The organism is Anaerotignum sp., from assembly GCF_030625865.1.
Lineage (GTDB): Bacteria > Bacillota > Clostridia > Lachnospirales > Anaerotignaceae > Chakrabartyella.
In genome coordinates this window covers 1-57,671 of sequence record NZ_DAOUQB010000009.1, presented here as the reverse complement: position 1 = coordinate 57,671, position 57,671 = coordinate 1, and the positions used below count along the sequence as shown (strand labels likewise).

Annotated in this window: 55 protein-coding genes, 1 pseudogene and 1 riboswitch (1 of these 57 running past the window's edge); of the genes and pseudogenes, 11 read left to right on the top strand and 45 right to left on the bottom strand. The window is 37.9% G+C overall.

Features of this window, described 5'->3' with window-relative positions; translation table 11 throughout:
• The 13 genes from P9Q65_RS04255 to P9Q65_RS04195 form a co-directional block, all read right to left on the bottom strand.
• Positions 1 to 933: the 5' portion of a sensor histidine kinase gene (locus P9Q65_RS04255; protein ID WP_304508093.1), read on the bottom strand. 438 nt of this gene lie to the left of the window's left edge; only the first 933 of its 1,371 coding nucleotides appear in the window; the start codon lies at positions 931 to 933; its stop codon lies beyond the left edge, outside the window.
• On the bottom strand, positions 924 to 1,583 hold the full coding sequence (locus P9Q65_RS04250) for a response regulator transcription factor (RefSeq protein WP_304508091.1): 660 nt from the start codon (positions 1,581 to 1,583) through the stop codon (positions 924 to 926). The genes P9Q65_RS04255 and P9Q65_RS04250 overlap by 10 nt, the downstream gene beginning before the upstream one ends.
• Positions 1,584 to 1,602: 19 nt before the next feature.
• Positions 1,603 to 2,418, bottom strand: a complete 816-nt coding sequence (locus tag P9Q65_RS04245; protein ID WP_304508089.1) for a NisI/SpaI family lantibiotic immunity lipoprotein — start codon at positions 2,416 to 2,418, stop codon at positions 1,603 to 1,605.
• Positions 2,405 to 3,163: a lantibiotic immunity ABC transporter MutG family permease subunit gene (locus tag P9Q65_RS04240; protein WP_304508087.1), complete on the bottom strand. Its 759-nt coding sequence runs from the start codon at positions 3,161 to 3,163 to the stop codon at positions 2,405 to 2,407. Before P9Q65_RS04240 ends, P9Q65_RS04245 begins: the two co-directional genes overlap by 14 nt.
• Positions 3,163 to 3,888 (bottom strand): lantibiotic immunity ABC transporter MutE/EpiE family permease subunit, encoded by a 726-nt coding sequence (locus tag P9Q65_RS04235; protein WP_304508085.1) that lies wholly within the window; start codon positions 3,886 to 3,888, stop codon positions 3,163 to 3,165. The genes P9Q65_RS04240 and P9Q65_RS04235 overlap by 1 nt, the downstream gene beginning before the upstream one ends.
• Positions 3,881 to 4,585: a lantibiotic protection ABC transporter ATP-binding protein gene (locus P9Q65_RS04230; protein ID WP_304508083.1), complete on the bottom strand. Its 705-nt coding sequence runs from the start codon at positions 4,583 to 4,585 to the stop codon at positions 3,881 to 3,883. The genes P9Q65_RS04235 and P9Q65_RS04230 overlap by 8 nt, the downstream gene beginning before the upstream one ends.
• A 215-nt stretch (positions 4,586 to 4,800) precedes the next feature.
• Positions 4,801 to 5,847 (bottom strand): FAD-binding protein, encoded by a 1,047-nt coding sequence (locus P9Q65_RS04225; protein ID WP_304508081.1) that lies wholly within the window; start codon positions 5,845 to 5,847, stop codon positions 4,801 to 4,803.
• 135 nt (positions 5,848 to 5,982) lie between these two features.
• Positions 5,983 to 6,849, bottom strand: a complete 867-nt coding sequence (locus P9Q65_RS04220; RefSeq protein WP_304508079.1) for an ABC transporter permease — start codon at positions 6,847 to 6,849, stop codon at positions 5,983 to 5,985.
• A complete protein-coding gene (locus tag P9Q65_RS04215) occupies positions 6,849 to 7,760 on the bottom strand; it encodes an ABC transporter ATP-binding protein (protein WP_304508077.1) in 912 nt (303 codons plus the stop codon). The genes P9Q65_RS04220 and P9Q65_RS04215 overlap by 1 nt, the downstream gene beginning before the upstream one ends.
• Positions 7,761 to 7,911: 151 nt before the next feature.
• Positions 7,912 to 8,343: a DUF3021 domain-containing protein gene (locus tag P9Q65_RS04210; RefSeq protein ID WP_304508075.1), complete on the bottom strand. Its 432-nt coding sequence runs from the start codon at positions 8,341 to 8,343 to the stop codon at positions 7,912 to 7,914.
• An 11-nt stretch (positions 8,344 to 8,354) separates the two neighbouring features.
• A complete protein-coding gene (locus P9Q65_RS04205) occupies positions 8,355 to 8,789 on the bottom strand; it encodes a LytTR family DNA-binding domain-containing protein (RefSeq protein ID WP_304508074.1) in 435 nt (144 codons plus the stop codon).
• Positions 8,790 to 9,007: 218 nt separating this feature from the next.
• Positions 9,008 to 10,126, bottom strand: coding sequence for a hypothetical protein (locus P9Q65_RS04200; RefSeq protein WP_304508072.1), 1,119 nt, complete (start codon positions 10,124 to 10,126; stop codon positions 9,008 to 9,010).
• Positions 10,127 to 10,142: 16 nt separating this feature from the next.
• Positions 10,143 to 10,790: a TetR/AcrR family transcriptional regulator gene (locus P9Q65_RS04195; RefSeq protein WP_304508070.1), complete on the bottom strand. Its 648-nt coding sequence runs from the start codon at positions 10,788 to 10,790 to the stop codon at positions 10,143 to 10,145.
• Between the two features lie 80 nt (positions 10,791 to 10,870).
• On the opposite strand from P9Q65_RS04195, the gene P9Q65_RS04190 reads away from it, so the two are divergent.
• On the top strand, positions 10,871 to 11,179 hold the full coding sequence (locus P9Q65_RS04190; protein ID WP_304508068.1) for a hypothetical protein: 309 nt from the start codon (positions 10,871 to 10,873) through the stop codon (positions 11,177 to 11,179).
• 353 nt (positions 11,180 to 11,532) lie between these two features.
• On the opposite strand, the gene P9Q65_RS04185 is transcribed toward P9Q65_RS04190, so the two are convergent.
• Together P9Q65_RS04185 and P9Q65_RS04180 are read right to left on the bottom strand one after the other, a co-directional pair.
• A complete protein-coding gene (locus P9Q65_RS04185) occupies positions 11,533 to 11,685 on the bottom strand; it encodes an LDCC motif putative metal-binding protein (RefSeq protein WP_304508067.1) in 153 nt (50 codons plus the stop codon).
• A gap of 269 nt (positions 11,686 to 11,954) precedes the next feature.
• The gene (locus tag P9Q65_RS04180) at positions 11,955 to 12,527 is read right to left on the bottom strand and encodes a DNRLRE domain-containing protein (RefSeq protein WP_304508066.1); all 573 of its coding nucleotides are present in this window, start codon (positions 12,525 to 12,527) and stop codon (positions 11,955 to 11,957) included.
• A 160-nt stretch (positions 12,528 to 12,687) separates the two neighbouring features.
• On the opposite strand from P9Q65_RS04180, the gene P9Q65_RS04175 reads away from it, so the two are divergent.
• On the top strand, positions 12,688 to 12,996 hold the full coding sequence (locus tag P9Q65_RS04175) for a hypothetical protein (RefSeq protein ID WP_304508065.1): 309 nt from the start codon (positions 12,688 to 12,690) through the stop codon (positions 12,994 to 12,996).
• 167 nt (positions 12,997 to 13,163) lie between these two features.
• Here the strand turns inward: P9Q65_RS04175 and P9Q65_RS04170 are convergent, their stop codons facing one another.
• On the bottom strand, positions 13,164 to 14,189 hold the full coding sequence (locus P9Q65_RS04170) for a patatin-like phospholipase family protein (RefSeq protein ID WP_304508063.1): 1,026 nt from the start codon (positions 14,187 to 14,189) through the stop codon (positions 13,164 to 13,166).
• A gap of 222 nt (positions 14,190 to 14,411) precedes the next feature.
• Positions 14,412 to 14,867: an SLOG family protein gene (locus P9Q65_RS04165; protein WP_304508062.1), complete on the bottom strand. Its 456-nt coding sequence runs from the start codon at positions 14,865 to 14,867 to the stop codon at positions 14,412 to 14,414.
• A 127-nt stretch (positions 14,868 to 14,994) separates the two neighbouring features.
• On the opposite strand from P9Q65_RS04165, the gene P9Q65_RS04160 reads away from it, so the two are divergent.
• Together P9Q65_RS04160 and P9Q65_RS04155 are read left to right on the top strand one after the other, a co-directional pair.
• Positions 14,995 to 15,315, top strand: a complete 321-nt coding sequence (locus P9Q65_RS04160; protein WP_304508060.1) for a helix-turn-helix domain-containing protein — start codon at positions 14,995 to 14,997, stop codon at positions 15,313 to 15,315.
• A gap of 58 nt (positions 15,316 to 15,373) precedes the next feature.
• Positions 15,374 to 15,616 carry a helix-turn-helix domain-containing protein gene (locus P9Q65_RS04155; RefSeq protein ID WP_304508058.1) on the top strand — a complete coding sequence of 81 codons (243 nt, stop codon included), beginning with the start codon at positions 15,374 to 15,376 and terminating at the stop codon, positions 15,614 to 15,616.
• Between the two features lie 86 nt (positions 15,617 to 15,702).
• On the opposite strand, the gene hydF is transcribed toward P9Q65_RS04155, so the two are convergent.
• The 12 genes from hydF to P9Q65_RS04095 form a co-directional block, all read right to left on the bottom strand.
• Complete coding sequence (gene hydF / locus P9Q65_RS04150) at positions 15,703 to 16,905, bottom strand: [FeFe] hydrogenase H-cluster maturation GTPase HydF (protein ID WP_304508056.1); 1,203 nt, start codon at positions 16,903 to 16,905, stop codon at positions 15,703 to 15,705.
• Between the two features lie 10 nt (positions 16,906 to 16,915).
• Positions 16,916 to 18,334: a [FeFe] hydrogenase H-cluster radical SAM maturase HydG gene (hydG, locus tag P9Q65_RS04145; RefSeq protein ID WP_304508055.1), complete on the bottom strand. Its 1,419-nt coding sequence runs from the start codon at positions 18,332 to 18,334 to the stop codon at positions 16,916 to 16,918.
• A gap of 51 nt (positions 18,335 to 18,385) precedes the next feature.
• Positions 18,386 to 19,429: a [FeFe] hydrogenase H-cluster radical SAM maturase HydE gene (hydE, locus tag P9Q65_RS04140; RefSeq protein WP_304508054.1), complete on the bottom strand. Its 1,044-nt coding sequence runs from the start codon at positions 19,427 to 19,429 to the stop codon at positions 18,386 to 18,388.
• 1 nt (position 19,430) lies between these two features.
• On the bottom strand, positions 19,431 to 19,697 hold the full coding sequence (locus P9Q65_RS04135; RefSeq protein WP_304508053.1) for a TM1266 family iron-only hydrogenase system putative regulator: 267 nt from the start codon (positions 19,695 to 19,697) through the stop codon (positions 19,431 to 19,433).
• A gap of 416 nt (positions 19,698 to 20,113) precedes the next feature.
• Entirely contained in the window at positions 20,114 to 21,586 is a 1,473-nt protein-coding gene (locus tag P9Q65_RS04130) for a histidine kinase N-terminal 7TM domain-containing diguanylate cyclase (RefSeq protein ID WP_304508051.1), read from the bottom strand.
• Between the two features lie 539 nt (positions 21,587 to 22,125).
• Entirely contained in the window at positions 22,126 to 23,412 is a 1,287-nt protein-coding gene (locus P9Q65_RS04125) for a cytidylate kinase family protein (protein ID WP_304508049.1), read from the bottom strand.
• Entirely contained in the window at positions 23,409 to 23,840 is a 432-nt protein-coding gene (locus tag P9Q65_RS04120; RefSeq protein ID WP_304508047.1) for a MarR family winged helix-turn-helix transcriptional regulator, read from the bottom strand. Before P9Q65_RS04120 ends, P9Q65_RS04125 begins: the two co-directional genes overlap by 4 nt.
• A gap of 331 nt (positions 23,841 to 24,171) precedes the next feature.
• Complete coding sequence (locus P9Q65_RS04115; RefSeq protein WP_304508046.1) at positions 24,172 to 24,297, bottom strand: DUF3658 domain-containing protein; 126 nt, start codon at positions 24,295 to 24,297, stop codon at positions 24,172 to 24,174.
• An 11-nt stretch (positions 24,298 to 24,308) separates the two neighbouring features.
• Positions 24,309 to 24,551, bottom strand: coding sequence for a hypothetical protein (locus P9Q65_RS04110; protein WP_304508045.1), 243 nt, complete (start codon positions 24,549 to 24,551; stop codon positions 24,309 to 24,311).
• Positions 24,552 to 24,845: 294 nt separating this feature from the next.
• Complete coding sequence (locus tag P9Q65_RS04105; protein ID WP_304508043.1) at positions 24,846 to 25,331, bottom strand: flavodoxin family protein; 486 nt, start codon at positions 25,329 to 25,331, stop codon at positions 24,846 to 24,848.
• A 13-nt stretch (positions 25,332 to 25,344) separates the two neighbouring features.
• Positions 25,345 to 26,079 (bottom strand): 4Fe-4S binding protein, encoded by a 735-nt coding sequence (locus P9Q65_RS04100; protein WP_304508041.1) that lies wholly within the window; start codon positions 26,077 to 26,079, stop codon positions 25,345 to 25,347.
• Entirely contained in the window at positions 26,079 to 26,642 is a 564-nt protein-coding gene (locus tag P9Q65_RS04095; protein WP_304508039.1) for a helix-turn-helix transcriptional regulator, read from the bottom strand. Before P9Q65_RS04095 ends, P9Q65_RS04100 begins: the two co-directional genes overlap by 1 nt.
• Positions 26,643 to 26,964: 322 nt before the next feature.
• On the opposite strand from P9Q65_RS04095, the gene P9Q65_RS04090 reads away from it, so the two are divergent.
• Positions 26,965 to 27,798 (top strand): AraC family transcriptional regulator, encoded by an 834-nt coding sequence (locus P9Q65_RS04090; RefSeq protein ID WP_304508037.1) that lies wholly within the window; start codon positions 26,965 to 26,967, stop codon positions 27,796 to 27,798.
• Between the two features lie 80 nt (positions 27,799 to 27,878).
• Positions 27,879 to 29,225 (top strand): MATE family efflux transporter, encoded by a 1,347-nt coding sequence (locus P9Q65_RS04085; RefSeq protein WP_304508036.1) that lies wholly within the window; start codon positions 27,879 to 27,881, stop codon positions 29,223 to 29,225.
• Positions 29,226 to 29,466: 241 nt separating this feature from the next.
• Here P9Q65_RS04085 and P9Q65_RS04080 read toward each other — a convergent pair whose 3' ends face one another.
• Positions 29,467 to 30,492, bottom strand: a complete 1,026-nt coding sequence (locus P9Q65_RS04080; RefSeq protein WP_304508034.1) for a threonine aldolase family protein — start codon at positions 30,490 to 30,492, stop codon at positions 29,467 to 29,469.
• A 271-nt stretch (positions 30,493 to 30,763) separates the two neighbouring features.
• Here P9Q65_RS04080 and P9Q65_RS04075 point away from each other — a divergent pair, with 271 nt between their 5' ends.
• Positions 30,764 to 31,552 (top strand): glycosyl hydrolase family 8, encoded by a 789-nt coding sequence (locus P9Q65_RS04075; RefSeq protein WP_304508032.1) that lies wholly within the window; start codon positions 30,764 to 30,766, stop codon positions 31,550 to 31,552.
• Positions 31,553 to 31,610: 58 nt separating this feature from the next.
• Positions 31,611 to 31,943 carry a hypothetical protein gene (locus tag P9Q65_RS04070; protein WP_304508031.1) on the top strand — a complete coding sequence of 111 codons (333 nt, stop codon included), beginning with the start codon at positions 31,611 to 31,613 and terminating at the stop codon, positions 31,941 to 31,943.
• Between the two features lie 40 nt (positions 31,944 to 31,983).
• On the opposite strand, the gene thiC is transcribed toward P9Q65_RS04070, so the two are convergent.
• The 10 genes from thiC to P9Q65_RS04020 form a co-directional block, all read right to left on the bottom strand.
• Positions 31,984 to 33,288 carry a phosphomethylpyrimidine synthase ThiC gene (gene thiC / locus P9Q65_RS04065; RefSeq protein ID WP_304508113.1) on the bottom strand — a complete coding sequence of 435 codons (1,305 nt, stop codon included), beginning with the start codon at positions 33,286 to 33,288 and terminating at the stop codon, positions 31,984 to 31,986.
• Between the two features lie 101 nt (positions 33,289 to 33,389).
• A riboswitch (TPP riboswitch) is annotated at positions 33,390 to 33,493 on the bottom strand.
• Between the two features lie 106 nt (positions 33,494 to 33,599).
• Positions 33,600 to 35,246, bottom strand: coding sequence for an amidohydrolase (locus P9Q65_RS04060; protein WP_304508029.1), 1,647 nt, complete (start codon positions 35,244 to 35,246; stop codon positions 33,600 to 33,602).
• A 207-nt stretch (positions 35,247 to 35,453) separates the two neighbouring features.
• Complete coding sequence (gene panF, locus P9Q65_RS04055; RefSeq protein WP_304508027.1) at positions 35,454 to 36,959, bottom strand: sodium/pantothenate symporter; 1,506 nt, start codon at positions 36,957 to 36,959, stop codon at positions 35,454 to 35,456.
• Positions 36,956 to 37,252 (bottom strand): YhdT family protein, encoded by a 297-nt coding sequence (locus P9Q65_RS04050; RefSeq protein WP_304508025.1) that lies wholly within the window; start codon positions 37,250 to 37,252, stop codon positions 36,956 to 36,958. Before P9Q65_RS04050 ends, panF begins: the two co-directional genes overlap by 4 nt.
• Before the next feature lie 12 nt (positions 37,253 to 37,264).
• Positions 37,265 to 38,245, bottom strand: a complete 981-nt coding sequence (locus tag P9Q65_RS04045) for a ketopantoate reductase family protein (RefSeq protein WP_304508024.1) — start codon at positions 38,243 to 38,245, stop codon at positions 37,265 to 37,267.
• Positions 38,246 to 38,300: 55 nt separating this feature from the next.
• Positions 38,301 to 39,131 carry a 3-methyl-2-oxobutanoate hydroxymethyltransferase gene (gene panB, locus P9Q65_RS04040; protein WP_304508022.1) on the bottom strand — a complete coding sequence of 277 codons (831 nt, stop codon included), beginning with the start codon at positions 39,129 to 39,131 and terminating at the stop codon, positions 38,301 to 38,303.
• A 42-nt stretch (positions 39,132 to 39,173) separates the two neighbouring features.
• Positions 39,174 to 39,953 carry an IclR family transcriptional regulator gene (locus P9Q65_RS04035; protein ID WP_304508020.1) on the bottom strand — a complete coding sequence of 260 codons (780 nt, stop codon included), beginning with the start codon at positions 39,951 to 39,953 and terminating at the stop codon, positions 39,174 to 39,176.
• A 470-nt stretch (positions 39,954 to 40,423) separates the two neighbouring features.
• Complete coding sequence (locus P9Q65_RS04030; protein WP_304508018.1) at positions 40,424 to 41,479, bottom strand: NAD(P)H-dependent flavin oxidoreductase; 1,056 nt, start codon at positions 41,477 to 41,479, stop codon at positions 40,424 to 40,426.
• A 433-nt stretch (positions 41,480 to 41,912) separates the two neighbouring features.
• A complete protein-coding gene (locus P9Q65_RS04025; protein ID WP_304508017.1) occupies positions 41,913 to 46,247 on the bottom strand; it encodes an S-layer homology domain-containing protein in 4,335 nt (1,444 codons plus the stop codon).
• Between the two features lie 16 nt (positions 46,248 to 46,263).
• A complete protein-coding gene (locus tag P9Q65_RS04020) occupies positions 46,264 to 46,515 on the bottom strand; it encodes a hypothetical protein (RefSeq protein WP_304508015.1) in 252 nt (83 codons plus the stop codon).
• Between the two features lie 374 nt (positions 46,516 to 46,889).
• Here P9Q65_RS04020 and P9Q65_RS04015 point away from each other — a divergent pair, with 374 nt between their 5' ends.
• Positions 46,890 to 47,576 carry a response regulator transcription factor gene (locus P9Q65_RS04015; RefSeq protein ID WP_304508014.1) on the top strand — a complete coding sequence of 229 codons (687 nt, stop codon included), beginning with the start codon at positions 46,890 to 46,892 and terminating at the stop codon, positions 47,574 to 47,576.
• A 2-nt stretch (positions 47,577 to 47,578) separates the two neighbouring features.
• Here the strand turns inward: P9Q65_RS04015 and P9Q65_RS04010 are convergent, their stop codons facing one another.
• A complete protein-coding gene (locus P9Q65_RS04010; protein WP_304508012.1) occupies positions 47,579 to 49,564 on the bottom strand; it encodes a sensor histidine kinase in 1,986 nt (661 codons plus the stop codon).
• A 745-nt stretch (positions 49,565 to 50,309) separates the two neighbouring features.
• On the opposite strand from P9Q65_RS04010, the gene P9Q65_RS04005 reads away from it, so the two are divergent.
• Entirely contained in the window at positions 50,310 to 51,275 is a 966-nt protein-coding gene (locus P9Q65_RS04005) for a helix-turn-helix transcriptional regulator (protein WP_304508010.1), read from the top strand.
• A 456-nt stretch (positions 51,276 to 51,731) separates the two neighbouring features.
• Positions 51,732 to 52,146 (top strand): annotated as a pseudogene (locus P9Q65_RS04000) (transposase); the annotation flags it as partial.
• Between the two features lie 520 nt (positions 52,147 to 52,666).
• On the opposite strand, the gene P9Q65_RS03995 reads toward P9Q65_RS04000, so the two are convergent.
• From P9Q65_RS03995 to P9Q65_RS03980, 4 genes are all read right to left on the bottom strand, one after another.
• Entirely contained in the window at positions 52,667 to 52,816 is a 150-nt protein-coding gene (locus P9Q65_RS03995) for a hypothetical protein (protein WP_304508009.1), read from the bottom strand.
• 35 nt (positions 52,817 to 52,851) lie between these two features.
• Positions 52,852 to 53,223: a metal-dependent transcriptional regulator gene (locus tag P9Q65_RS03990; RefSeq protein ID WP_304508008.1), complete on the bottom strand. Its 372-nt coding sequence runs from the start codon at positions 53,221 to 53,223 to the stop codon at positions 52,852 to 52,854.
• A gap of 17 nt (positions 53,224 to 53,240) precedes the next feature.
• Positions 53,241 to 53,855 carry a class I SAM-dependent methyltransferase gene (locus P9Q65_RS03985; RefSeq protein WP_304508007.1) on the bottom strand — a complete coding sequence of 205 codons (615 nt, stop codon included), beginning with the start codon at positions 53,853 to 53,855 and terminating at the stop codon, positions 53,241 to 53,243.
• A gap of 16 nt (positions 53,856 to 53,871) precedes the next feature.
• Positions 53,872 to 57,671 (bottom strand): acyl-CoA dehydratase activase (locus tag P9Q65_RS03980; protein ID WP_304508005.1); only part of this gene is annotated, 3,800 nt, incomplete at its 5' end.

Sequence of the window (57,671 nt, the reverse complement as noted above, 5' to 3'; positions counted from 1 at the left end):
TTGGATCGAAAAAGTATGCTTTTGAAAATCCACGGAATCCGTTACCATAGTAGTGCTCATAAGTAGCTCAATATAGTTTTCAATCCTTCCAGAACTTGTTTGAATATATTGTAATAATTCTTGATCTGCCTGTGGTAATTCTGATTCCAACAACAGCTCGGTATTGCCTTTAATAATGGTCAAGGGTGTTTTTATATCATGAGCAATAGCAGAAATTTGTGTTTTTTTGCTTTGTTCCATATTCCATTGTTGGTTTAAGGAGTCTGATAATGCTGTTTTTAGTTCGTTTATGGATTGCAAAACAGTATTTAGTTCACGAATTTTTGTAGGAACAATTTGAAAATCCAGATCCTTTTCTCTTATAGAGTCAGCAGCTTTAATAATTGGAGCAAGTTCTATTTTTAATTTTCTGCTAAATTTAAAGGCAATTACGAAAGCTATCAAAATGAAACAAACAAAGGAAAATATAATGGCCAGTAATTCAGGTTTTGGAAACAGTCGATGTAACTTTGGGGATGAAAAGTGTGCTAATATATCATATTTGATAATAAGATCGCTCTCATCATTACGTCGAATCAGTTTAAATTGACCGCTTAAAGTGTTGAAACTGCCGGAAAGAAACTCTTTCACCCGGGAAATTTCCTCTTCCGTCATATTACTACTTTGTACATCACCTGTTTTGCTGAGTAATACATAGGTGCAAGAAAAAGGAATCAACGATTGATCAAATGGTTCACTTTGGATCAGCTGATTTTCAACTTTCAGTAAAGCTTGTTCGGCATAATTTGCTGGTAAAATACTACCATTTTCAAGGGCATAGTAAAAGCCAGAAAGAATAACTGTAACAATTAAAATCATTATAGCGCAAAACACAGCTAAATATCGCAAAAACAACATATAAAATGAAACGGCCTTTGATTCTTTTATTTCCATTTATATCCTACCCCCCATACCGTTTCAATTGGGCATTCAGCACATTTAGAAAATTTTTCTCTAATGTTCTTCACATGTACACGAATCGCAGTAATATCACTTTCGGAATCGAACCCAAAGGTTAATTCAAGAATACGTTCCAGTGAAAAAACTTGACCTCTGTTACATGCTAATAGCTCGCAAATTTCATATTCGCTTTTTGTCAGGGAAATGGGTTGATTCTTTGCTTTAATTTCCTTTTCGGATAAATCAAAACGAACATCATCAAGCACAAGGGTTTGATGACGTTGGCGATGCTCTCGGCGAAGATGGGCTAAAACTCTTGCCCGTAATTCAGAAAGACTAAATGGCTTTTTCATATAATCATCTGCGCCAAGACTAAGGCCTTCTACAACATCTTGATCCATTGTCTTTGCCGTCAAAAAAATAATGGGACAGTCTACATCTTGTCGGATACTACGGCAAAAAGAAAATCCATCAACCTCGGGCATCATAACATCAAGTAAAATCAAATCATATTCCTTAAAATCCTTTGCCGTTAATCCTAACGTATTATTTTTGTATGTAACCATATGCCCATCCCTTGTAAGGGCATTTTCAATTAATTTGCATATATCCTTTTCATCATCAACCACAAAAATATTTGCCATTTAACCCCTCCTTTTCCCATCAATTAACTGCTTCTGCCCGCAACAACTTTTCGTTAATCTCTACCATTACGGCTTCGCTTTCCGCAACGCCCGCAATTTCATATACACTTCCATAGAAATATGATTTACGATTTTGATTGGAAAGCTTGCCCGGTATCAGTTCTACTTTTGTATATTCACTTTTGGGAATTATCTGACCTGATGCCTCATCAAATACAACCTGTGTTCCGATTGCCTGAAGAAATCTTCCTTCATCCTCTCTGGATAGGCTCTCTTCAGTAACTTTATAAACTATTTCTCCGTGGAGTAGTTCCCCGGCATTTTTAGGATTTATGCAAAATTCTGTCTCTTCCTCTCTATCACCATGCAATGCTCTAAACTGTATCATCTCATCCCCGGTAGATAAAGAACTAGACGGCTTTGCCACATGAAACTCTCCATCTACAACAATTGCTAATCTGTTATCCTTAAGACTATAAATATTTTCAAATTGAGCGGTATCATTTGCCTCTGAAGGAATTTCTTTTGTCAACTCAGTCCAATAATTTTTATAAGAAAGATTACCTATGGTTTTCAATATTTCATTTTCTTTATTTAAAAAGCATAGGCTCCCCGTAATACCAATCCAAGCATTGATTTCCTCTCTGCCAACGGTTTCATTTAAAATGGTGTACGTATTGTCTCCAAATACAAATTGTCTTGCATCGCTCTCCAAAATTTCTCCCCTGGGCTTATCGGCAGACCTATCCCCTTGTAACTTTTCTAAAACAGAACAACCGATAGATGGAAAGGAGAAAATCAACACAATGATGATTAAAAGTTTAATCCATTTCATTTTTTTCACCCTCCCAGTTTTCACTCCATAACTTTAAGACGAAAAAGAGAATGAAACTTGAGATTAATATAAAAAAGAATCCCTCACACACTCCAAAATTTTCTGTAAAAGGCTCATTTATTACCTCACTCTCCACAAGTATACTGGAAAAACGGGTTGCAATGCTCCAAGGAAGAATCGGCCAAATACAGTCACCAAGTCCCGTTAAAAGAAGTGCAGCTAGTAAACTACCGACAATACCAAAGCTTAGCGTGATTCCTTTTCCAAAAGCAAAGCTTAATATATATTGTAACATATATAATGGTAAATTCCCTAAAAACAAAAGTATTGCTGCTTTTAGATATAATGACTTCGGTAGAAATACATTCCCCATCGCCTGAAATATAATGCCAAAACCTAAAACTGCTATGAATGTAGATAAAAGACCAAACATCAGCAAGACTGTCAACTTTCCAAGGTGAGGGACGTATTTTTTAGCGGGAGTACAAAGAAGCACTTGAAATGACCCCGCTTGCTCCTCCAGTTCCCATTCCATTGCCATAATCACTCCGATTAGAAGGGGAAATGCCATGGATAGCACTTGTAAGTAAGCAGATATTTTTTCTGCTTCATCCCATGGCGAAACTGTATAGTAAGTAAGAAATGCTGCAACACCCAAAATTGGGATAAGCAAATGAATCAGTATCAAAGATGAGTGCATCACTTTATAGACATCAGACTTTATGCTTCTTATAAATTGCGTCATCATTGCACCTCACGTTTCTGAAACCATAGTGAAGTAACAAGGGTTAGTAAAATATAAAGGACAATTGAAATTAGCATCCCCGGGAAAATCACATGAGCATCAGCTATTTTACTGCCTGCCTCCACCTGTAAGCCATTGGGTAACACGCCAATCAACGGGCACATAAGCCTTGCGGGAATAGAGAACGGCACCCACCAAAAACTTTTCACCGCACAAATTACAGCAATACCAAAATTACAGAATAAGCTAAGAAGAATGCTTATAAAAGCTCCCATTTTCTCTGTAACAAACATCCAGAGAGGAATTTCCCATGCGAAGCTGATAAATAGCACTAAGCTTGCGCAAAAGCTTGATGCCATAGGTATTGCTTCTCCAAACAGGATACCCCCAACGGTAATCCCAATAAAAAATATCATACAAGTCATGAATAAAAACAATGTGCATAGTATCACTTGTGCATTCCAAAGCATGTTCTTCCGTACAGCTAACCCAAACAACCCGTGTCTATTCTTTTTTTGCTCCCTCGTCACTGTAAAAGCAGAAAACATGGTAAAGCTACCTGGCAGAAGCATGGTATACCACCAATTGTATGCCCCGTTTTGCAGATTACTTCCGCCCATTAGCACCAGCGTCAGTAAAATTGTAAAAAGTGGTGCCAACCATAGTAACATCTTGTTAAAACTATGCTTTTGCTTCAGCCATTCCGACTGAATAAAATTAAGCATTTGCCTCACTCGCCTTTCTCACAACATGCAAAAATAGGGATTCCAGATCTATGGTGGGATTAATTTTATCTTCATACCATAGCTTTCCCTTTGCAATAATACCGATATGATCGGCAATTTGTTCTACCTCCGATAAAATATGACTGGAAAGAATAACTGTAATCCCTTGCTGGGGAAAAGAACGAATCAATTCTCGCAGTTCACCAATTCCAATAGGATCTAAACCATTTGTAGGTTCGTCTAAAATAAGTAATTTGGGCTTATTTAATAATGCTATGGCAATACCAAGGCGTTGTTTCATACCCATAGAAAATTGGCCTGCACGCTTTTTTCCTGTCTTTGTAAGGTCCACAATTTCTAAAACCTCATCAATACGACTATCAGGTAACCCATAAAGCAAAGTCCTGACCTTTAAGTTTTCGCGAGCAGTCAAATTTTCGTAGATTGGAGGCGATTCAATAAGAGCCCCTATAGATAATAAATCCTTGCGATTCCATGGTTTTCCGTCAAAATAAATCACTCCGGAAGATGGCTTCACCATTCCGGATAACATTTTCAATAAAGTTGATTTTCCGGCGCCATTCGGACCAAGGAGTCCATAAACCGAGTTCTCCGTTACGGAAATTGAAATATTATGATTCGCTTTTTGTTTTTTAAAGTTTTTACATAAGTGTTTTGTAATCAATATGTTTTTCATAAAAATATCCTTTCTTATTGAGATAAAAATAAGGATATCGATTATTTATAAAGATTCTATAAGCTTTTTTAAGACTTTTGCATGATATAAAAAAAATTTTCCACCTCTTTTCATCACCTTTTTTAGGTTTTCAACACAAAAAAACAACCTTTCCTGTAAAAGGCTGTTTCATTTGTCTAATAAATTAGGATTCGTAATTAATCTTTGAGTATTATTTATTTTATATCTATTGCTGTAAAACCACTCAACATAACAAGTTTTCTTAATATTGGATGATACATAAAGGGACACTTGATAATTTTTTTTAATATTTTAAAACGGAGCCTAAAAGTTTTTTGAAAATATTTTTTTTCCTTATTTGCATTTTTGTGGGCAAAAACCTCGCTCAATAGTGTTGCACTGTCAATTGCAAAACTTATCCCTTCAAGAGAACTGGGACTAATGAAACCTGCAGCTTCTCCAATCAAAAAAACGCCATCTTTGCCTGTACAAATGTCAAAATAAGATTTAGGGCGTAAAACCATACAAGCCTCAGTTTTAAACGGATCTCCGAATATAAATCCGTATTTTTTCAGTCTTTGCTTTTGTTTTTCAAACGCTTCTCGACAACCTTGTGCTGCAAAAGCTCCGCCAAATATAAGAACATCATCTTTAGATATAGACCAAGAACAACAATCACTGGTTTTTTTATCAAAAATACAAGAATAAAAAGGCGTTTGATGCTGTTCATGAAACCATTGCTGTATGGCAATATAACTTGGTATCGTTTTATTAGGGTACAAGGTCTTGCGTACTAAGGAATTCGCGCCATCTGCGCCGACAATATATCGGGTTTTAAAAACTTGTCCATCAAAAAGTTCAACGGTATATCCCTTTTCACTTTTATAAAGACTTCGAACACTGCCATTCACTTTTTCCACATTATCCGGAATCAAACTTAATAGCCACATATCAAATTTGTGACGATTTAAATTGATATATGTTCTTTGATAATGACGTATCAAACCGGTATGAACATCTATCGTTTTTACAGAAAATATTTGTGGGTCTACCAATATATCCTTTGGCATTGTAACATTTAGTCGAGCCAGTGAACGCTGGGCATCCTCGGAGAAAAGTCCGCCACAAGGCTTTTGAAATCCATTTTCATTCTGTTTTTTATCTATTAAAACAGCACGATATCTTTTAGGCAAAAGCCTAGCAAATGTTGCTCCAGCCGGTCCACCTCCAATGATCAGTACATCATAATAATCATTCTTCATATTTTGCTCCTTTGCAGTTACTCTGACAGCGATATTAAATTTAGACACACCCAATTTATAAGTATTCCCTTACTGCATATGTGTTGATTGGATTATACAACCTTGGTCTCATAAATTCAAGTTCTAGAGCACAACTTAAGATGTTCTTACGCTTTTTCGTGACAGATTTAAAACGGATAAGCCATAGAAAATGACTGATGTGCCTACAAGTATCAAAATGCTGGTAAAAGGTGAAACCACATGATCACCGAAGCTATACGTTATCCCCATATACTCTTTGAATTCACTCAGATATTTGGTCTCGATTCCATGGAAGGAAATATCCAAAGGGTCTTCCATCAGCACTTGCCGAAAGAGAGCCGCTCCATGGGATACAGGAAATACTTTAATAACTGTTTGTACAGATTCCGGTAGATTGCCGATGGGAAGATAAATTCCTGTCAAAAATCCAATTAGCGTTCCAATCACTGTTCCCGCCGTGCTAAACGCATGATGGCTTTTAAAAAATGAAACAATAAAACACATAAGTGATGTATTTGCCGTACTCGTTAGGAAAATCAGCAGTATCGTTTTTAAAGCAGAGCTGAAATCAATGCAATGGCCACCGTTTAAAACGATATAAGCCTCACTAACCCCAAAAGTTACAAGAGACATGATAATGCCTATCAGCAGTGCACTTCCCAAATATCCTTTGGTGAGGTTACTCTTCTTTATCGGTGAGGAATAAAAATCCTTATCTATTTTTTTTACTTTATCATCGATTAAAACTCCAAAGGCACCCATTGTCGTTGTTACCGAAGTGACGGTAAGGAGTCCCGATATCAGCCAGCTATTCATGAGAAAATCCACATTTTCTAGTCCCTGCATGGAATCCGGAAGCCATACATCACCCAAAAAAACTGCATAAAGGGCAACAATAATAAAAACTGCCAACAGCGAAAAAAATACGGCACTCCTGTCTCGAAAAAACAGCTTGAGATTCCGCTTTAAAAAAATGTTCATTATCTTAACTCCCTTCCCGTAATGCCCATGAAAGCATCGTCCATTGTTCCCTGTAGTACTTGAAAACCACTGATACAATCCTTGCAACGTTCTAAAATTGGTATGGCCGCCATTGTATCAGATAACTCGATACGTAACTCACCACATATTTCCTTGAAATTCAGTTGTAATTCATTTAAAATTCCACACAGAATTCCGTGGTCTGAAGGAAATAACCTTAAAGTATCGGATGAGTAACGGGTTTTCAGTTCCGAGGGTGTGCCTTTTGCAACAATTGTGCCGTGATCTATGACAATGACATAATCGGATTCAGCGGCCTCTTCCATATAATGGGTAGTTAGAAACACAGTCATCCGGTTTTCCGACTGTAATCGTTTTATCGTATCCCAAATACTTTTCCGCGTTTGAGGGTCCAGGCCTGTCGTGGGCTCATCCAGAAATAAAATCTGCGGTTTTTGCAACAATGCACGGGCAATATCCACTCTGCGACGTTGACCGCCCGAAAGCTTACCATAAGGGTAGTCCATTATTTCACTTAGTTCTGTAGCTTGAACAGCCTCATATACAAAATTTTTGATTTTTTTCTTATCCAATGTATAAAGTCCCGCTCTTGCAATAAGATTTTCTCGCACAGTAAGCAAATCATCCAGCACATGATCCTGAAAAACGATCCCTATCGTCTGCCTTATTTTCTGACTATCGTGCCGTAAATCCCAACCTCCTATCACACACTCACCACCGTCAAAATCCAACAGGGTACATAAAATATCAATAGTCGTTGACTTTCCAGCTCCGTTTGGTCCAAGGAAGGAAAACATCTTTCCTTTTTCAATATAAAAGCTGAGGTCATTTACAGCTTTTTTATTACCGTAACTTTTTGTTAAACCGGATACTTCAATTATTTTGTTCATAGTAATCGCTCCTTTCTGCAATCACTATAACAAGGCGGCTGTATCCTTTCAATAGATGGGACTGTATCCTGCAACTCAAGCATCGCAAGATGTAAAAAAAGGATGGTAAGTCGCAAACGACTTACCATCCTTTTGATAGTATTTACAATACTTAAGAACCGTAACGCTGTTTTAGTCTATCATTCAACTTATCACTCAGTTTTCTGTCTCTATATCTGTTAGTCAAGAATACTGCGGCATATACTAACAGAACAGATACAAGAAATACAGTAATTTCTTTCCCATCTCTGGGGTTTACCCAATCCCAAAGAAAGGCAAAATACAAGAGGATTGCGGAAAGAACAATAAAATGAATGATGTTACGTATGAGCATTTGCTTTTTATCAAGTTCTCTACGGCAAAGGAAAATGAGAAAAGGCAAATCACTGACAACTGCCATCACTATGATTCTTCCTATATCTACAAGAGTGAACTTTACATCCGGATTAAAAATCAGACAGAATACATACATGGAGATAACAACTCCTGTGGTTATCATGAAAAAACTGTCAATCATTTTTTTTAATAATTCTTCTTTACGCATTTCAGCACCTCCTAAAGTCCCAAACGTTTTTTAAGATCGGGAACATACTGACGTGAAATGATAACTCGCTCACCATTGTCCATCAAAGCTTCGAAACGTCCGCTCAGTGCAGGACTAAGTGCTTTCATTTTGCTCAAATTGGCTATCACTGACTTAGATACCCTCAAAAAATCACAGTTAGAAAGAGATTCCTCCAATTCATAAAGCTTTTGTCTGGATTCATACACCTTTTCCGTTAAATAAAAAAAGACTTTATTGTCTACTGCTTCTATGTAGTAAATATCGGTGGGTTTGATGCGATAAATATTGTTTTCCTTATATGCAACCAAACTATTCTGCGCTTTCAACCTTGCAATCATACGGAGAAGCTCTGGCGTCATGCTACGGCATTTGAAAATGATTTGATCCTCTTCATTGTCCTGGGGTTCCATAATGACGATTTTCAAGCTTCTCCACCACCTTTCCATTTCTTATTGCACTTAAGTATCAAATCTTCCCACCCTACAGATTAATTTATCTATAAAGCATAATGATATCGTTATTCATTAACAAATCATTTTCCATTATAGAATTGTATGTCAATAAAATCAAGAAATATCCTCTATGAAATCACCTAAAATTGGTTTCAAACCCACTTTTATTAATCTATTTCCTGGGAAATATGCTAATTAATAATAATGTCTTCTACGAAATGTCTTGGGTTACCTGACGTAGATTTGTCTGACTTTGCTTGTAAACCAATGATTAAAACAACTTCTCCATCTCCACCATACCCTTGCTGAAATTGTTTATTCAAACTTTTCATAGCCTCAAAGGTCTCCAAGATTTGCATGGATGGCCTAACATTATAGTTGCTTACTTCAAAAACTAATTTCTGGTAAATTTCCCCGCTGTATATATATCTTAAATCACTGGAGCTGTCACATTTTATTAGAACATACTGATTCTGGGTATCCAATCTATCCTTGAATTGTTTTATGGAACTTTCACCAAACCCCTGCCAATCATTTGATGAGAACTTCACAATTGGTTGTATAAAGGGCTTTAATATTCCTGGCACTGTATTGAGGGATAGACCATACCGAAACTTATTTTTCTCCCATTCTGTAAAGCGAAACACGTCTAATAACTCTTTTGTTGCAGCTTCATCTTTGGATTCGATCATAGTACCTTCCAGTAGTAAACCTTCCAACTTTTCCACTTCTGCACTGGATTCTACAATTGTGTAAGAAAAATCGGGATAATCTACGGTGCATTGATCCAACACTTTTTTTAGCTCAATATCTTCATCTAACTTTGCAGAATCATAAGTACTGCTCGTTTTCACATCAAATGTTCTCACGTCCTCATCTTTAAACATCTTTATTGTTGCAATTAGCGGCCTTTCTTCGTTAAAATCGGGGGTACGATATGTTATCTCTAAACCGTAACCATACTGCAACGCGCCCCGCTTATAACTTTCAATAAAAGTGCCTTGACTCATCATCAGCTGTTTGTAATCACCATCTACCACATCCAAAGCCTTGTCCATATCTGCATAGAGTTCAATTGTGTCCCAACTAATAGGTTTCACTAACCACGGTTGTGTATTATGGCTGCTCGCTGCTCGGATTCCATATGCAATCATTTTTGATTGATCATTTTCCAACTGATCAATATACTGATCAGACCATACCGAACCATATTTATGAGTAAGAAACGTTCCATCTAAACAAACAAATACTAACATTACCACCAATAACAAACTTCCGATCATCATCATAACTTTATTCCTCTTTTTCATTTTCGCTACCCCATTTTTAAATTTGAATCATCATCATTAACATCTCAAGTCCTTCTAATAATACTGCCTCAGAATTTCTATTGTGATAGTATTGAATGTAATTTGATTTCTTTGTTAATATCTTAAATAATCCAATGATACAAGACCAGAGAACAAATGCTGTATTAACGATATCTATTTCCCTTCTAACTACCCCCTCCTCTATACCATCTGCCAATGCAGATGTTAAATAGGCAAACAATCGCTCTCCAAGGGCATAACATTCTTCCCTGGACTTATCGGGTATTCCATTGGTAAAATCCTTTTCCCCATTTTCATAACTCATAATGGCATTAAAATAATCCGGATACTCATTATTGAAATCGTAGAGGGTTCTACCCATTTGCTTTATTCTATCTAATGCATTCTTATCCTTCAAATTACTAAGATAGGATTCTATCTTTTCGATTAAAATTTTATATCCTCTTACCATAATTTCAAAATAAAGCTGTTCTTTACTGTTGAAATATATATATACTGTTCTTTTGCTGAATTCCGCTTCCTTTGCAATATCATCCATGGTAGCTATATCATAACCTTTTGAAAATATAACTTTTTCCGCAGCATCTATAATATCATTCCTACGAATTTCCTTTTCTTTTTCTTTACGATCACTTGCTCCCATCTGCCTCCTCCTTTTTACATCACACCGTATTTTGTAAACTATCAGTTTACTTTAATACATATTAGTGTATTTTTTATTTTTTGTCAACTTCTTTTGGTTCTGAACATTTCATCTTTTTTGATTCTGCTCAGTGGGTGGCAGATCAATTAGGTATGAATCTTTCCTTATATAAGCTTCTTAAAGAATATATGCCTGATACGGTTCAATGGACTTTTCCAAGCGGTGGACCAAATATTGGGATTACCCTTCCCCCATGGCTCAGTGCAGAAAGCCTTGTTTTTGAAGCTCAAAAAAATAATATTGCCTTTCTTGCTGGAACAACCTGTTATGCAAGTGAACCTGAGTTTAATCATATTCGCCTAAGCTTTTCATCTTTAGATGACGAATAATTAGAAAAAGGTAATCTTACTTTATGTAAAATTGTATCCTCATCTATTGATAAAAAACAAAAAATAGAATGCTTCCCTATCCTTTGATTTTCATTACTTTATTTATGGCGAACATCCATTTTTTACCTATAAATAAAAATAAGGCATTGGGAGTGCTGACCCAAAGCCTTTTGTTTTTCCTATTTGATATAACGGTTTTTATTTTTGCAGTATTGCGGAGCTTTCTTTCTATTTTATTCTGGAGGACTATGCATGTGATCCCCATACGCAAAGCCTCATTTTTTTGCAGAGAACTCCATTCAATGCCCCGCAAAATGGTCTAATTCATAACTTATTACTTTTTTTAGAATTTTTTATTGTTTCTTTTGATTCCCCTGACGACCCGACTGGCGGCGATTCAAGCTACAACAATCCGCAGTGCTGTTTCCAAACAGCTCCTTGTTTGATTTTTCCATTTGTTTAAAATAATTTTCAAATGCTTGTTTCATACGATTCCAAATTTTCATTGTACACGCCTCCTGACGTAAATTATTTTATATTGTAATTATATCAAACAAATATGAAGAAACTATGTCTTTATATTATGTTTTTTATCTTTTTTTGTATCCCTGCTATTTTTTTCTGCATAAGTCCATCAAAAATTTTTCTAAACAAATATTAATAAAAACAACAAATAAAAAGGCTAAGCCGAGGCTCTTTCGTTAACCTACCACTTAGCCATAATGCTATGGAATTTTTGATTTTCAATTCCCATGAAAATTTCTTCCTATCGGTTCTAAACCTCAACAATACTTTGGATGCATTTAAAAATGTGGTGTTCACATTCACCATCATAAATTAACCGAAGCAGAGGCTGCATTCCTTTTACCGGAAAATTAGAAGATGCGTAGGAAATCAGGGGGGAATCTTCAATCCCCATCAAAAGCAGTCCCTTATTTTCAATATCACCAGTAATCCATGCCTTAACAATATCTGTTATATCAATCTCCGTATAACCCACATGACTATCATTTTCAAAAAGCACTTCCATCTTTTGGTCCACCGTGGGAGCACAAAAATTACACATATAGACGTTGAAAAAATCTAACAGTGGATACAATCCATACGCATTATTATCACTCGGTGAACAATTTGACCCATTGTTCAGTGGTTTTTTAAACAACACAAGCTTCGCCTGTTCCAATTCCATGGAACAATAAACCTGCCCCATACGCAAGTCAAAAAATAAGTGCAAAATATAATCCTGGCAAAATCCTCTTCCAAGAAGCAAATTATCCCCATTGTATGAAGAACTACAGTCGTCTGATGCACTTACGGCATCTTTTGCTTTTAAATCTACCAACCTCATTTTTTCACCTCCTACAATATACTATATACATCTTTTTTGTTTCGGAAACTGTTTTAGCAACTTGTTTTAGCATCTGTAACAACTTATCCCACTACGAATATAATATAATTGAAAGAAGATATCGAACTTTCACAAACAAAATATCAAGGAGGTGAATATTATGGCCATAGCTGTAACTGTAACAACCAACGAAACCTTATCAGAAGTTCAAGATAATGCGGTGCTGGACGTTACCTTCACAAATTCAGAGGCCTTCACCTATGCCGCTGAATCAACGGTTTACTATTTGGCACTCCTTACAGATTCAACACCCGTAACACCACTTACCCGGGAAGTTACCTTCTCTGTTTATCATGCAACCAGTGGTACAATAGCTGCCGATCAGACACAGACTTTTACTTTCGAAAACTCAACGAGCCTTGTTCCAACAATCACAGGTTCCGACGGAAGAATTTGCTATATGGCATAACAAGATTGAATGCAAATAGGCAAAAACAAACATATTGAGCTAACTTACCTTGTGAAAAAAGTCAGTATTTTTCGGTTCAATAACCCCAAAATACTGACTTTGCTTTATATGAAAGCTTTTTCTCCACTTCCCTGTCATGCACCAAACAAATATACTCCTAAAAATATTTAAATTGGATTCAACCCATACCTTTTGTCGCTGAAGAATTCTTGTGCGGCATCGTATCCCTGACGATATAAGAATCGATATGCAACGTCATTTACATCAATATCAAAGTCCAGGGAATGGATGTCTTTTGTATCAATTACAATAGAGCGTTCCTTGTTCAAGGGATTGCTTTCATAATTTTGCTGCTGTATGTAGGAAGATACCCGCAAAAGGCTTTCAATATATTGCCAAAGGTTACCTATTTCATTACGTTCAAGCTTGTTTTTAAAGCGAAAGCCAAGGGTAGACATATTTACCCCCTGATAAAGATCTGAATTAAATGCAGGATAATCAAAAATATGCAAGGGATAATTGTTCATTAATCCTCCATCACAGAAAACACTTGAAAAGGAATTCCCCAGAAAATCGGTCTGCTCTTTAACCACCGCTTCGAAAAACAGCGGCACCGACATAGAGATTCGAACCGCCTCGGCAACCTCCATCTTTGGTGTTGTTTCATAAGAAAAAATTTGCGTCGTCTTCATAGAAATATCCGTTCCAACCACATATAAATCAAAAAATGTTCGGTTGTCCTTATGTATTAGAGGGTTTTTAAAATCTTCGAAGGTATAAGGCGGCAACTTTTTTGTGAAATCAAACTGTTCGTTTATCACATCCTGTATCCATTCATAAAAATATTCCGTGGAGAACCATCCATAGTTGTTCATAAGCCGATATACACAGCTTATATCCTCCAAAAACCCTCCCAGCACCTCCATTACATCCTCAGGCAAAAACCCAATATTATCAAGCTGTCCTTTTGAGGCAATTTTTTTGTAATCCAAAGTATTGGATATTTTTCTTAAATCCCAAAAAGGTAGATTAAAGCTTAAAATACAGGCAGTGATTGCCCCCGCTGAGGTTCCTGCAACCCTCAAAACGTCTTTCATTAATCCGTTTTGAAATAGATAGTTCAATGCCCCAAGGTATGCAATTCCTAAAACGCCCCCACCTTCAAAAACCAAATTTTCAATTTTTCCAATCAAAGAAATCACCCTTTGTGGTTACATATTAAATTATATTGCTTAGGTGTTGATTATATTTTTGTAATAAGTTTTAAATTGTCAATCCTATTATTTTGAAAACAGTCTATGTTTTTAAATCATTGCCCTCTTTCACTACATTAAAAAAGCCACCTTTGAAAGTGACTTAAACTTATCCATTTCCATATAGGTTGATAATTTCCAATTTATTTTGCTCCGCATATTTTACAGTATATGCAGTTCCCCTTTGCCACCATCAAAGTAACAAATCATTTTACTGCTATGTTCAACCATATATCGGTTTCTCTCATGATAACAACCTCGATGGTATTTAGCACTTAAGGTGATGACCTCATCACACTGGGCAAGGATGCTGAAATAGACTTCTCTGCTTTCCTCCTTCCAGTATTTCGCCTGTTCTTCATAGGGAAGTACGGCAATGAGGCTTATGATCTTCGGTTTTCTTATTTGAATTACTTTTTTTCGTCCCAACACAATATCTGCACACAGTAAATCGAAGCCATAGCAGGCTCCAAAATAAAAAATTTCAATTCCCCCTTCCATTGCTTTGGCAATTTCTTCCCCCACTCTTAACTTCAACCTTTCAAGCATTTCTTTGCTTTGCGGTAACTTTTCACTTCTGTGACCGCTAAAACATAAAGAATTTTCATTTTTTCGCATAATTTCTCGCCTCTTAGTCATAATATTCATCGTCTATATGGATATTATCCATAAATAATATAAACCATATTACTAATAATGTCAAACAATATTGATATTATTTATATTGAAAGTAGAGGTGTCTAATATGCAACGATTAAAACAACTGCGTGAAGCTAAAAATATGACACAAGTTCGCCTTGGTATAGAAGTTGGAGTATCACAAGAAACCATCAGTGGCTATGAGATTGATAAGGCTATGCCTCCTGCAGATATGCTTATAAAACTTGCTGATTCTCTCGACACTTCCATTGATTATATTCTCGGTAGAACCGACATTAAAGATTTTAAGCCTTTCAACAAATCCGATTTAAGCGAAATGGAACGAGACCTTATTTCTACATTTCGAAAACTGTCAGAAAACAAAAAGGAACGAGCAATTGGCTTTATTAACGGATTAACAGAATAAGAAATGTGATTCTGATTTGCAATCTCTAAAGTTTTGCATTTTTTAAGAGGTGATTGTTTTGGAAGATTCTAAAATAATAATAGATCGAATGAATGAGCTATGCCGTGAACGTGGAATTACTATCGGTAAACTCTGCACTATATCCGGTGCAACAGGCTCTACTGTAAATGACATAATGAATGGAGTAACCAAGAACCCCGGGGTATTTACGATTAAAAAATTATGCGATGGACTTGGGATAACCCTTAGTGAATTTTTTAATACTGATGATTTTAAAAACTCTGATCCCGTCATTAAGTAAGACTGTGCTATACAAATATGGAAAAAAGAGACTAAATTTTTAGCTTACCTAAAGATTTAGTCTCTGTTAAAATATTACTTCTTAAATTAAACGATCTCTGCGAGAATTTCGGGGAACATGGAAACACTTCGCTGTAAAATCCCTTGCATATAAGCAATTAGGATGCCATAGTTGGTAAAGGGAATCCTGCTATCTGCCGAAAATTTTTGCCGATATTTCATCTCTCTATCGTTTAACATACATCCTCCACAGTGTACAACTAATTGGTAGCTGCTTAGATCATCCGGAAACTCAGTACCCGAAGTAAACTCAAAATCAATATTTTTCTTGGTATAGTTTCTTATCCATTGAGGTAGCTTTACCGTGCCGATATCCTCGCATTGACGATGGTGGGTACATCCTTCAGAAATAAGAATTTTATCACCATCATTTAGCAAATCTATGGTTCTTGCCCCTTTTACAGCAGTTTTAAGAACCCCCTTGTATCGAGCCATTAGAATAGAAAAGGATGTAAGATAAATATCTTCTGGTGTTTCAGCATTTACCTTGCTAAAAACTTGGCTATCCGTAATCACAATTTGGGGCTTGCTCCCCATTTTTTTTAAAGTTTCCGAAAATTCCGATTCTTTCACTACAATAGAAACTGCTTGCGCCTCTAATATATCCCGAATTGTCTGTTGCTGTGGTAAAATCAGCCTGCCTTTTGGTGCAGCTTTATCTATGGGTACTATCAACACAGCAAAATCGCAAGGTTTAAGAATATCCCCAACAATTTGAGATTTCGAAGTATCTGAAGTAATCAGTTTTCCGATTTTTTCTTTTAGCTGTTCTATTTGGTCTCCTGTTTTTGCACTTACAAAAATGCTTTGGTCATCGGTACTTTTTTGTGATTTAATGAAATCAACCTTGTTATAAACAAGAATATACGGAATATCTTTCTCTTGAAATAACTGAACGAGTTCTTCATCTTCTGCTGATTTTTCTTCCCTAGAATCCATCACAAGTAGCGCAATATCTGTTTTATTCAGTACTTGTTGTGCCTTTTTTATACGTAAAGCACCAAGCTTCCCTTCATCATCAATTCCGGGTGTATCAATGATCATTATCGGTCCAAGGGGGAGGAGTTCCATAGATTTATAAACAGGATCTGTTGTGGTTCCTTTCTTTTCAGATACTACCGCTAAATCTTGGTTTGTGATGGCATTGAAAAGACTGGATTTTCCCACATTTCTTTTTCCAAAAATAGCGATATGGATTCTATTTGCTGCCGGTGTTTCATTCAATCCCATTTAAATCCTCCTAAAACCTAAAATCACGGTTTCCACTACTGATTTTTTCAAGATTCTCCACAACAATTTTTCTTACTTTTTCATTTGGAACGTTGTGGATTTCGTCTAAAATCAATTGACTCCCTAGGTTTTTTGTACCGGTAGAAGCATAATCTTCAAGATATTCCTTTAAAGTCATTAAAGCATTGGGGTGACAGCAGTTATGGATTTGTCCGCTTTTCAAAAGTTGCATAAATCGGTCACCGGTTCTGCCCTCTCTATAGCAAGCTGTGCAAAAGCTTGGAATATATCCAAGTTCCATTAGCCATTTTACAATTTCATCGAGAGTTCTATTATCATTGAGCTCAAATTGAGAAGAATCCTCTTCCTCAGGTTCATCTTCTGCATAGCCACCTACACTTGTTTTGGAACCACCACTGATCTGGGATACCCCAAGATGCAAAACCCTTTCCCTGCATTCTTTACTCTCCCTTGTAGATACAATCATGCCGGTGTAAGGAACGCTGATTCTAATACAAGCTACTAATTTTGCAAATATATCATCATCAATTCCATTATCAAAAGAAGAAGGGTCTATATCGTCTGCCGGGCGGATTCTGGGAACACTAATTGTATGAGGGCCCACACCAAAAACGGCTTCTAAATGTTCTGCATGCATGAGTAACGCCGCAAACTCATATCGATATAATTCCAAGCCAAACAATACACCAATCCCAACATCATCAATTCCACCTTCCATCGCTCTATCCATGGCTTCCGTATGGTATGTATAGTTATGCTTTGGACCTGTTGGGTGAAGTCTTTCATAGCTTTCTTTATGATATGTTTCCTGAAATAAAATATAGGTTCCAATTCCCGCATCCCTTAATTTTCTGTAATTTTCCACGGAAGTTGCTGCAATGTTTACATTAACACGCCTGATTGCACCATTTTTATGTTTCACACTATAAATTGTTTTTATGGACTCCAATATATATTCAATCGGATTATTTACAGGGTCTTCTCCGGCTTCTAAAGCAAGCCTTTTATGTCCCATATCCTGTAAAGCAATTGTTTCCCGTCTGATTTCTTCTTGCGTCATTTTCTTTCTCGTAATATGTTTGTTTTTCAAGTGATAGGGACAATATACACATCCGTTTACACAATAATTGGACAAATATAACGGAGCAAACATGACAATACGGTTTCCGTAAAAATCTTTTTTAATCTGCTCCGCCAGTGCATAAATTTCTTGGTTTTTTTCTTCTATTTGGCAGTCTAAAAGCACTGCCGCTTCCCTGTGAGTAAGCCCCTTTTTCAGATGGGCTTTTTCAATAATTTTTTCAATAAGCTTTATATTGTTTTTGTTCTCCTGGGCATAATTCAGTGTTGCCAACACTTCTTCGTGGCAGATAAATTCCTCTGCTTTCCTTGATTTTGGATGATACATTTTATTTCTCCTCTCTTAATCGGGTCAGATATTCTTTCCCTTCAGCTTTATTTATTGCAAAGAAAAATGATCCCCACGGGATACCACAACCTGATACCCTATGTTTTCCATTCTCTTTTGCATACAAAATCTGCATTCTGCGGCTTCATCGCCTGTGCAAATTTTATTGTCGTATAACATATATTTATTTCTTACCGAAATCGGTGAAAGATTAGGCATAACAACATTGGCACCAGCTAAAATCCCTTGTTCTCTTCCCAATGGATCAATCGTTCCAAGAGCCGTTGTGGAAGGAAGCAGAACCTCCGGAACCATGAGCCTTATGAGACCTAACATAAATAGCGTTAATTCTAAAGAACCCCCTGCCTCATTTGCAAATGGCGTTTCGTGGTGGGGAATAAATGGCCCAATTCCAACCATATGGGGCTGTAGTTCTTTTATAAAGACTAAATCTTCTACAAGATTGTCCACTGTTTGAAATGGGGAACCCACCATAAAACCACATCCAATTTGAAAGCCAATTTGTTTTAAATCAAAAAGGCAAGCCTTTCTATTGGATAAAGTAAGGTTTTGGGGATGTAGCTTTTTATAATGCTCCTCATCCGCAGTTTCATGGCGCAGAAGATATCGTTCAGCCCCGGCATTGTAAAATGCCAGATAGCTTTCATAGCTTCGTTCTCCAATAGAAAGAGTAATGGCACAATCCGAGTACTGCTTTTTTATGGAAGCAATGATGTGTACTAATTTATCATCCGAAAAATAGAGATCTTCCCCACCTTGAAGCACAAAGGTCCGAAAGCCAAGCGCATATCCTGTTTCACAGCAATTTAGAATCTCTTCCTCTGTTAGCCTATACCGTTGTGCATTGGTATTGCTTTTCCTAATTCCGCAATAATAGCAATCGTTCTTGCAATAATTCGTAAATTCAATAAGTCCTCTAATGTATATGTCATTACTGTAATGCTTTGTTTTTATCTGATTGGCTTTATCAAAAAGATATTCTGCAAGCTCTGGAGTTCTTCCTTCTATTAGCGCCTTGAATTCTGTGGGTTCAAGCTGCTGTGTTGCATATAAATTATCTATAAGCTCTTTCATTTTATTCCTCGTTTGTTTTTGTAGGATATTTTGAATATACAGTTTTGGTGCTTACACCTGGCAGTCTCCCAAGCTTACCTGATAAAGTACTTATAATATCATTGGGCGCATCTACAACAACGCTGATAATATTAATTTTTTTTTCTCTATAGGGAATCCCCATTCTTCCTATGATGTACGTTCCGTAGTCATGGAGAATACTGTTTAATTTTGAAACAGAATCAATTTCTTCTACAATGATTCCTATAATAGCAACTCTTGTTTCCATACTGATTCCTCCACATATTTTATAGTAAAAAAAATACGCCTAAAGGCGTAGCATTCCATAACGAATTACGTTGTCGCGAAGCCTTTCACCTTATATCCCGTATTCGGTGTCAGTAATAACAATCTTATTATATTCTATTGTAACCTTTTTTACAATCTCCAGTACATTTCTATTTATTGGAAATGCACTCAGAAAGTTACAAGGGACTTTATGAATTTGCAGCATAGGGTGCCTTGCGTGTTATCCTGTATAAAATTTCATACACAAGCAGGCGTTTTTCATCTTCATATCCACTTATTTTTGTTCTGATCCAAATTCCAATTCTCCATACGCCCTCACAAACCATACTGATATTTTACATTAAAAACCTTCTCGCATTTTTCTACACCATAAAAAAATGATTCAAATTATCACTTTTATTGTATAACGCAACAATTCCCACCTTTTTGTTTCGCCGTATAAAGCATGTCATCTGCCTTCTTATAGGCATCCTCAAAGGGTATAGTTTCTACTTCCAAATTAGTAGCTGCCCCGATACTTACTTGAATATTAGGCAATTTACAAGCCACCTCATATCGTTGGAATTTAATTTTCTCAAAGATCTGGTTGGAAATATCTTGACATCGTTCTGTAGAACCCTCCTTAAGAATAATGCAAAACTCATCTCCACCTAAACGACCAATTAAATCAGTATTACCTATACATTTTTTCATTGCCTCTACAACACCAAGGATAACTGCATCCCCCGTAGGATGTCCAAAGGTATCATTAATCTGTTTAAATTTATCAATATCTATAATCATAATACTAGTGGAACCATTTTTAAGGGCTCCATATTCTCTTTCAAGGGTTTTACGATTATAAATTTGTGTTAGCCCATCAAGTTCTGCTTTTTCTTGCAGCTCATGTTGTCTAACCATCTGCTCCGTTATATTCCTAATAACAGCCACACCACCTCCTCTTTTGCCATTTTTCATTAGGAAATGATGAATTTTCACTTCGTAATAATAGATACCCGATGCTGTTTCTAATTTCAACTGATGAACAGAATCTTCTACCCTGTTATAAATGTTATATAAAGCATTTTTATCAAGCATATACCCAAAATCGTCTAAGAATATGGACGCCGCAGTATTGGCTTCCAGAATCTTTCCTTCCTTGGATAGTACAACAATCCCCTCCTCTAGGGAATTGATGACCCAATCTTTTGCCAATGGTGATACAGACAAAAAATCATATTTGAAAACACCTATGCTTATAAATATGTATGGGATACACATAATAACTGACATCGGCACTGAAAATCCATGATCTTGCAACCAATATTGCTGGGCAACTAATAATACTAACGCAAGTAGGCACCCCATAGAAATCATAATCACTTGTTTTCGCATATTTCTAAAAATTTTAGCTAAATGAATAAATAAAAGCACCGTTGCAAACCCAAACAAAATAAAGCGGATTTGGACAAAGAAAGCGCCAAGGTAGGTAGATGTAACAATTAAATCAAAGTCACCATTTGATTCTAACATATAAATTTTTGATCTCATTAAGTTATGTATGGGATCAGTGAACAATAATATCATGGAAAGAATATTTAGAATAATAAAAATACACAGGATTGCTCTATGGACACTATTTTCAGATTTCGTATAAGATACTACAAACCAATAATCCGATATAGAAACAAAGGCCATACCAAATTGAACTACATTTCGAAAAAACACCTTCAAATAAAAATTATGGGTAGATAATTCAAAAACTGTTCCAAGCGTCCATATTATCATAAAAATCATTGAATATGTAAAATATTTTGAACACTGCTCATCTCTATTCTTGAAGCTCAGCATACCCAATAAACTTATAATAATTAAAGAAACAACATTCAAATATATATAAACAATCTGCATATCTTTCCTCGATTCTAACATTGTTCAAATTAAGCATTTTATCCCAACACAGTTTGATCATTTTAAGAGTGTTGGTTGTTCAAAGGATGGGCTGTCGTATTTTAGATTTTATATGATATTTAACTTTTCATCCACAAAATTGAATATTATTATTAGATTTTCCATACATAAAAAATACCTCCTGCATGTAATAAATTATTTTATCATACAGGAGGTTATCTTTCCACAGTTACTGACATCTCAAGTTAAAAATATTCTCAAGTTATTTACTTCTTTAAAATAATCGGCAGTAATCATCTACTTCAAAATACTTCCCCAACAAAAAACAGCACTGAGTACTCAGCACCGCCTACATTTTTATGCAATAAATAAAAAGGATTGTAAAAATAATAAATAACCCCAATTTTTAGTGAGAAATCGGCTTTAGTATAACCGCCAAAAATGCTTAGACCAATGAAAGTAAATTTCCTAGTAATACCTGGATATTAATATTTTTTATCAACTCTTTTTACGCCCTTTTAATCATTTTTAGAACGTGAAATATACTCCTTTATCATATTTACCGCATCTTTAATACTAATTGTACTAACATCAAGACATAAATTGTAATTTTTACTCATTCCCCAAATTCCTCCTGTGTAATAATTATAATGCATGGATCGCTTTTTATTAATATCTCTCATATGCTTCAACGCTGCCACTTTTTCCATATGCTCCCGTTGCATAATAAGCTGCACTTTAAAGTCTTCTTTTGCATATAAAAAGACATTATAACATTGATATACATCCCTTAAAATATAATCTGCGCATCTTCCCACAATTACACAATTGCCTTTAGTCGCAGCCTCCCGAATAATTTTAGCCTCGATCTCGTATAACTCATCTAGTTTTGTTTTATCTTCCGAAAAAGCTTGGTACTGTGAAAACAAATCATACAAAAATCTGTTTGTCATAGTCTGTTCTTTTGATTCTACGTATTCTTCTAAAAAATTGCTTTCTTTTGCTGTCATTTCTATTATATTTTTATCATAGTAATCAAAACCTAAAAGTTTCGCCAATTCCTGTGCTATTTTCCTTCCATCACTTCCAAATTCTCTACTAATTGTAATAACAATCGTATCTGAATTCTCCTTAACCGGCCTTTCTGCTTTTGCTCTGGCATCCTTTAATATGAAGTTTTCAATAAAAATTAATTTTCTCTTTAATAACCTGGCTATCATCCCTACCAGTAATGCTGCAAGAACAGTCCCCTCACGAACACCTGCAAGTTTATGGAATAAGATAAACCCGATTACAGCTGCAATAAGTGTCATAGCTGTATCAAATACAACCTTTGTCTTTCCGAAGTCTTTATGGAATGTCACTGATATCGCTTTCACAAATGATTCTCCCGGCAGCATAACAACATCTGCTATCATCTCCATATAAACTCCTACCCCTAAAATGATACATCCAACAATCAAAGAAATAAATTTCATTAAGTATGTACTTGGAATCATAAAGGAAAGCAAGTTCATGGTTAAATCAATAAACCAAGAAAAAGCAAAAGAAACAGGTATCTGCAATAAATATTGTTTCGGAAAATTCTTTCGAAGCAATATTATTTGAATAACAATGAGCAAAATACTCATATATAGCGTAAACATCCCCAATGTCGGCTTAAAACCAAGGCTTAATGTGTATGGAATACTTGAAATTGGTGATGTACCAAGACTTGCCTTTGTGATAAAACTTACACCAAATGAATTGATAAATAGCCCGATAATAAATACAATGTATCTTTTAAATAGTTCTTGCTTATTCATTCCTGCCCCTCCGTATTGCTCAGATTGCAAAATATTTGATAAAATATATTCATAAACCGCTCTATTTCCTCTTTATGAATCCCTTTAAAAACTTCTGTCTCTATTTCTCTAAAAACATCTGCAACTTTTTTACTGTTTTCTCTGCCGTCATTTGTTAAATACACATAACTAGAACGACGGTTGCCTTTTATTACGCGTCGTTCCACCAGCCCCTTTTCTTCCATACGTTCCAAAATGCCCGTAAGTGTAGCCGGGTCTATATGACATCCACCTGCAATATCCTTCTGAATACTACCGTCGTGTATACTAAGATAATCTAATACTTTTGGCTGTCCAGGTGTTAAACCTATTTCCATTAGCTTATTTAAAACTTTTTTTTGAAATAAAGCATAATTTACCATACTTAAATAATGAAAACTTTGATCCATATGCCCTCCTTAAAATTTGCTTCCTAATTGTTTGCTTCCTAATTGTTATCAGTTAAATTGTAGTCCAATTAATATGATCTGTCAAGTTTCACCAATAAATGAAAATTTATCTTTTCAAAAGAAATACTCGTGTAATATAAAAAACAGTTAACCTGCAAAATCACTGCACATTAACTGTTTTTTGAATTGTTAAAAAGTATGGAATATTTTTTCCCTTGAAAATTCTATAATCTAATATAAGCAAGAGTCCAAAGACATTTAATCTTTTTATTTATACTGAAAACCCCATTGAAACCTTGTGGGATATAATTTTAAAATTGATATTAGTTTTTCAACTTGCTACAGTATAGAGCATGGCTTCTATCCTACCCTCTACTTCAAAAACTCCTTTATTAATTAACTTCTTTAAACGGTATTGCAAAAACTCATCACCTATTTGCTGCTCTAAATTCTCCATAACCTCACCAATTAATCTTCCTGCTTTAATATATTCACCATTGTTTTCTGACTATGAAGTTTTTTGGCTATGTCAATGATATATTGATCATAATATTCTTCCGAAACATTCTGATTTTCATCATTCATCCATATTTTCAATATATCAGTGCTTTCTGCAAACTCAGTTTTACCTTGGAGAACATCTCCTTGGATTATATTCATAAACTTGTCCGATTCTTCAAACATAGGAGTGTGAGCCGAATTCCGAAACAAATAAAAACCTTTTTAATTATTGCATGAAATTCATCCCTAAGCATACTCTTTCCACCAAACACATTAAAAACTGTTTTTTAAGAAGCTCATAGAGAGAATAATTTTTGTTTCGTCTGAATCAAAGCAAGATTAACTATTATACATGGCTGAGCAAAAAAAATTAAGTATACTGAGGATTCTCAACAAAAAACATACATAGATTTTTCTAAGGATAATGAATACCTATAGATTATCTTGTTCAGGAAAAAGATCCATACGCATATGATATACCCACTAATCAAAAAAACTTTAGGTTCATTCCTTCATTAAAAGTTCCGCTGCCCACTTAACAACTTCATTGGAACTATCTTCGGGATTTTTCTTGGGTTCGACTAAGGCTATTTCACCTATAAACTCATTTCCTGGCAATGCATCTTTTAATTTGGCAAAGCACTTTTTAGCTCCACCCCCTCCGTGGCTGGCAAACAGAGCAATCCGCTTGCCCTGAATGCGGTATTCTTCTAAAAAAGTTTTTATAGGCGGGGAATATGATCCTGCCCAAACTGGCGTCCCGATTAAAATTGTCTCGTATCGACTCAAATCAATTCTATCGTTTATAAGCTCTGGTTTCTCACCAAAAATAACGCTTTTTCCTCCCCAGAAATATTTACCAAATCCCTTTTTAGGGTATTCCTTGCTTATTTTCAATTCCATCGTATCTGCATTCATTGTTTTAGCAATGGTTTCTGAAATGAATTTTGTGTTGCCCTCAAATGAAAAAAATACAATCAAAGTACTCATAATAAATCTCCTTTCATGTTTTAAAATTTTTGTATTGTTGTTGTTTCTGCCATATGCCAAAGCTGATTGCTTTCTTATGGCAGCCATCCACACATTCTAGGCAATTTATGCATTCAACCGAATCCAAGTTTCCCGATTTAACCATCTCTACTACGTCTAGGCCCATAGGACAGTTCCTACTGCATTTTCCGCAGGAAACACAATCTTCAGGTTTCGCTTTAAGCCTGAATCTGGGGATATAAAGAACGTCTGCAAGCTTTTCTCCAATTATCATAAATGGTGCCATCCAGCAAAGACTGTGACACATTCCCCGTCTGCCGGTCAAAAGCGTGAATAGATAGATTATCGTCATAACAATTGCATAGATGATAAAATATTGCAAGTTTATATCCGTAAAACACCAAAAGTCCACTTTAAGGGGGCGGTTCTTTATCCATAGAAAAATAACGAATGAAAACCAAACCATCCATATGATGTATTTAGAAAGGTTTTTACCGTTACTGTTCCAGTGGCGATTATTGGCAGCAGAAATATGGTCCTGTACCGCACCACCGGGACAAAGCCAACCGCAAAAAAGACGACTGCCAACCATTGAAAATAGTAAAAGCAACCCAAAAACAATTGCGCTTCCATTTAACAAGCCATTTACCGCAGATATAACAATTACAAAAGGGGATAAAAAGAAAAACGTTAAAGGAAACATCAACGAGGAAAAAACCAGCATACCTTTGCGAATCCTTTGTCTCATTATAAATCATCTTCCTTCCCCGAAATAACATTCTTTGCCTTCACAGCCCAATCTCTCATTGCCGAATACATATAGACACCGCTAAGTGCAGTGAGTTGGCTATAAGTACAGTCTGTTCCCTGGGCTTTAAGCAGATCAAAATGCTCGATATAACCGTTCATATCTTTAATCAGATTTTCATTTCTTTTTATAAAGTCATCCAAATGCCCGAGTAACACCTCCGGCTCAGTGTTTTCCCCGAAGGATACCTTGAGAAGTATTTCATATCTAAGCTTTTCAATCTCAGGCTCTTTACACAGCCAATCTAAAAGCACTTTCCTGCCTGCATCAGTTATGCTGTATACGATCCGCCCTCTCCCCTTCCCGGTTTCGCTATCTTCGAAACTTACGGCAAGCCCCTCAGCCACCAGTTTTTTCAGTGTTGGATAAATCTGCCCAAAGCTCTCCTGCCAGAAATGGCTATATTCATTCTCAATCCATTTTTTTATTGTATAGCCGGTTTGCGGCATACGTGCCAGCATTCCCAACACTACATATTTCGATTTTCCTGTGTTCTCTTTCATACATATTCACCCTGCCCCTTTAATATATCATAACAATATATCACAAAGATATATTAGTCAAGATGAAATGTACATAATATTCCCCAACATTTGGAATACTGTCCACTTTTTTTATATCATAACTATGTCACATCAATGCTTGCATTGAAACAATGAGCAAACAATTCTTTCCCAACTGCTTAAATTACTATTGTTCTTATTTTTATATTGAAGTAAAATCTTAACTATGGTAAATTACGAATACTCTTCTAGGATTGTCGTAGCTTTATACGTTTATCCATATACCCAAAGCAATAATTGTACTCAAAAAGGGGGAGGAAAAATGATAAACAATGAATATATAAATCGTGCAATAGATTATATCTTAAATCACATCAATGAAAATGTATCTGTTGATGAAATTGCCTCTCATTGTAATTTTTCTAGATATTACTTTTCCAGGATGTTTAAAATGGAAACGGGAGAAAGCATTTATGAATTTATCAAACGAGTGAAAATGGAACAAAGTGCATTTCGCTTAAAGGTGGAAAGAAACAGAAGTATTACCGATATCAGCTGTGATTATGGTTATAGCTCATCGAACTATTGCTCTGCTTTTAAACAACACCATAATCTATCCCCAATGGAATTTCGCCGAAATATCACTCAAAAATCTTTAGCGAACCCAATATTCAATTGTGCTACGATAGGATTAGAATCATTTGAGGTATGCAACCAAAAAATCTCAATAGAAATTCTTGAAGATTGTCCTATTATATATCAGCGGCATAAAGGAAATTATGGGGATCTATCGGTTCATTGGGAAGAGTTTCAAGAAAAATACAAGAACTATATCACTGAGTTAACATTGTTTATCGAGCGAACTTATGATGACCCGTCCATCACTCACATAGATAAATGTCTATATGAAATCTGTATGACCGCCCCAGAGAACTGTAATCTTGAAAACACCTATATACTAAAAGGTGGAAAGTTTGTAATTTACCATTTTAGAGGGTTGGCGAAGGAAATATACACATCTTATCAAAGTATTTTTAATGTGTGGCTGCCCCAAAGTAATTGTGAAATTGACGATCGCTATGGCTTTGAAATTTACAGAAAAGTAGACTGTGATTCCATGTATATGGAAATTGATCTTTGTATCCCCATCAAATAAGGCACAAAAACAGAAGTATTTTTCTTTTCATTCTTTTATCCTATTCCGTGTGAACGTTAGATATAAGGAGGAAATGAAAAATGAACTTAGAGTGTATTCAAAACAACAAAATCAAAACAATTTTGCAATTTTCCATTCCATCTATTATTGCAATGGTGCTGACCTCACTGATTACGGTTGCCGATGGTTTTTTTATTGGAAACTATGTGGGAAAAGAAGGGCTCGCTGCGGTTAACTTAGGGTTACCCATTGTCTATTTATTCCTTGCAGTTGGACTCATGGTGTCAGTAGGCGGCATAGCAATGGCTGGAATAACTCTTGGCAGCGGAGATATCAAAAAGTGCAACAGTGTTTTTAATCAAACTATGTGTACGGCAATGGTTGCTACCATTCTGCTCAGCATCATCATGTGGCTTTGTCTTGATCCTATGCTTCATGTGTTAAATGCTGATGGAAAAGTGGTAGGATTTTTCAAGGACTATTATGGCATTATGCTGGTAGAGCTTCCCATTATGGTAATAAACGCATCCTATGGTATGTTTATTAGAGGGGAAGGTAAACCACAGTATTTTATGCAGGTTAATATTTTAAATGTGTTCCTGAATATCTTCCTTGATTATATGTTTGTACGCTGGTTTCACTTTGGCGTCAAGGGTGTCGCTACTGCTTCTCTACTCTCTGCCCTTGTTACACTTTGCTGCATTCTTTACTTTTTCATCAAAAAGTCAAGCATATATAAATTCCACGGTTTTTCTTTTTCAGGTAAAGTATTGCGTAGCACACTACTCAATGGTAGTTCAGAATTTGTTGGTGAAATGTCCCTGAGCATTTCTATGTTTGCCTATAACTTTGTAATTCTAAAGAATATTGGTGTGGACGGCGTGACTGCATTTACCATAGTGGGTTATATTGCCTATATCTTCAGCATGATAATTGTCGGTTTTGGACAGGGCGCAAGCCCTCTCATTAGCTTTTCTTATGGAGCAAAAGACCATTTCCTTGCAGCAAACTTGCGTAGAATAACCAACTTCATGGTGCTCATTGTAGGAACAGTGGTGCTTTTGCTTGTTTCCATTGGTTCTGGATGGTACAGCAGTCTGTTTGTAAAAAATGAAGTCGTGGAGCAAATGGTGCGCTCTGGTATAATAATCTTTGCTGTTTCATTTCTTTTTTCGGGAATTAATACAATTACTTCTTTTTATTTCACATCAATTGGGAAGGCAAAAGAGTCAGCTGTCATATCTTCTGCGAGAGGCTTGGTCATTCTGTTGATTTGTATTTTCACTTTGCCTCCACTGCTGGGTATCACAGGCGTTTGGCTTGTGGCACCTGTTACAGAATTGTTTACCTTACTTCTGAGTCTATTTTTTATAGGAAGAGAACGTAAGAATCAAATGTACAAATTAGAGCAAAGGGCATGTTTATAGTAAAATGATGAAAAAAATCTGTTTGCTATGCTAAACCGATATAAAAAGTGGCAAAACAATACGTTTTGCCACTTCCATTGATGGAATATATGGAATTTATCATGATTCTTTCTTACTGTAATCAACGAACCAAATCTCCTGCCAAAATGCAGATACCAGTCAATATATTCGCTTAAAAACGCAACCTTTGTTTTACCACTATATTTAATGCTTCTACTTTTTCTATGTCAGAAATAAAGCCCTATAGTAATTGAATCAAGGCTTCAACATCCTCTTCTTTTGTAGCCCAGCTTGTTGCAAATCGCACTATAGTATACTCATCATCTAGCTTTTCCCAAAAACTAAATGCAACTTTTTTCGATAATGCTTCCATTTTTTCATTTTGTAAAACAATAAACTGTTGATTTGTTGAGGAATCAATATAAAACTGGTAACCTTTTTGCTCAAATCCTTCTTTTAATTTCATTGCCATGTCGATAGCATGTTTTGAAATTTCAAAATAAAGATTATCTGTAAATAAGGTATCAAATTGAATGCCCAACAGCCTTCCTTTTGCAAGTAAAGCTCCATGTTGTTTTATAATTGTAAAAAAATTCTTGATTCTAACTGTAGGCGTTATGACAACAGCTTCCCCCAATAATGCGCCAACCTTTGTCCCACCTATATAGAACACGTCACAATACGTAGCTATCTCTTCAAGTGTAACGTCTGAGTCTCTTGCCATTAATCCATAGCCAAGTCGGGCACCGTCAAGGTAAAGAAAGACTTTATGGTTTCTGCATACAGCAGATATTTCCTTCAATTCTTCTTTTGTGTAAAGTGTTCCATACTCAGTTGGCTGAGAAATATAGACCATTCCCGGTGCTACCATATGCTCATGGTTTCCATCTTCTTCGAAGTTTTTCAAATAAACTTCCACTGTATCTGCCGATAATTTTCCATTCTGACCTTCAACCTCTAAAACCTTATGGCCACTTGTCTCTATTGCACCCGCCTCATGAGTGTTTATATGCCCGGATTTTACAGCAATCACACCCTCAAATGAATAAAGAAGACTATCAATTACCGTTGCATTGGTCTGCGTTCCACCGGATAAAAAATAAATTTCAGCTTCCGGACATTTACAAGCCCCTCGAATTTTTTCTCTTGCACTTTCACAATATTTGTCCATTCCATAGCCTTCTGTTTTTTCCATATTGCTTTCTAAAAGCCTTTGTAATATTTTAGGATGTGCGCCTTCCAAGTAATCACTATTAAAATATTGCATTCCATATTCCTCCTTAAAGTTAGTTCCTTCATCACCTAATTCTTTCAATATTATACCAGATTTTGAATTATATTAACATGGAACCATAAAAAAAGCTAAGTCTTAAGTCTTATATTGACCTATCTCTTAGCCTTTTTACATGACCCATCCAAAATTTTTTATCCATATCCCCCTGTAATATTGTGCAGTTCAATAGCCTTTAAACATAGTCTCTATGACAAAAGAATATATACTTATAAAATTCACTTTGCTTAATTCCGGAGGTATCCCATTGCTTTACAATAATACTTTAAAATCCACCTATTCACAGAAAACTTTAAATAAAATACTTGTTTCATTTTATGAAGAATGGAAAACTCGGTATCTCAGAAAAGTCCAAGAAACCTCACCACTTCAAGAATATCTCTTTTATACATATGACCAGCCAACAGAAAACAATGCCGTAACCTGTTCTGAAGCCATGGGATATGGTATGTGCATTTTCCCCATGATGTCTCCCTTTGATAAAGATGCCAAAAAACACTTTGAAGCACTATGTAACTACATAAAACACTATCCAAGCTACTATAATCCCAATCTCATGGCATGGCAACAAATAGAGACACCTGACCATATTATCATTAACAGCAGTGATAAGACCTCCTCTGCTACAGACGGAGATATGGACATTACCTATGGCCTGCTTCTGGCACATCGACTGTGGGGTAAAACAAATCCAGCAAGCAATTATTTTAACGATGCACGATTGCGAATGAATGCATTAATGATGCGTTGTGTTTTCCCTCAAACTTCCATTCTTTTGCTTGGAGACTGGGTGCTTGAGGAAAATCAGGGCTTTTATACTGGCGTTACCCGAAGCTCAGATTTTATCACTTATACTATTAAAAACTTTCTAAAAGTGGACATACAGAATAGATGTAAATGGAAAAATGTTCTCTTCCGTATACACTCTATCATTAACTATCAAATGACACTTCAAAGTATGCTAAATGGACTTATGCCTGATTTTTTTATCCAAGTTAATCATCACTACATTGCCCCCCACATACAAAGTACTTGAGTCTACCCATGATGGTGACTACTATTATAATAGCTGTCGTATCCCTTGGCGTTATGCTATGGACAGTATCTTGTATCATACTCCTGTATCCAATCAACTCCGTAGGTTAAATTCATGGGTACAACTGAAAACCAAAGATAATCCCGCTCAAATTATGTCTGGATACTATCTAGCCAATGGTATACCCGGCACTTCCTTTGGTACGCCGAGTCAACTATCATTTATTGCACCTTTCTTGGTTTCTGCCCTTTGTGAGCCTAATAATGATGCATGGAAATTAGCACTCTGGAATTACATCATAAACACACCTATTACATCTGGTACTTTTTATGATAATACGCTAAAACTGATTTCCCTTATTGTAGCAACAGGTAATTGGCTAGTTCCTTGACATGGACATTCTACAAGTACAATCTTTATTTTTAAAGCCATTACAAAATATCAATATATTCATTACTTAAGGCTTTATTCATACTTCTCACAGCACAAAACTTACCGCACATAGAACAAGTATCATCAAATTCAGGCGTTCTTTCATCACGGATAGATTTTGCATATTCAGGATCAAGGGCACATTCCCACTGCCCTTCCCAGTCCAATTTTCTTCTTGCATCTGCCATTTTATCATCTAAATCTCTTGCATTTGGTATTTTCTTTGCAATATCCGCTGCATGAGCTGCGATTTTACTAGCAATAATCCCTTGTTTTACATCATCAACATTTGGCAATGCAAGATGTTCCGCCGGAGTAACATAGCATAGGAACGCTGCCCCTGCCATTGCCGCAACAGCACCACCGATTGCCGCAGTGATATGATCATATCCGGGAGCAATATCTGTTACGATAGGGCCAAGCACATAGAAAGGTGCGCCCATACAAATGGTTTGTTGTATTTTCATGTTTGCTTCCACTTGATCAAGAGGAACATGCCCAGGACCTTCAACCATAACTTGAACATCTTTTGCCCAAGCTCTTTTTGTTAATTCACCTAAACGAACCAGCTCATCTATTTGACAAACATCCCCTGCATCAGCAAGACAACCTGGACGGCAGGCATCGCCTAAGGAAATGGTAACATCATATTCTCTACAAATTTCAAGAATTTCATCATAATACTCGTAGAATGGATTTTCATTTCCTGTCATACACATCCAAGCAAACACAAGAGAGCCACCTCTGGATACAATATTCATTTTTCTTTTATGTGATTTTATTTGCTCAATGGTTTTGCGTGTTATACCACAGTGTAAGGTTACAAAGTCAACACCGTCTTGTGCATGTAGTCGCACCACCTCAATAAAATCTTTCGCTGTTAAAGTCGCTAAATCTCTTTGATAATGTATAACAGAATCATAAACAGGTACTGTACCGACCATAGCCGGGCATTCAGAAGTCAGCTTCCTTCGAAATCCTGTTGTATCTCCATGGGAAGACAAGTCCATAATAGCTTCTGCCCCCATATTTACAGCTTCCATAACCTTTTTCATTTCAACGTCATAATCCTTGCAATCTCTGGAAACACCAAGGTTTACATTTATTTTTGTTCTAAGCATAGAACCAACACCGTTTGCGTCCACACATTTGTGATTTTTGTTGGCGCAAATTGCAATTTTGCCTTCTGCCACATACTGTCTGATAAACTCTGGATCTCTGCATTCTTTTTTTGCAACAAGTTTCATTTGTGGCGTTATAATTCCTTTTTTGGCTGCTTCCATTTGCGTGTTATAATTCATAATTCTTTCTCCTTTTCTTAGTAAATTTAAAGAAACAGGGAATTAAACTCATTTATTTTTAACTAAAAAAGCAGAAAATACCTTGATTGGTACTTTCTGCTACGATAAACGGCACTTGCGCTTCCTACGTTGGCATTATCCAAATCAGGTTAAGGGTCGAAGTTATTACTTCCTCTCAGCCTGTACACAAGCTCCCCTGCTTTTATTTATTTTCTCTCATATTATCACAATAAAAAAACATAGTCAATACTATAACAAGCATATTCTAAATCCGCAATTATAAAATTGGGGGTTAAATGATTTTGAAATTTCCTTTACCTTTGATATTCAATAACTCCATCAATCATGGTCATTTCCACTTCCAAATTCACAATGTCCATAGGAGGGATGGCAAGAATATCCTCTGAGAGAACAATCAAATCTGCCAACTTTCCAACCTCAATACTGCCCTTAATATCTTCTTCAAAGGAACTGTATGCTCCATTTATTGTAGCACAACGAATTGCTTCAAGTACCGAGACAGCCTGCATTTTATTACATTGAAACCCAACAGACCTATCATACCGATTTACAGCGGCATCTAAAACAGCAAGCCCGGCAGGATAGGATGGGATATCACTATGTAAAGAACATTTCACCCCGGCATCCAGCATACTTCGAAGGGCACAGATATACTTATTTCTCCCCTCCCCATAGAAGTCAACGAATTGTGCCCCCAGCTTCTGAATGGAAGATACATTTACGCTGGGACAGATATTCATTTTTGCCATACGGTTCACCAAATCTTCATCCACAATGGTGCAATGTTCAATCCTGTGACGAAGATCCTGCCTTGGATTTGTTTCGAAGGCTTTCTCATACCCCTCCACCATAAATTCCACAGCTAAATCTCCAATAGCATGCGCTGTTATTTGGCATTCCGCATCATTTAATTTTTTGATATACTCCGCCACCTCCTCTCTTTCCCAGTCTTTTTCTCTGGGAAGGTGAGGATTATGGGAATAAGGCTTTCTGGTTGCACAAGAAGGTCCACCAGAACCACCGTCAATCATAAATTTTGAACTGCCAATCTTAAAATGTTCATCCCCAAGGCCGCTGGCCAAACCTAATTCCAAAAAATGTTCATTATCCATCAAAGAATATCTCTTTCCAAAAATACTATGCAGCATCATATAAGAACGGACTTTAAACTTTCCCTCTCGGCATAGTTTTTGCATAATATGATAGGATGGTTTATCACATTCTCCGCAGTCGTGAATGGAGGTAATACCATTCTCCAAACAATGCTGATGTGCCTTCATTGCCGCCCGTTCCTGCGCCTGTTGTGTATATTCAACCTTGCCCCAAAGCCAAAAATGGGTATGCCCTCTAACCATTCCGGTTAATTTTCCATCAACAACCTCTACTTCATCTTCAGGATATTTTTTCGCATCCTTCGCTGTATAGACATCTAAATACTCCAATGCTTTAGAATTGTACATACATATATGTCCTCCACCATGCATACAGTGAACGGGATTATTGGGTGCCGCTGAATCCAACTCATAAATGGTGGGATGGCGTTGTTCCGGAAAAAGAGTTGGTTCATAGCCCATCATAGAAATCCATTGTCCCGGTTTCTTTCTTTTCGCTGCATCTTCTACCATCTGCAACATATAGGATAGAGATTTGCAGTTTTCGTAAAAAGTATCAATCATAGGTGCATCCAAATCCTTCCCCAATAACCCGGAAAGAATGGGATGGTAATGAGAATCTATCAAACCCGGCATCAGTGTTTTGCCTCGCAAATGAATCATTTTCGTTTTACTATCTTTGATCTTTAAGATTTCTTCATCGGAACCCACGAAAACAATTTTATTGCCTTTTACACCCACGGCCTCCGCAATTTCATCTCTTTCATTTACAGTTATCACTTTGCCACTTATAAAAGCCGTATCTATGTATGAAAAATCAAATTTCATTGTCTCCCCCCTTGTCGAGACTATCAATATTGTAAACTCCCCATAACGGAAGATTTTTTCAACACCTTAGGAATCAATCATTACTTGTGCCCTTTTTTAAGTTGAAAAGTTAGCGCCCCACCATTTTAGGTGGGGCTTTCCTCCTTAAATAGCATAAATGCAGGAAACCTTGGTAGCCCACTTTGCTTTTTTATTACTTACTATTTCTTACGAGTAGAACAATTTCAGAGTTTCTTCGTCTGATTTTTTCCCTACCAAACTACCAACAACAAATACTGCAATAGAAACCACGATGGATGGTACGATGGGAGTCGTGCCAAGAATACTTACTTTATAAGTAGTCATTAGCAAGAAACAAACAACGCCGATAACACTGGATAAAATTGCCCCCGTTGCATTTGCTTTTTTCCAATACAAGCCAAACAGAATTGGGCATAAAAATGCGCATTCAAGACCACCCATTGCAAAAAGATTAATCCAAACAATCAAATCAGGCGGATAAATCGTAAATATAAATACGATAATTCCTACAATTAAAGTAGTGATCATACTCATTTTTCCGATTTTCTTATCAAATTTTGCATCATTCTTATCAACATTCCCCTTTTCCTTGGCAATGTAGTTGAGGTAAATATCCTTGACTATGGCCGCAGAAGCCAAAATCAGCAAAGAAGATACCGTTGACATCACTGCTGATAGGGGTGCCGCAATAAATAAGCCTGCCACTACGGGATTCATATATTTCAACACCAAAGTAGGTACAACATAGTCAGAAGATGCAATCTCAGAGGGGTCTAAAACTGCCGGTGCAAATGCTCCCGAAATATGCATAACAAGCATTAAAAATCCCACTACAATGGTGCCGTAAATCATAGCATTGTGGAGAGATTTTGTGTCCTTAAAGCCCATACCTCTTACGGCAGTTTGAGGAAGACCCAACACACCAATACCAACAAGTACCCAGAAAGACATTACATATGCCTTTGGTGTTGTACCGCCCACAGTGGGATCATTCCATGTGGGATTCACCACGTTAAGTTTTTCCACAATAGCTTCAAAACCTCCGCCCACACGCACAATAGTAAACAAAATGATAAAACCACCCAAAACCATAACAAGACCCTGTATGGTATCCGTAGTTACCACTGCCTTAAACCCACCGATGGTTGTATAGAGGATAACAATGGCTCCAAAAAGAAGTAATCCGTAAACATAGGGAAGTCCTGTAATTGTTTGGAACAATACAGCCCCACCAATAAACTGTGACATCATCTGGGCCATAAAGAACAACACAAGAGCTATAGAAGAAACAATAACAACTACCGGTGATTTGTATCTCGCCCTTAAGTAGTCTGTCACCGTTACGGCGTTTGTCTTTCTTGAAATGATGGCAAATTTCTTGCCCAAAATCCCTAAAATGATAAAGGCCGTTGGAACCTGAATGATTGATAAATATACCCAAACAAGCCCTTTGGAATATGCAACACCAGGGCCGCCAATAAAGCTACTGGCGCTTGTGAACGTGGCAATCAACGTCATCGCTAATACAAGGCCGCCCATGGATCTTCCACCAATAAAGTAGTTATTGATAAATCCGGTTCCAGCTTCAGCATCTAGCTTAGCCTGTTTTTTGCTGATAAAAAGGCCAATGCCCAAGTTTGCAAGGAGATAAAGCACTAAAACAGTCATTAAGGTTATGGTATATGAACTCATCCTTCATCCCCCTCTCTCCTTCCTTCCTCCGCTATTTCATCTAGACTAAAGTCTTTGAAAAACATCTTGACGACAACAATTACGGCAATACAAAATAAAACATAGCCTACAACGCAGCTTAGGAAGAACCAAAGGGGCAGCCCCATAATATAAATATATTCTTTAGAAGCTTCTGCCAAACCATATCCAGCAAAATACCACCATAAAAAGAAAGCAACATAAAGGCCAATGGAAATAAGGGCTTCCTTTTTAATTTGAAGATTTCTCTCCTTTTCCGTCAGTTTCGGTACCATACTTTCCCTCCTTTAATCAGGTTCTAAGTGCCTCAGCGTCCTTTCGTGCTGATAGCCGTCAAATTGGATCCCTTGCCTTTCTCTTTCTAAATAATGAATTAAGCCACAAAGCACTTGGTTTACCGAGGTAGCAACGCCTGTGTTTTTTCCTTCTCTCACAACTGCACCGTTAATCATATCGATTTCTGTGGGTTTATGATTCAACACATCCTGAAGCATAGAAGATTTATTGGCTGCCGTCGCTTTGCAAACCGCCTTGGTGTGTGCCACAGGGTCAGCGTGCCCTAAAACGATTCCCTTGGCATTTGCAACTGCAACACCTTCCCTCACAGCCTCTTCCAATATTCCTTCGATTTCTGGATATGCAAGAAGTTCGCCGTTTGTCAGCTTCGTAATTCCCGTTAATGCATTGATACCCACATTGACAAGAAGTTTATCCCATACAAGCCCCAACACGTTTTCCGAAACCTCAACTTCCAATCCTGCTGCTGAAAAAACTTCTGCAATTTCATTGATTCTTTTGCTCCTTACTCCGGAAAGCTCGCCAATCATTGTTTTTCCAACCCCCGCATGGCGTATCTTTCCTGGGCCCAACATAGTAGCACCATGTGCGGTGGTTCCCGCCATCACATTTTTTGCACCAATCTGGGAACCGATACTCTCAACGTTTCCCATTCCATTTTGCAAAGTAAGTGCCATTGTATTATCTCCAAATACAGCTTTATTACCTTCTACAGCCTGCCTTGTCAGTATGGATTTTACGAATATAATTACCAAATCAACAACACCAACCGTGGCAGCTTCTGTTGTCGCAGTCAAATTATGATAATGCAACAGTTCACCGTTTTCTTCCATGCAGAGGCCTTCTTTGTTGATTGCATTTACGTGTTCTTTCCAAACATCAAGAAGAAAGACTTGGTTGTCAGGTACTGTAGACAATTTTCCGCCATAAAGGCATCCCATGGCTCCCGCACCGATTATCGCAATTTTCATTTGACATTTCCTTTCTACTTTAAGATAAACCCAACTAAATTTGCCTTTGTATCCATTAGTATAATTTAGGAATATCTACTTGTTTATTAAAAGAAAATTCAGGGGATGGGAAAGTTCCATCCAATGTCTCTTTATGGAATTCGTTCAGCCCATCAATCATAACCTTTCTAACTTGTGCGAACTGCTTCACAAATTTGGGCTTGAAATCACCATACATTCCAAGAAGGTCTTGGGTCACAAGAACCTGACAATCAACATGAGGTCCCGCTCCAATTCCAAGAATGGGGATTTCCACTGCTTCCGCTACAGCTTTCCCAACCCCAGATGGGACACATTCCAGTACAATGGAAAAACATCCTGCCTTTTCCAATTCCATCGCATCCTTAATCAGCTTCGCAGCGCTTTCAGAGGTTCCGCCCTGCACTTTAAATCCTCCCAGAGAAGAAGCTGTTTGTGGTGTCAAGCCAATGTGTCCCATAACATTGATGCCAACTCCTACAATTGCCTTAATCTGAGGAAGCATTTCTACACCGCCCTCCAGTTTTACGCAGTCACAATTTGTCTCCTTAATGAGGCGAACAGCGTTGGCAACTGCAATTTCCGGCGTAATATAGGCCCCAAAAGGCATATCTCCGATAATCCATGTATGAGGAGCCCCTTTTGCCACCGGACGAATATGATGCACCATATCATCCATCGTTACAGATTCTGTCCCCTTATAACCCAACATAATCATACCTAAAGAATCTCCTACCAGAATAATGTTACAGTCGCTTTCATCTACGATAGTTGCTGTTGTATAGTCATAAGCGGTCACAAAGCTAAATTTCTTTCCCTCCTTTTTAAATTTCTTAAAATCTCCTACCGTCATTTTTGTTTTTGCCATAGCCTTTCCCCTCCTTTAAAAGTTTTAGTGACTTATAGATTGTTATCCTTGGTTTCCCAATTCTTTAGATAGTGCCGCCGCTGTTTTCTTTACTAGACTTACAAAATACTGCCTTTGTTCTCCTTCATTGTAGCGAAGCTTCGGCATGGAAATGCTGAGAGCAGCAACAGGGCTATTTCTGTAGTCAAAAATCGGTGCAGCAAAAGAAATTAATCCATCCACATATTCTTCACCATCTTTGGCATAACCATTTTTTCTAACAAGCTTCAACTGGTCAAGTAGTGCTTCCTTCCCTGCAACAGTCTTTGCTGTACGCTTTTTAAAATTTGTATGCTTGATGATTTCGTTCAGCGTATCTTCAGGAAGAAAAGCAAGAATTGCCTTTCCCATTCCTGTACAATACATAGGAAGGGCCGTTCCCACTTTAATCCCCACCTTTATGGGAGAGTCACTTTCAATCTTGTCAACATATACGATGTCATTGCCACTGTGCATGCTTAAATTGATTGTTTCCTTTGTTTCTTTTGCAACAGCTTCTATGTATGGTCTGGCAATTTCTTTCACACCTGTTCTCTCAATAATGTGATTTCCAATGGTAAAAAGCTTAACACTATTTGAATATTTTCTGGTATACGGATTCTGTACAATATATCCAGCCTCTTTTATGGTATTAATCAAACGATGCACCGTAGCTTTATCCATGGAAAGAGTCTGACTCAGCTGACCAATGGAAAGCTCTCCAAATCTATCTATTGCCTCAATAATTTGAAACGCCTTTAATATGGACTTGACACAATTTTCTCGTTTTACAACAGTATCCATTTCACCCTATCCCCCTTGGTACTTTTTAAAATGTTCTTATAAAAACATTATCTTCTGAATCAAAAGCTCAAGATACCATCCCTGTCTTTTCTAACAATATCCCAGTGTATACCCACACCACAGTGTCTTTCGCTTCAAATGTTACCCCATATCATAATACGAAATATTGTTTCGTATTATGATACTCTCTTTAAAAAAGCACTCTTAAAATTTCATAACTAGCATAGATTTTCAACTACAAGCAATCGTGGCTTTTCAAAGTGCTTATTTTGTTATTGCAATTGTTTTGCATTCAAAAAAAATGAGTTAGCCATTTTCAAACTAACTCACTTGAATCTTTACAATTGTAAATTTAAATACTTAAGAAAGATCTTGAAAAGCAAACCAACGCACAGCAGTAAAAAAGTTCTGCGAAGTAAAATAGACCTTGGAAACCGATTTAAATCTGTCCCAAGGTCTTAATTTTTGTTTTAGCTATTTAATTCATCAAATATTTCTTTTACGGTTGTAATTCTATCCACCCGCCATACATTTTCACCACAGAAAAGCAGCGAATTCTCCCTTTCCCCTAAGGCAGCTTGCATGAGGGCGCGAGAAATGCAGTAATGGGTTGTTGCCGGATTACAATTCTCTATACAACCAAAACACCTTTCCACAGGCTGGCGGTTTACTTCCCTCTCCTTGGTGAAGCTATTGCGTATGGCTCTACCCGGTAAACCCACCGGACTTTTCACAATCATAACATCCTCTTTTTTCGCTTCTATATAGGCCTCTTTATAGGCATCAGCCGCATCGCATTCTTGAGTTGCTACAAATCGCGTTGCCATTTGTACGCCACTACAGCCCAAACTTAGGTAATGGTCAATATCAGCCCTGTCATATACTCCCCCAGCAAAAAATACAGGAATATGTCCATGTTCTTGCTCAAAACTATTTACGTAATCAACTATTTTTACAACTTCTTGATCATATTCCTCATTGGTTAAGTTTTGTGCTTCCTCTGCTGTAAAGCCTAAATGCCCACCGGCTTTTGGTCCTTCAATAACCAAAAAATCAGACACCCGCCCAAATTTCTTGACCCATCTTTTAAACATTAATTGAGTGGCCCTTAAAGAAGAAACAATGGGTGCAAACTTGACCTTTGTACCCGCAAGCAGTTCCGGCAATTCCAACGGCAGCCCTGCACCGGAAATAATAACATCGGCACCGTTTTGGACACAACATTTTACATACTGGTCATAGTTTGTACTTACACGCATTATGTTTACGCCTATTATGCCACCGTTGCTTATTTCTTTGGCCTTTCTTATATTGTCTGCCAAAGCCTCAAGATTCGCTTTTAATGGCTCTTTGTCAAAGCTCTCTTTCAAAAACCCCGGCTGTGCCGCTGATATTACACCTACTCCACCTTGGGCAGCAACCGCCCCGGCTAAACGCCAAAGGCTTATACCTATACCCATTCCACCTTGTATAATCGGCACCTTTATTTCTAAATCACCGATTCGTATTCCCTTGAGTTTATTCATGACGCACCTCATTTTGTATTATTTATCGAAATTAAGTCTGTGAATATGATAATATATACCATATCATCTGTCAACCAAAACTACATCATCGTGCTTGTTATACTATTGCAGTTGTTATAATACTTGTTACTTCTGCAAATCAATTCAAATATATATTCTCCATTCAAATTGCTAATTATTACTGTGTTATAGATTATATCTGTAACACTACCCATCAAGGATTTTGGCATATAAAAAACGATGATGGGTTTTGCAACGAATGTATGATCCAAAAACAGATTCCCCAGATTATCTTCTTTGATAAAAAACAAGTGTACATGCGAAACCTCAAATAAAATGTTTAACATGTACACTTTTATGGCATTAAAAAATCGATGGAAAAGAACAATCTTTTCCACCGGATTTTCGTATTTTCTAGAGATTTACTGATATCTTATTTTGCTAAGAGATTATATAATACCTGCGCCATCTCACCGCGGGTAGTGGTTGCCTCCGGGAGCAGCTTCCCATTGGTACCGCTAACTGCACCAATTTCCACAAAATAAGCCATTGCTTCCTCCCCGTAAGAAGATATACTATCGTAATCTGTAAAATCGGTAAGCGCTCTTTCAGAATCACCTTCGGGCAACTGATCAATTGCCTTCAATGCATTGTAGAGCAAAGTAAACATCTGCTGACGGGTAATCGCCTGTTCAGGGGCAAACTTATTCTCTCCCATACCACCAGAAATGCCCAATCGTTTTGCGGCAGCCAAATAATCAGTATAATAGGTATCCCCTGCATCGGAGAAGTTATCATTTGAATCATCATCCGGCTGAATGTTATATGCCCGCATCAATAACGTAACAAACTGTCCACGAGTCAGTATTTCATTTGGGCCAAACATTGTTTTGGTTGTTCCACCTGTAATTTTTCTTGCTGCAAGGAAAGTAACAGCATCGGCATACCATACACTATCTTCCACATCATCAAAGGTTACCTTCTGATAGCCTACCGCAAAAACAGAAAAATGTGTGGTAGTGAACACCAAGACTCCATGCTTCGCATCATATCTACAGTTTTGTATGATTTCCGGCTCACCATCTGCATTGATATAGTATACCACAATGGCATTCGGATTCTCACCTTCTGCTGGTTTATAAGAAATGGATACAGTTACCGTACCGTCAAACTCCGTAATTTTTTTATCCCCGCTGATAACAGTGAAATCATATACCGAACGGTCACCTACAATTTTCTTTGCCGCTTCGGAAAGAGCGCTATTATCAACCTTAGATACCCCAAAGGATACATCACCAGAAGTTTGGCTTGCAATTTTGTCCAAAGCCTTTCCATCAAAGGTCATTTCTGCAACTGATGAGGAAATTGCCAACGAATCTATCCCTGCTTTTGCCAATTTCTGAACAGAAGCATTCGCCAAAGTGGTCTTTACTTCCTTGGCATTGGATGTACCACTGACCTCAATATCCACCTTTGGCTTCTCACCTGTTTTTTCTGCGGCTTTTTGTGCTTCTTCCATTGCACTGTTCATCTGAGACTGGGTCACACTGGCTGTTGCCTTGCCGTCAGCGTTGGTTTCTGCCTTTGTCTCAGTCATAGCTGTAGAACCGGAAACGGAAGTTGCGGGTGTGGCAGATGTAATTGAACCACCACCAGAGGATGAGCCGCCACCAGAATGTGAACCACCGCTGGAATAAGTTGTTACTGTAACAGTACAGCTTGCAGTGTAGCCACCATCCGTTGTAGTAACAGTAATTACGGCTGAGCCATTTCCAACTGCCGTTACCAATCCCTTTGCATCCACTGTAGCAACAGATGTATTACTACTCTCCCATGTTACAGATTGATCTGTCGCATTCGCAGGATTTATTGTTGCAGTCAATGCAGCAGTTTTGGTGCTTGTATTGCTATAAAGAGAAAGCGCCGTTTTATTTAGCGTTACTCCTGAAACAGGAGTAATTAAATTGGCTTTTGCAAATACACTTCCATTCCAAATGTACTCTCCTGCTGTCAAGCCCTCCGTAGAAGGGGCAGAATCTTCTGCTCCAACAGAAATAAAGCCAGTATTTGTTAAGTATCCTCTATTGCTAAACATTTGTTTTTCTATATACAACGTTGCTCCTTCCGCAAAAATAATTTTACTATTTGTATCAGAATCGATTTTCATATTAAGAAAAGCCAAATCCCCATTATTTGCAACATTAATTACTGCATTTTCCATTGTTAACTGCATACCCTCCGAAAAGATAACGCCTGCATCACTTGTATTTTGAACCTGTATCGTACTGTTTTTAAGGGTTAAATTTGTATTAAGTCCAATTGTAGAACCCCCTGCTGAACCTGGCACATTTTTAACCATTACCTGGCAATTTCCATCCACGGTTAACATACCGTCGCCTTTGATACCGTTATAACATGAGTTAGAAACTTCAAGACTGCCGCCATGAACGAGCATTTGTGCACCACTACCAAATAAAATACCATCGGTTTCACCATTCGCACCAAATTTGTTTGCAACGATAATATTCGTGCTGTTGCTTTCAAGGGTACCTTGCACATCAACGCCTTTTTCAACAGTACTATTATTCACTTCAAATGTTCCTGTTCCCGTCAGTGTCAAGGTTGTGTTACTAGAGATCGTCAGGGTACTCCCTGCTCCAGTAGAAAGAGTACAGCCGTCAGCAATATTCAATGTATGGTTCGCCCCGACTGTAACATCGCTAGGCAACTCAATATTCTCCGAAACTGTGATGGTCTGCGCTGTTGTGCTTTCCAAGGCAGTTTTAAGCGCAACAGCAGGGGAAGCTTCTCCTGTAATTGTTACACCTTCCACTGAAATAAAACCTGTATTTGAACCATTTGTATAGGAAATACCGCTTTCTTCGCCCTGCTTTGCCCATGTTGCCGTTGCAGTGTCAGGCAAAAAGTACAAGTCCGTGCTCTCGCCACTGCCATAAGTAGTAGCACCATTATTCCACCCAATCATAATGCTGTTGCCACTCACTTGTGGAATTATACCAAAATGACCCTTTAAATCTGCTACAGAATATGCAGTCCCAAATATCACTCCGCCGCTGACATGAAAGGCACAAGAAGATGTGTTTTCGTCGGGCATAAAATGAACAACAGAATCGGAATTAGACCTTACCACACCGCCGCTCACTGTTACCGTTGATGAAGAGGCACCATAACTAACTGCAATAGCGTTATTTTCTTGGGAACTTACCACGCCGCCGCTCACCACTAATTCAGTGTTCACTCCGTTAACTGCAATAGCTGTATTTTCTTGGGTGCTTACCATACCGCCACTCACTGTTACTTTAGCGTTATTTGCATAAATAGACCCCTTAAGGGAACTAATTTCACCATCAGCTACCTCAAATTCACCCTCTCCCGTCAGAAAAATTAAAATATAGTCAATATCATTTTTACCCCCAATAATCGTTGCTTTCCATATTACCTTAATACCTGCATCAATATCAAGAGTAAGACCACTTGTTACATTCTCTGCCGTACCTGTAACAAGAACGGTGTTGCCCTCAACACTGGCAGTTAAATTACCGTTTTGTTCGGTATTATATTGTTCAATATCATCTTTAACTTTCAAGGCATTCGCATCAGGCGCATCTTGCACCGTGATACCTTCTATGGGTAAAAAGCCAGAAACAGAACCGTTTTCATAGGAGATACCGCTTTCTCCGCTCTGATTTGCCCATGTTACCGTTGCAGTATCAGGCGAAACAATCAGGTCATCGCTGCTGCCGCTGCTATAATTCGTGATTCCCTTGTCCTTATCCCATGCAATAACCACACCGTCATCAGTAGCCCCTGCAAATCCACTTGTGGCTTCGGGGAAGTCAATGACATCGCTAATGTCAGTACCGTAAGCGAACACCGTACCGCCGCTGACTGTCACATTAGGGCTTGCGGAATTATTGTATATAGCTGCGTCCGTAGTGGCGCTGACTGTACCACCCTCCACTGTCACAGGGCAGTCGAAACTTTGAGGCTGAATTCTAATTGCATTCGTGGCGCTGGTGGTCTTTACCTCTCCACCTCTCACCAACAATGAGGAATTCGAATCTTCAGGTTTTATAAAAATTACATATCCGTTTGCGGTACTAACCGTACCATCACTCACCACAATATCCACATTCTTAAAATCATTAGTATAGATAGCCTCTCCTGAGCCGCTATTCTTCACTGTGCCACCGTTTACCGTGACAGTCGCATCATCACCTCTGACTTCGATTGCACGCCCTCTCCCCGTGTGTTGAACCGTGCCGCCATTCACCGTAACGCTTTTTCCTGTATAGATGGCGGAGGGCAACTTAGCAGTGCCGTCGTAGTCACAACTGACGATACCGCCGCTGACAACAATCGGACATTGTAAGGTAGATATGACCCAGTTCTTGTCTGTGCTGAGATCGGCTCCCTCAGCTACCTCAAAGATACCGCCATTCTCGGTACCCCCACTTGATAAAGAAATCAAGGTTGACCCCATACCATCGGCTGGCGTAACGGTCGCCTTCCAAACCACCGTCACGTCCTCGGGAATACTAATATCTAACGTTTCACTCAGCGCCGCCGTACCTTCTACGATAACAGTCTTATCCCCGTCGGACAACGTAGCAGTAAGACCATTAATTTCCCTAATTTTATCTGCTATCTCACTTGCCGTTTCCGCAAACGCTATTGTCGGAAACAGCGTCAGCACCATGCACAGCGTGATAAATAAGGTGCTAATTTTTTTCAAAATCTGTTTCATTTTTTCTTTTCCCTCCTCATATTATCTTGTCGTCCTGCTGATTTAACAGTGTCATGATTTCTCCCAGCGCAAGTCTGGGTCCGTCCCGCCAATAAATACTCTGTCCATCGGTACTCGGTCGGGGAAGCACCTGAAATTTTTTCAAGTTCCCATATGTGGGATCGGTTTCCATAAGGCGTCTGATATCAAACAAAATCAAATGACCATTGTTCAGTTCAATATCTAACGTCCAGTCGTCCACCACGTCCGCCCTTATGATTTCCAGCATCACAAACCACCTCTTCTTTTTTCCAATTATATCTTTAATGAGGATAGCATAAAAAAAATAACTTGCGTTGATTATCAAGAATTCTTGATTACAGGTAGCAAAAGTGATGAAATACCCTCTTGCTTTTTGCAAAAAGCAAGCCCAAAACTTTTGTATAAACCACATATTGATGTGGTTTATAGCAGGTCAAGAGTGAAACCCTTGTGGGAAGTTGAGGGTAAAACCCTCAAGGTTTTGACTTTTTCGATATCCTAATGCTTTTTATGTAATAAAAACGCTCCTAAAATATTTTGCTGTTTTCCTTTTCCACAAAAATATGCTAAACTTGTATTAAATGTAGAATTTCACAAAGCAGAAACAGTGGGGGCGAAAAAATGAAAAAAGCAACGATTTTAATGGTTGAGGATGAGGCAGACGTACTTGCCATAAATCAGGAGTTTTTTGAGGGGAAGGGTTATGCGGTTGTTGGAGCGGATACCCTAAAACAGGCACGTTTTCAGTTGGAAGAGCATAACCCCGATCTAATTTTATTGGATGCAATGATGCCGGATGGTTCGGGCTTTGCATTTTGCGATGAATTACGACAAAAAACAAATGCCCCCATTATCTTCCTCACGTGTAGGAATGAAAATAAGAGCATTGTACAAGGCTTATTGCTGGGTGGCGACGATTATGTCACCAAACCCTATGATCTAAATGTGCTTAGCGCACGAGTTGGCGCACAACTTCGCAGAACAGGCAACATGACCGCAGGAAAAATCGAAATTCCCCCCTTAACCATCGACTTTCTATTGGGTATGGTAACGCTGGAAAACGAGCCCATTTCCCTAACGCAAAAGGAGATCCAGCTTCTGGGGTGCCTTGCCCTGTTTGCAGGACGCCGTTTAAGCTATGATGAAATCTATCGTCGGGCTTGGGGCGGAAGTTCTCCCGGTGCAGCACATACCGTCGCTGTACATGTGGCAAATCTGCGAAAAAAATTAGGCGAAAACGGTAGAAGCTGGTTCGATCTGACAAATTCAGGAAAAGGGGAATACATTTTTAGCAAAATTCGTTATTAATATTAGCACATTGGCAAGGAAAAAAACACAGAGGTTCCTACCCCTTCTATACTTTCAATCCAAATACTTCCCCCATGTTGCTCCACAATATTTTTGCAGATATATAACCCCAATCCGGTGCCGGTATTTTGTCCGCCGCCGATTTTTTCTTTGTGATAATAGCGCTGAAATAGATGGAAACGCTGTTCCTCGTTGATGCCAGAACCATTGTCAGCAACACAAACAACGATATCCGTTTCCTTCGCCTCTGCTGAGATAGTAATCAGCCCGTTTGACGTAAAGCGTACTGCGTTAGAAATTAAATTGACAATTACCTGTGAAATCCTTATGGGGTCTGCATTAAGGGACGAAAGTCCTGGTTCTATATGGATTTCCAAACGATTTGCGTTTTTATTAAGCATAGGATAATGAGTTTCTACGGCTTCATAAATAATTTCGTCCATATGACAAGGTCGCTTTTCCATAGTCATACACCCCTCTTCCATACGGGTCACATCCAATACCTGTCCCACCATCAAAGAAAGCCTTTCAGCCTCCGAGGAAATATGCTTCATTCTACGGATTACCGCGGCGTTATCCAAGAGTTCACCTTCTTGTTCCGCCATCTGCCTTGTGGTCTGGGCATAACCAGACATTACTGTCAACGGTGTTTTCAATTCATGGGAAACATTGCCCAAAAACTCCGTTTTCAACCGATTTAAACCCTCCAGTGCATCTTTTTCCACGGCTAACTTGTGCTCAGCTTCCTTGGCTTCCGTCAGCAAACGATTATTCATCATAAATAGGGAAACCGTTTGTGCCAACATAAAAATCAACATGGCAGCTTCAGAAATAGGCGTTTTCGGGTGTTGATATCCCAAAAAATTATTATACAACAAGATGTCACTGATTGCCGCCAAATAAAAAACAGCAATTCCATACAAAACGGAGGCCTCCTCCCTTGTAGGGCAATGCATGTTCCCAAACAAACCGGAAACACCAAGAACGATACAAACAACAAGAAAGGCCTGATAGTATTTCAGTATGGATGTATAAAAAACAGAATCTCCAAGCAGCAAGCACCCACCATAAATCAAAGAACCCAGGATTACCACATATTGAACTATTGTCAAAAACCTTCCTTCGGCATACTGCCCCAAATATAAAGACAAAAAAATCGTGAGTAGTACTACGCTCATATATTCCATTAAAAAAGAAACATTTCCCGTAAAAAAACATAGTTCCGTCCACGCTTGGCTTTGAATACACTCCCTCAGTGCCATGGAAAGGCAAGCAAGGGCAAAATAAAAGGTCGCCTTTGTATGAGCCATGAGCAAATACATCCACAGCAACAAGACTGCGGCACAAATTAACCCGCCCATGACAAAAAAGCCCTTTTCTTTTTCAGTCAAAGCGTCAGCTTTCCCATTTGCTGCATTTTGGATGGTCAATTCTGCCAGTCGTGCCCCACTGCGAAAATGATAAAACTGGGCTGATTGTAAAATAATATCCATCTTTCCATCTACAGGCACAGCGTAACAGGTCAAGTTATTCTCCCAAACCTCTGTATCCTGCTTTGTCGCACCCGGTTCTCCCTCTTGCCCAACCATTTTACCGTTTACAAATACACGCAAAGCATGACGCCCCGATAACCGAAAGGTCAAAGTATACACATCGTTATTATTGGGCACTGCAACCATGAACCGCTGGGACAAATAATCGGCTCTCAGAGCGTCGTATTGATCGGTACTAACCGGTGCATTAAGCTCCAATACCCCCGGGGTTAGCAAGGTATTAGGATAATATGTAGAACCCGGTGGTAAGGTGGCGTTGGCTTCCTCCCAATTATTAATTTCAGTCAAGTCATAAATACCAGTCTTCTCCGTTACAATTTTGCTTTTAGGCCCACCGTTTATCATTCCCGGAAGTCTAACCAATAGCATTAGTGCCAACGTAGTGAATAACGCAGCAAAAATAATCATTACCAATCTATGTTTTTCTCCAACCATGAGTTTCCCTCCACAAGTCCGCCTGAATAAAATATTATTCAGCAGAACTTGACAATCCATGCTATTGCTCCGAATCTTAATTGATAGCCGAAAAATTTTGCCGTACTAAGTCATATTTTTATATAATCAAATTCATTATAACAATTATTTCCTTATTATCAAAGTTAATCTTATAACTTTTATCTCCGGGAACATAAGGGTATCCCTGCATACGGATGGTGGCTTAAATTGTATATCTATGATATGATTGTTTTAATGCCAGAGCAAAAAATTATTTGATTATTCTATTCTAAGGAGCATAAAATATCGAAGATATTTAACCATAATGATCATACTATGCTTGTTGCAGATTATAGAGATCCCAAACCACATAAGCATTTAGCAACACACATTATAGTTTCCCTTGGACAAGAGCTCCATTGGACGTTGATGGCGATATTGTTAAATACTGAGGGATTTGTATCGTTTCAAACTATATAATTTTATGTTAGGTGGTATTTGTTTTCGTGTTTTAAAAATGAATTTACGACTATTTGCTATTCTGAATATACTGGATGTATGTTTTAGCGAAAATATGATATTTGATATGAATTACATCTCTGTGAATGCTACCTAAAAGGTATCATAAAACCAAAAAATATAGCACTTGAAGAGGAAAATAGAATAACAGCAAGTAAAATCAAGCGGTAATTTCTCTATTTCTTTATAATAAATGTAGGGTGATTGAAACGAGGTGCATAGATGAATGTACGAATGGCAGAAACAAATTCAAATAATCGTTGATGAAATTGACAAATGTATTAAAAATCATAATGATGAAGCCTTGACCCTGCGCTTTCTTTCTCACAAGCTTGGTTATTCCGAGTTTTATACAACGAGAAAATTCAAAGAAATATCGGGTATGCAACTTAGGGATTATCGGCGTCACAGAAAATTAGCATTTGCACTAAAAGAAGTCCGAGATAGTGAAAAAAGCATTTTGGATATTGCTTTTGATTATGGTTTTTCGTCACATGAGGCTTTTACCAGAGCTTTCAAGGGAACATATGGTGTAACCCCTAGTGAATACCGAAAAAAGCCAAAGCCTGTCATCCTTCGTACAAAAATAAACCCTTTCGATCGCTACTTTTTAGGATTAGGAGAGATTGGTATGATAAAATCTACAGATGATGTCAAAATTTATTTTATAACCATTCCCGCACATAAATTTTTGCACATCAAAAACTATGAGAGTAATGGGTATTGGGATTTTTGGCAAAAGCAAAGTCTTATTCCGGGGCAGGATTGCGAAACCATTTGCGGCTTACTTGACAGTATCAAAGGCAAATTGGATGATGATGGTGGGAGCGAATCAAACAGCAGTAACGGTCAAATTATGGCATACATGAATGACCCCGAAGGCAGACTTTGTGATTGGGGCATTCCGCGTACAGAGTGTTATGGTGTACGTCTTCCTTTTGATTATAAAGGCGAAGTGCCACCTCAAATGCTTATGGTTGATGTTCCCGAAGCCGAATATATTGTTTTTGAACATGGCCCCTTCGATTATGAGCAGGAAAATCGTAGTGTGGAGGGAATAATAGAAAAGGCAATGGCAACTTTTGATTTTACAAGCACCGGTTACTGCTACGATACTTCCCCCGGTAGAATCATTTATTTTTATTTTAATCCCGAAAGATTTTTCAAATATATCAGACCAGTGCGGAAGTAAAAAAACAATTCCTATACACTATACAGATGTAAATAAAAAAAACAAATGAAACATTAAACAAGTACAAAATTGCCGCCAAAACAACGGTAGTAAGAAAGACAGTTATTGGCGGCAAGATAGCTAAACGACTGTACAAAATACAGTAGCTTAACGGGAGGTTTGAATAGCAAAAATGCATCATATCAGTAAGAATAGCTTTCTGCATTATAGTTGTTATAGTAAGGGGGGGTACAGACATAAAGTTGGACTCTAGCGGGACTCTGGAAGGAGTAACGAAGAATGTATTTAATGTATCAAAGAGAAAAGGCATTACAACGTTATGACCAGTGTAAATTTGTAAGCAAGGTCGTTCAGCAACTGGGATATCCCTCTCTTAGACTTAAACTTGAAACAATTCATCGTTGATTCGAGTTGGGTGAGAATGTACAATTAGTATCAGAAGAAATCGGCTATAGTGATTGTTTTGACAGGACGCTCCCTGCATGGAAGATCAGCACAACACCTGATGCACGCCTGGTCAACAGCATGCTGGATGATGCAATTGGTACTTTGAGTAATAAGGAACATCCATTGTACATACGGACCGAGGTTGCCACTATCGATGGCCGGGTTGGATATCCCTGATGAATACGAACTACAACGATCCATGTCGAAGAAATGCTGTTCACCAGATAATTCAGCTTGTGAAGGTGTTTTTGGAAGACTAAAAAATGATATGTTTTACAACACTGATTGGACAGGTATTGGCATAGATAAATTTGTAACTATACTTACAGACTATCTTGTATGGTATAATGAAAGACGTATAAAAAAATCATTAGGATATATGAGTCCTATGGAGTACAGGCGGAATCTTGGATTTGTAGCATAGTCAGTCCAAGAAATTGTCCCCATCCCCTAATCTTCTTGGTCTTCCGTGTGTTTTTTCATATACTCTTCATTAAAGTGCCAGTAATTCCGGTTATCATCAAAAATAATGATCTTTCCATCCAGTTTTAAGCGTCTTTTTCATTCTCTTTAGGCACCTTCGGCATCAATTAATATCCATTGCACTTGATTCCTTTGCTCTGGTCGTTTTTATATAATTCATATTATTTAACATCCACTAAATTATTTCTAAAAAATCTGGTATATGCAGCCACATGTACCAAACTCAGCGTGAATGCAAGTAAAAATATGTTTTGCATTTTCTTTTCTGTAATTATAGGGAACACATTCAATTTTCGGCAATAGGTACAAAACAAAAAGTCCAATCCAAAAATCAGGCATTGTAGCACTTGCTGATGTAAAACTCTGAAAAAGTGGTCAATAAGCTTATTTTTATATTTTACATCTACATTGTTGCCTATTGTCTACAAATCACGGAGCTTTATTCCACTATCTTGATACTGTCAACCAGTGACTGCTTTTGCAGATAACGTACCACAATCATAGAGTATCAGCATTGAATAAAGCATAAGAATAGCAGCATATACAACAAGCGCCACACAAATGATTAAATGAACTTTTTTGTCTTTTGTTAAATTAAAAAGGGGGCTCATATATTCTTCTCCCAGATTAATTAAGTGGTTTTTAATTATTGGGGTTTAAGCAAATATCCTTCAAGCTTTTCTAAAGTTTGGCAACTGATTAAATGTTCTATCTCACAGGCATCTTTTTCGGATATTTGCTTGTCGACACCAAGGACTTCCGTTAAAAATCCTTGAATAACCCGATTGCGGCTTCGTACTTCAATTGCTTTTTCTCTGCCTAAATCAGTAAGCAATATTGCTCCGTTCATATCCTTTGTAACTAAGCCATGCTTCATAAGCCTTTTCACAGTTTGCGATACGGTTGCCTTTGTTACGCCGAATCTTTCGGAAATACTTGTAACCCTCGCCTCGCCATCGATTTCATTCAGCTCCAATATTATTTTCAAATAGTTTTCCAAAGCAGGCGTAATTGCCATTTTGATCACCTATACTTTCATTGACTTAAAACAAACATCACCATATAGTTGAAGCCCAAATCAATATAATCGGATTTAGAAAAGCCAAATTTGCCAAAACTATTTTCAAGCTCCTCAGGTGAAATTCTTGCTTGCAGAGAAGGGCCAAATGAGCTTTTTTCTTTCTTGCATTCAATCACTGCCAGTTTGCCTCCCGGTTTTAAAATCCTCTTTATTTCCGCAAATAAGCTATCTGCCTCCGTGGGAAAATCCATCATATGCAGCACAGTAGAAATCAAGCAAATGTTTATACTGCTGTCGGATACTTCAATCTTCTTTCGAATATCCGAAACCACGGGATGTATATTATGAATTCCCATAGCCGTAGCATCTTCACATATTTTGTCCAGCATTTCAGGCCAAAGATCCACGGCAAATATACTGCCTGTTTCTCCCACTATTCCAGCTGCATGTAAAGAATAATCTCCCCCACCACAACCTAAGTCTAAAAATGTATCACCATTTTTTAAGGCTATTTTTTCAAAAACAAGTCCCGGATCCTGCAAATGAAAGCTGCTGGGGCCACGGCGCAACCTGTTGTTTCGACAATGCTGCTCTTGGCTATGTCCTTTGTCACATTTCCCGTTATTCATTGATTTTTCCTCCTAATTAAAGATAGTACATAAATGAATCAACCTTTATTCGGTCATTTTCATTTTTGTTACCATCAAACGTGAGATTTAAAACAGGTCTTGTATTCTCGTCTTCAAAGCCCTTTTGAAGCATTCCCAGCACAATGCCTGTATTCTCATAAATAGATGCGGCGGTGATCACGCCATCCACCTTATTGGATGCACAAAGTTGTTTGGCTTGTCTATACCTTCCATGCGCTCCGGAAAAATAACCAAGCGTTCTGTCTGCAAGTCGAATTAGTTCATCTGTATCATTTTCATAAGGGCTCCAAACTGACAGAGCTTGGGAAATGACCATCATACTATTTTTAAAGTCTTGCAGTCTTTGCTCCATAAGTGTAGATTGATTATTTTTGTTTTGATCTGCATAATCCCTCCACATCATCCACATAGCTTCTCCCAAAGGGCTGTATAAAACACGATGCCCTTTCTTTTCAAGTTCCTTGAAGGTATCATTATTTAAAAGCTCATCAAACAGAATATTGAATTCCCCTACAGTAAGAATCGTTTTTTCAAAGCTTTCTCCATTTAATTCTGTTGCAATTGACTGCGCAACGGCTTTCAGCTGTTCCAGATGAAACTGGTTATTTCTGATCAGTTCAATCATTGCTTTTAAATACTTTTCCCTTGACTTTTGAGGTGCACACCAAATCATATCTCCCGCAAGGAAGGTTAAGCTGAGTTCCTCAAATTTTTTACCATCCAGACAAAGAACATCCTCCCAAAACAGTGATACAATATCAACTTTTTCAAAGCCTTCTTCGTCAAGCTTCGTGCGGAGCAGACGACTGTACTGCCCATCCGTTTCTGTTCCTTCATTTTGGGGAATCAAAAACACTGACTGTACCACTTCCTTTTTGTCTAATCCGTTGAGTACACTAAATACATTCCCTAATAAAGCGGTAAGAGAAAAATATTCCTCTGTGATTGTGAATTTCCGTCCTGTTTCTATAGATGCTTTGCTGGAAGCCAGCAGTGTTTTGGCGTTCATCCCTCTTTGTGCCAAAACCTCACCAAAAATATTAGAATACGGGTACAGATACGGCAAATATACGTTTTTTGTTTCTTTTATATCTTTCAGAGAAGCCAATATATTTGTCTCTTTATGTTCTATGCTATTCAAATAGGTCTGCATGGTAAGTGCAGGCTTTGTTTCGATATTTTTCAAACTATTGATAAAAGCCTCTACGCGGGTAATAATGCCAACACCAGATGAATGCTCATCAATTTCTATATGCAGATATGGCTTTCCCTTCATTTCTTCTCTAAAGTAGTGAGAGAAAATAGAATCCGGGCCGCATCCATGATGTGTGAGGAAAATCGCATATAAATTAGGGTGCTTGCGAATCAGCTGTGCAGGCTCCAGAATATGTTGTCCGAATGGCCAGAACATATTAGGATGCTCCTTTGAAATATCTCCTTCCGGCAAATCATAAAACGGTAACACCTTATAGCCCATTCCTGTAAGCTTCTCCGGTATCCCCATATTCAGCACAGGATCAGCCACGCCATAAATTTTTGAAACAAGCACAAAGGCAATTTCATCAGGCTTTAGCTGACTTGTGACTATTTTACTGTTTTCCTCCATACGGTCTTCAAAGCGAAGCGCTGCTTCCAAGCCTTTTTCCACAGCCCCTCTTGTCTGATCAGGAGATTTGCCAAGCTGTTCTCCAATCTTCAGAAAGCTTTTCATAATAGATTCCTTGCCCATATGAAATGTCATAGAGGGGGAAAGGAGGGCAATCCCCTTTTTATCCAATTCCATTGCTTGATTCATTACCTTAAAGGCAAGCTGCATAAAGGCACAGCCGTAATTTTTTCTGCTGTGGGAACCGGGATGGTCTACAGTCACTAAGTCAGGGAAGAAAATATAATCCACCTTTTGTTTCATCAGCGAAGCAACGTGGCCAGTAATCAACTTTATGGGATAGCAGGTTTCATCCATCGCATACTCCTGTCCAAGGGCTATGATGCTTTCATCGGTAGGCTCTGACAAAACCACATTTAAATCAAGCTCCTTGAAAAATGCATGAAACATGGAAAACATTCCATAGGTAAACAATGCTCTTGGAATCCCAACCGTTTTTTTGTTGGAAATTTCAGGCGTATAATCGCAAAATACCATTTTCCCAACATTTTCGTTAAATTCATTCTTCTTGTCAGGCTGTGTGCTTTTTGCCATGCTTTGTATTGCAAAATCGTCAGCAGAAAGTTGAAAGCCCTTAAAGGTAGTTTCCTGCCCATTCATCTCTTCCATGGTCAAAACAGCAACTCCATATGCTCCTGTCACGCTAAAAAACGGCGGAACAAGTATTTCCTTTCCAGTAATTGCCTTGAATGCGTTAATTACGCCTTGATTATACGCAAGCCCTCCTTGGAAAAAGATTTTATTCCCGACTCTCTTTTGACCTACAACTCTGTCAAGATAGTTCTTCACAATGGAATAGCATAAGCCGGAAACGATATTCTCAAGCTTTGCACCCTTTGCTAAGCAAGAGGCAATACTTGATTCAATAAAAACAGTGCATCGTTCCCCAAGATTGATAGGGTCATCGCTGCCAAGAGCAATCTCACCGAAATTCTCAATGGGAATATTGAACTTTTTCGCCTGCTCCTCAATAAAAGAACCAGTACCTGCGGCGCAAATTTTATTCATTTGAAAATCTACAACGCTGCCATTTTCAATGCTGATGAATTTGGAATCCTGTCCACCTATTTCAAAAATAGTGTCAACATCACTGTCTATTTGTACTGCCGCCTTTGCCTGTGCCGTAATTTCATCCTTCACAACATCAGCACCAATTGCTTTGCCAATGAGGTATCTGCCAGAGCCTGTTGTGCCAGTGCCAATGATTTTAATTCTTTCCCCGAATTCTTCCTGTATTTCCTGAAATCCCTTTTGTACCGCGTTTAAGGGATTGCCTAATGTTCTTAAATATTTACAGCAAATGATTTCTCTGTTTTTATTCATTAATACAAGATTTGTACTGGTCGAGCCAATATCTATTCCAAGATAGCATTCAACCGGTTCCTTTTCGCCTGAAATGTCCTTGCAGATATGCTTATCAGCGCTATCGCCGATTCCATACCCAGACAGCTTCGGAAGGATAATCCCATCGTCCTGGCTCATCATTTCGTCAGCACGCTCAGACAGGGAGATCAGCTGATCTATATTTATAGATAAGCCCTCCTTCCTTGCGATTGCAGCTGCGCCAAATGCGCCAACACCACCCAAATGCTGAGGGAAAATCAAATCCTCCTCCGAAAGTGCCAATACATCCTTTAATGCGGTGAGAATTGCTCCATTATAGGCAACACCGCCGGAAAAAAGAATGGTTTTTTTCACGGGAAGTTTTTTCATCACCGTACCCTTATAGTTTCTGACAAGGGCATAAGCCAAGCCCAACAAGATATCCGCAGCGGGTACGCCCTCCTGCTGATGATGGGTGATATCCGTTTTGGCAAATACGCTGCAACGCCCTGCAATTCTGGGAATAGACTTTGCTTCCTTTGCCAGCTCCGTATAATCAGTAAGCTTTAAATTCAGCCTAGACATCTGTTCCTCAAGAAAAGAACCTGTTCCCGAAGAACAATTAGAATTCATGGAGATTTCGATACGCGATTTATCTATCTCACTCAATCCAGTAATAAACCTCGCACTTTCGCCCCCAATGTCAATGATTGAGCCTACGCTTACATTCTCAGCCATTGCACCTTCAATCACAGCTGTTACGTCATTGACAGCCTTGATTTTACTGTCTGCACTTAAAAATTTGG

Coding starts and splice junctions, on each gene's coding strand:
- P9Q65_RS04080 (WP_304508034.1), bottom strand. CDS start 30,492: ATGCAATATTTTAATAGTGATTACTTGGAAGGCGCACATCCTAAAATA.
- P9Q65_RS03985 (WP_304508007.1), bottom strand. CDS start 53,855: ATGAATAACGGGAAATGTGACAAAGGACATAGCCAAGAGCAGCATTGT.
- P9Q65_RS04010 (WP_304508012.1), bottom strand. CDS start 49,564: ATGGTTGGAGAAAAACATAGATTGGTAATGATTATTTTTGCTGCGTTA.
- hydF (WP_304508056.1), bottom strand. CDS start 16,905: ATGGGATTGAATGAAACACCGGCAGCAAATAGAATCCATATCGCTATT.
- P9Q65_RS04070 (WP_304508031.1), top strand. CDS start 31,611: ATGGACAGTATCTTGTATCATACTCCTGTATCCAATCAACTCCGTAGG.
- P9Q65_RS04035 (WP_304508020.1), bottom strand. CDS start 39,953: ATGGATACTGTTGTAAAACGAGAAAATTGTGTCAAGTCCATATTAAAG.
- P9Q65_RS04230 (WP_304508083.1), bottom strand. CDS start 4,585: ATGAAAAACATATTGATTACAAAACACTTATGTAAAAACTTTAAAAAA.
- P9Q65_RS04025 (WP_304508017.1), bottom strand. CDS start 46,247: ATGAAACAGATTTTGAAAAAAATTAGCACCTTATTTATCACGCTGTGC.
- P9Q65_RS04200 (WP_304508072.1), bottom strand. CDS start 10,126: ATGAAAAAGAGGAATAAAGTTATGATGATGATCGGAAGTTTGTTATTG.
- P9Q65_RS04020 (WP_304508015.1), bottom strand. CDS start 46,515: ATGCTGGAAATCATAAGGGCGGACGTGGTGGACGACTGGACGTTAGAT.
- P9Q65_RS04120 (WP_304508047.1), bottom strand. CDS start 23,840: ATGGATCAAAGTTTTCATTATTTAAGTATGGTAAATTATGCTTTATTT.
- P9Q65_RS04250 (WP_304508091.1), bottom strand. CDS start 1,583: ATGGCAAATATTTTTGTGGTTGATGATGAAAAGGATATATGCAAATTA.
- P9Q65_RS04060 (WP_304508029.1), bottom strand. CDS start 35,246: ATGAAATTTGATTTTTCATACATAGATACGGCTTTTATAAGTGGCAAA.
- P9Q65_RS03990 (WP_304508008.1), bottom strand. CDS start 53,223: ATGGCAATTACGCCTGCTTTGGAAAACTATTTGAAAATAATATTGGAG.
- P9Q65_RS04160 (WP_304508060.1), top strand. CDS start 14,995: ATGCAACGATTAAAACAACTGCGTGAAGCTAAAAATATGACACAAGTT.
- P9Q65_RS04125 (WP_304508049.1), bottom strand. CDS start 23,412: ATGAATAAGCAAGAACTATTTAAAAGATACATTGTATTTATTATCGGG.
- hydG (WP_304508055.1), bottom strand. CDS start 18,334: ATGTATCATCCAAAATCAAGGAAAGCAGAGGAATTTATCTGCCACGAA.
- P9Q65_RS04240 (WP_304508087.1), bottom strand. CDS start 3,163: ATGACGCAATTTATAAGAAGCATAAAGTCTGATGTCTATAAAGTGATG.
- hydE (WP_304508054.1), bottom strand. CDS start 19,429: ATGAAAGAGCTTATAGATAATTTATATGCAACACAGCAGCTTGAACCC.
- P9Q65_RS04100 (WP_304508041.1), bottom strand. CDS start 26,079: ATGAGACAAAGGATTCGCAAAGGTATGCTGGTTTTTTCCTCGTTGATG.
- P9Q65_RS04185 (WP_304508067.1), bottom strand. CDS start 11,685: ATGAAAATTTGGAATCGTATGAAACAAGCATTTGAAAATTATTTTAAA.
- P9Q65_RS04090 (WP_304508037.1), top strand. CDS start 26,965: ATGATAAACAATGAATATATAAATCGTGCAATAGATTATATCTTAAAT.
- P9Q65_RS04225 (WP_304508081.1), bottom strand. CDS start 5,847: ATGAAGAATGATTATTATGATGTACTGATCATTGGAGGTGGACCGGCT.
- P9Q65_RS04095 (WP_304508039.1), bottom strand. CDS start 26,642: ATGAAAGAGAACACAGGAAAATCGAAATATGTAGTGTTGGGAATGCTG.
- P9Q65_RS04050 (WP_304508025.1), bottom strand. CDS start 37,252: ATGGTACCGAAACTGACGGAAAAGGAGAGAAATCTTCAAATTAAAAAG.
- P9Q65_RS04180 (WP_304508066.1), bottom strand. CDS start 12,527: ATGAGGTTGGTAGATTTAAAAGCAAAAGATGCCGTAAGTGCATCAGAC.
- P9Q65_RS04195 (WP_304508070.1), bottom strand. CDS start 10,790: ATGGGAGCAAGTGATCGTAAAGAAAAAGAAAAGGAAATTCGTAGGAAT.
- P9Q65_RS04085 (WP_304508036.1), top strand. CDS start 27,879: ATGAACTTAGAGTGTATTCAAAACAACAAAATCAAAACAATTTTGCAA.
- P9Q65_RS04045 (WP_304508024.1), bottom strand. CDS start 38,245: ATGAAAATTGCGATAATCGGTGCGGGAGCCATGGGATGCCTTTATGGC.
- P9Q65_RS04005 (WP_304508010.1), top strand. CDS start 50,310: ATGTACGAATGGCAGAAACAAATTCAAATAATCGTTGATGAAATTGAC.
- P9Q65_RS04115 (WP_304508046.1), bottom strand. CDS start 24,297: ATGGAGAATTTAGAGCAGCAAATAGGTGATGAGTTTTTGCAATACCGT.
- P9Q65_RS04030 (WP_304508018.1), bottom strand. CDS start 41,479: ATGAATAAACTCAAGGGAATACGAATCGGTGATTTAGAAATAAAGGTG.
- panB (WP_304508022.1), bottom strand. CDS start 39,131: ATGGCAAAAACAAAAATGACGGTAGGAGATTTTAAGAAATTTAAAAAG.
- P9Q65_RS04245 (WP_304508089.1), bottom strand. CDS start 2,418: ATGAAATGGATTAAACTTTTAATCATCATTGTGTTGATTTTCTCCTTT.
- P9Q65_RS04015 (WP_304508014.1), top strand. CDS start 46,890: ATGAAAAAAGCAACGATTTTAATGGTTGAGGATGAGGCAGACGTACTT.
- P9Q65_RS04215 (WP_304508077.1), bottom strand. CDS start 7,760: ATGAACAAAATAATTGAAGTATCCGGTTTAACAAAAAGTTACGGTAAT.
- P9Q65_RS04210 (WP_304508075.1), bottom strand. CDS start 8,343: ATGCGTAAAGAAGAATTATTAAAAAAAATGATTGACAGTTTTTTCATG.
- P9Q65_RS04165 (WP_304508062.1), bottom strand. CDS start 14,867: ATGCGAAAAAATGAAAATTCTTTATGTTTTAGCGGTCACAGAAGTGAA.
- P9Q65_RS04105 (WP_304508043.1), bottom strand. CDS start 25,331: ATGAGTACTTTGATTGTATTTTTTTCATTTGAGGGCAACACAAAATTC.
- P9Q65_RS04220 (WP_304508079.1), bottom strand. CDS start 6,849: ATGAACATTTTTTTAAAGCGGAATCTCAAGCTGTTTTTTCGAGACAGG.
- P9Q65_RS04235 (WP_304508085.1), bottom strand. CDS start 3,888: ATGCTTAATTTTATTCAGTCGGAATGGCTGAAGCAAAAGCATAGTTTT.
- panF (WP_304508027.1), bottom strand. CDS start 36,959: ATGAGTTCATATACCATAACCTTAATGACTGTTTTAGTGCTTTATCTC.
- P9Q65_RS03995 (WP_304508009.1), bottom strand. CDS start 52,816: ATGAGCCCCCTTTTTAATTTAACAAAAGACAAAAAAGTTCATTTAATC.
- P9Q65_RS04175 (WP_304508065.1), top strand. CDS start 12,688: ATGGCCATAGCTGTAACTGTAACAACCAACGAAACCTTATCAGAAGTT.
- P9Q65_RS04135 (WP_304508053.1), bottom strand. CDS start 19,697: ATGGAAACAAGAGTTGCTATTATAGGAATCATTGTAGAAGAAATTGAT.